We start from the raw sequence: 57671 nt of genomic DNA on the forward strand, positions 1-57671 counted from the left end.
TTGAGCCGAACCATACGTCCCAACGGTGTTCTCGGACGGACTGTGGGTTCACGCACGAAGCGAACCGCGACGGCGAACATTTCGAGTGCCAAAAATGCGGGTATGAGGTCAACGCGGATTATAACGCGGCGAAGAACATCGGGGTGCGATACGCCCGAAAGCGCAAACACAGCCTCCGTTCCTCGCCCAAGTCGGGGAGCGGAGACGCACCAGTAGACGTGCGTTTGAATGGTGGGACGTTGAACGGCGAGAGTCACCAGCCTCTTGCTGGCGACTGACTGCTGGGAGTCCACATCAAAGCCCCATCACCAGAAATCGGAGATTTCTGGTTAGCAGTCAGAAGCTCCGCTTCTGACGACACCCTCAAGCACCGAGGCGCACAGCGCCGAGGGAGTAGGGTGGGGTAGTTTACCCGATTGCGGGAGAAGATAGCTCCGAGTCGCTCACGGGGAGGAGCGGAGTTGCTCGTTGACGTCCCGATAAAGATAGTATACGGTGACTGTTAGCACGAGCGCGGAAAACAGCGTCCACAGTCGGACATTGATCGACGCTTCGCCGGCCCAGTAGGGGACGTCCGGCCGCGGGGCCGCCGGCCGAAACGGCCACAGCATGTCGTCAGACAGCGTCGGATTCGGCGGTGACAGCGTCTGATGATTGTCTGTAATGACATGAGTGCCGTATGCGAACGCGAACGCGCCGCCTGCTCGGAGCCGGTCGGTCCGCCACGCGTACCATCCTGTGAGACAACAGAGCGGGACGGCGATCGGTAGCGAGTGAACGAAGACGCGGCCGCTCGGGAGCAGGCCGAACTGGTGGGCGAGCGGCTTGTCGATGAGGTCCGGCAGCTGGCTCCCAACAAACACGACTGCGAGAAGCCCTCCCGTTGGCACGTGTCGGTCACGGACGAAGACGTACGCGACGACCGGAACGACCGCAACGATGAAATGCTCGATCGGGAACATTTACTGGCAATGCCGACCGCGAGCGGAGCACCGGCAGTTCACATGTAACCGAGGTCGCGCAGGCGCTCCATCAAGTCTTCTTTGTCCTGGGCGCGGCCGGCGCGTTCGGTCGTTCCCTCGAGGTCCTGGAGCCACGCGGGCTCCTCGGTCGTCTTGTCGGTCGAAACCTCACTGCCGAGCGAGCGGAACCCGGCGAAGTACTTCGGCGAGATGGGGATGTCTTCCTGCGTGACGCCCTCCGGGAGGTCGTCGTCGGCCTGCGGGACGTACCCCTCGTCCGGGAACGCTGCGACGGTCTCCGGCACGACGAAGTTCCAGAAGGCGTTCCACACGTCGGCCTCGGCGAACTGGAGGATGGGCTGGATGCGGTCGTGCGGCGGGAACAGATCCGGATCGTGGCGCGGCGAGAAGAACGTCTCGTCGGCGCGCGCCTCCTGTTCGTCCCACCGGACGCCGGAGATGACGCCGTCGATGTCGTACTCTTCGAGGGCGTCGTTGAGCGCGACCGTCTTCAGCAGGTGGTTCCCGACGTAGGTATCGAGCAGGAACGGGAACGTCTCCTCTTCGTACTCGAGGATCTCCCGGATGTGGTGCTGGTTGTGCTCCGAAAGCGCGTCGACCGGGATGTCGTCGCCCGGCTCCAGCCCGTGTTCCTCGACGTACGCGCCGACATCGTCGTTGCGGGCGTACACCAGGTCGATGTCCCACTCGTCGGCCCAATGCTCGACGAAGCCAGTGATCGAATCGAAGTGCTGGAAGTGGTCAATGAAGACGGCGGTCGGTTTCTCGTAGCCGTACTCCTCGGCCACCTGGTTGATGAAGTACAGCGTCAGCGTGGAGTCNTGGAAGTGGTCAATGAAGACGGCGGTCGGTTTCTCGTAGCCGTACTCCTCGGCCACCTGGTTGATGAAGTACAGCGTCAGCGTGGAGTCTTTCCCACCGGTCCACATCACCGCGGGGTTGTCGTACTGTTCGAGGCCGCGGCGGGTGACTTCGACCGCCTTTTCGATTTTGTGCTGGATCGACGGGTAATCAGCCGGGTCCTCACCCTCGCCGTCGGTGTAATCGACGTCGACGCTCGCTGGGAAGGCTTCGCTCATACAGCCCGACTTGTCGGTATGGTAAAATGAATCTTTTCGTGTCTATCGAACCGTCAGGGCGATGCCAATCGAATCTGTGGTCGACTGTCCGGTCGCGTCCACCGATCAGGCCGGTCGACTGTCGATGCTATCGGCGGTCGGTGTAGACGCTCGCTCGTGTTTACAGGCGGAGCAGGCCGAGTGTCTCGGGGTCAAGCCCCGAGGCAGTTCACGTCCGGCGTTCGCCCGGAGCTGGCTCCGGCTCGGGAGCGGAGAACAGCCCAACGACCCATCGAGAGGACGCCCGCGCAGCTCTGAGAACGCCCATCGCCGTCAGCGCCGCGACGTAAACCATGAAGAGCACGAGGAACCGCACGGCCCCGGCCACGGTTTTGACGCTTGTCATCAACATACCTCCTGTCGCCGGCCATCATGTATAACTCCGGCGCGCTGGTTATCAGATATAATATTTGTGTTAGATCGGAGCCGACTTCCAAACGCATTTACAGGTCTCCCGTGAGAGACGGATATGAACCTCACCGATGCGCGCGTTCTTGTGACGGGCGGTGCCGGACTCGTCGGGAGCCACCTCGCCGCCAGCCTCCTCGACCGCGGCGCGGCCGTCCGCGTCGCCGACGATCTCTCGAAGGGAACCCGCGACCGGGTGCCCGACGCCGCCGAGTTCGTCGAGGCGGACCTGACCGACCCCGACGACGTCGCTCGCGCGGTCACCGACGACCTCGACATCGTCTTCCACTTCGCCGCGTTCACGGACACGAACTACGACGACGACCGCGCGCTGTTCGAGGACAACACCGCGATGACGTACAACGTCTTAGAGCGCACCCGCGAGGTCGGCGTCGACCGGTTCGCGTTCACCTCCTCGTCGACGGTGTACGGGGAGGCGCCGCGGCCGACGCCCGAGGACTACGCGCCGATGGAGCCGATTTCCGTGTACGGCTCCGCGAAGCTCGCCGACGAGGCGCTGATCTCGACGTTCGCGCACTCGTACGGCGTTCAGTCGTGGGTGTTCCGCTTCGCGAATATCGTCGGGCCACACCAGCGCGGGAACGTGATCCCCGACTTCATCCAGAAGCTGGACGCCGACCCGACCGAGATGGAGATCCTCGGCGACGGTCGCCAGGAGAAGTCGTACATGCACGTCTCCGAGTGCGTCGACGCCATCCAACACGTCGTCGAACACGCCGACGACGCGCTCAACACCTACAACCTCGGCACCCGGACGACCACGTCGGTGACGCAGATTGCGGACATCGTCAGCGACGAACTCGGGGTCGATCCCGAGTACAGCTACACGGGCGGCGACCGCGGCTGGACCGGCGACGTACCGAAGATGCGGCTCTCGATCGAGAAGCTGTCCGCGCTCGGCTGGGAGCCGTCGGTCGAGAGCGACGAGGCGGTTCGCCGGAGCGCACGCCAGCTGATCGACGAAATCGTGGACTGACCCAAACTATCGTCGGTCCGCCTGCGTTCTCTTGTTGGAACTCCTCTGGTGGTTCGCGGCTCCGACTGCCGATGGCGTCTCAGAAAATATCGATCGGGACCATCGGAAGCTCAATGAACGATGCCCCGGTAGAAAACACGACGCGGTGAGGCTGCTGGCGGGGAGTTGCGGTCTGCGGTGAGGGTGTCATCCCACTGTTGCTCTGGTGTTTGCGTCTCGACCTTGGAACGGAAGCTCTCGTGAGCAATCGTCTGCGAACGCTACGATTTGGTACCAGTATCTTCATGTTACTCAACAACAGTTAATCACTGTGGCCGGCTCTAAACCAGTGTCAGAGAAAGTATTAGAACGCGTCGCAGAAGCTAAGGATACCGACCCGTCCGAACTTGACGAGCCACTGTTTGCGGCTGTCAACACCGATTCACTCGACAAAATATTCAGCTCAACCCAAAGTGGCCCAACAAGAGATGAAGGCAAAGTGCGGTTCCCTTACGCTGGATTCACCGTGATTGTTACCGCACAAAAAGAAGTCGAAGTTAGGGAACGAGGCAAGTGAAGTTGCTGTATTGGTCAGATGTCAACTACCCTACCCTAAGCGCCTTCGGCGCTTTGAGGGTGGGGCTTGTCCGTGAACTCGGCCTCGAACCCATCAGGGTAGGCGGGAAATCCGCCCTTCGGCTTGAGGATCCAATAGAGCCGAATGGGCTCAATCCACTTTCCGAGTGACTCTGTCATGCTCACTTGGTAGCGTGTGTAATGTTTATTATTCACTACTACTGACACACTCGTATGCCACGGGATCGTCGTACCGCGATTGTTGAGACCTTACACGATGTCGCGACGACGATTCAAACGGAGACGACGACGACGGGCGTGTGCGAGCGGACCGTGTCGGCGGCAGCGGATCTCCTTGATTTTAACCTGTGTACGATCGTCATCCGCGAGGGAGAGTGGCTGATCCCGTACGCCACCTCTGCGGACGCGCCGCCCGACGGTAGTCAGAAGATGAAAGTTGATACAGGGCTGGCCGGGAAGACCTACCAGACCGGTGAGTCGTACACGGTCGCCGAAGTGACGTCGTCGGATGAGACGAACCCGGCCGACCCGTCGTATCGGTCCGGGATCAGCGTCCCGATCGGCGATCACGGCGTCTTCCAAGCGGTCGAGACAACGCCCGATGCGTTCGACGACGACGATATCGAGTTGGCAGAGTTACTCGTCAGTCACACCGCGACGGCGCTCGACCGGCTGAACCGTGAGAAGGAACTTCAGCGGCAAAACGAACGGCTCGACCAGTTCGCGTCGGTGGTGGGCCACGACCTCCGAAACCCGCTGAACATCGCGTCGGGCCGGTTGGAACTGGTTGCCGACGAGTGTTCGAGTCCCCACATCGAGCCGGTGATCGACGCCCACGAGCGCATGGAACGCCTTCTCAACGACCTCTTGGTGTTCGCCCGTGTCGGCGCTGATTCGCTCTCGTACGCGGAGGTCGACCTGGCGGCGCTCACCACGGAGTGTTGGGAGTCGCTGGCGGCAGAAGCGGCCACGCTTCACACCCCGGTCGACCACACGATCCGCGCCGATCGCGACCGGCTTCGACAGCTCGTCGAGAACCTGTTGAAGAACGCGGTCGACCACGGCGGCCCCGACGTGACCGTCACCGTTGGAGGGTTACCGAACGGATTCTACGTGGCCGATGATGGTCCAGGCATCCGACCCGATGCCCGCACTGACGCGTTGACGGCAGGGTACACATCCGCCGCGGACGGGACGGGATTCGGGCTGTCGATTGTCTCACAGATCGTCGACGTACATGACTGGGAGATCACGCTGACCGAGAGCCCGTCTGGCGGCGCTCGGNACACATCCGCCGCGGACGGGACGGGATTCGGGCTGTCGATTGTCTCACAGATCGTCGACGTACATGACTGGGAGATCACGCTGACCGAGAGCCCGTCTGGCGGCGCTCGGTTTGAAATTCAGGGCGTGGAACTGGTTGCGGAGTAGCCCACCCGCTACCGCCAACCATCTGCCGGTCGTGACACCTGGAGTGCGCGATATTGCTCTGGATATATCGCATTCCTCCCGCGGCTACCACCGTGGGCTTCCGCTGTGTCTCGCTGTGATATTCCTTTGAGGGAACACGTTAATATAATACTCAGTTGAAATAACGCGCATGACCGACACACCGCTCCGGGCAACGGTCACACAGCGCGGCGTCGTCGTCACGCCGGACGAGCACGTCCTCATCGTCCAGCGGGCGTCAGACGGAGCGTGGGAGCTACCGGGTGGGCGACTCGATCGGAGCGAGGATGCTACTGTGGGTCTCGTGCGCGAACTGCGCGAGGAGACCTCGCTCAACCCAGAGGTCGTCGAGCCGGTAGACACCGTCACGTGGGTGAACGATGACGGCAACGGCCGATTTGCGGTGTACTACTACTGTCGCGGCTCCCGGCGGACGGTGTCGCTGTCGCCCGAACACGACGCCGCTGCGTGGCAGCCCGCTCGGGCGGCCGCGGAGCGGCTCAGCGACCCGCAGACTGCGGCCGTTGAGGCGGCGGTCACACACCACCGGCGCGCGGTCGATCGGGGGGTGGCTGCCGCTCCGTCTTCAAGTCGAGAGCACGGCGAGCGCTCGTGAGGCGATCATCGGTCGCTTCCGCGGACGGGTTCGACCGTGGCGTCGGGTCGCGTCGCTGCGATCATGATAGAGATACGAGCGCATGCCCCCGCCTTTCCGTGAGAGACGAGTGTTCCGATACTCTGTCGGAACCGAGGAGCGAACAGGCGGGGGTCGAGCGGACAGCAATGTGTGACAATCCACCGGCCTATCGTATTGCTGGATTTCCCATCGTTTCACTTCCACTCTGGATGGCTGAAATATATGCCGACCACAGCCGAAACGTGTCGCACGGCGACGATGGGTGAACTCACCAAAACGCTCGAACTGAAACTTGTGGAACCGACCGTCCACAAGCGACTGAAGCTCCGTGAGACACGGGACGCCTACCAGCAGGCGCTTCACGCCGCCTTCGCCGCTGGCTGTGACACTCAGTCAGCAACGAACGACGTCGTTGTTGAATACGACCTGAGCGGATATGCGAAAAACGCCCTCAAAAAGTTCGTCCCACAACTCCACACCAGCTACGACGCCGACGAACTTCACGACGACCATCCAGTGCGGTTCACCAACGAAGGACTCCAACTCGACCNCGTCCCACAACTCCACACCAGCTACGACGCCGACGAACTTCACGACGACCATCCAGTGCGGTTCACCAACGAAGGACTCCAACTCGACCACCAGCCACAGAACGCGATTGAGTGGTACGTGAAAATCCCACACCACGAGGATTACCACCTCTGGATTCCGGCACACGCTAATCCCGACCAGCGAGAGTGGCTGGAAGCGGTATACGCTGACGACGCCGAAATGGGNATCCCACACCACGAGGATTACCACCTCTGGATTCCGGCACACGCTAATCCCGACCAGCGAGAGTGGCTGGAAGCGGTATACGCTGACGACGCCGAAATGGGTGAAAGTCGGCTGTTCGAGCGCGACGGGACATGGTATCTCCATGTCACCGTCACCCGCGACGTGGCAGACCAATTCGAGGCGTCCAACGACGAGCGGACACCCATCGGCGTGGATATCGGAGAAGCGAGTCTCATCACGGTGTGTCACCGCGACGACTCCGGTTCTCCTGTTCGCCCCCGTCTGTGGGCCGACGAGGGCAAAGCCGTTCGTCGACTCCGTAAAACCTACTTCACCGCCAAAAGACGGCTTCAGCAGCGCGGCAGTGAGCGCATCGCAGAGTCCTACGGCGAGCAACTGTGGGACCGGATTGACGACGTGTTCCACCGTGTGACCCGCGAGGTTGTGGACTACGCCGAGTCCACCGAGAACCCAGTGCTGGTGCTGGAAGACTTGAGGGACATCCGCGAGAACATGGACTACGACACGTACATGAATCGGCGGTTACACGGTTGGGGATTTGCGAAACTCTCCGCACAGATTCGGTATAAAGCCGCCGAGAAGGGGATTCCGGTCGCAACAGTGAATCCACGCCATACGTCGAAAGCGTGCCACGCGTGCGGTGAAGTTGGCTCCCGGCCACGACAGGCAACGTTCAGATGCTCGAACGACAACTGTTGGGTCAGTGAGTACCAAGCCGACGTGAACGGGGCGATAAATATTGGAGACCGCTACCGTAGTGGAGAGAGTCACCACCGAAACGACCGGGCTCCCCGGCAGAAGGCTGGTGCCGATGACTCGGCTACGGATGGGGCCTCTTTGACCGGGCCACAAGACAGCCACGCCGATGCTGAAACCCAGCAGGTGACGCGTGGAACGAATGCGTCTTGAAATCAACAGGTCGGTTTGCTCGGCCTGAAATCCCGTGGCGGGATTCCCGCGTCTTCAGGCGCGGGAGGAGGTCAAACGTCGTGGCGCCCTGTTGTGGATCTCCGACAGCTGGCAGCTCGGCGGCCGAGCGCGTGTCGGCCGCCTGGGAGTGTACGAACGAGGGGAGATCCAGCGTGAGCGTCGCCTCGTCGGGGTCGTACGCGAGCCGCGCGGGCTCGGCGGCGACGCGCTCGGCCGCAAGCACCTCACCGAGGGCGGCCGGGTCGATACTGACGATGCCGGGAGCGGCGCTGTACCGCTCACAGAGCGTCTGGTGGACGGTCGCCTCGACGGCCGTTACCATGGGATCGTCGACGCTCGTGGCGACAATCCCGTCGTCGGCAACCGTGAGATCGGTGGGGCCGTTGACGGCGGCCACGGGCGCGAGGAGTCGCCGGAGGTGGCGCTGTTCGACGGTCGCCTCGAGGCGCGGCGGGGTCGACGAGGTGGTGGGCAACCACGAGCGCATGCGATTGTGGGTGTCAGCGCATCAATAGGTACTTTTCGGTGTGCGGCGCGGCCGAGGCGGTCTCACAGAGGCACGAGGCGGAAGCCCACGACTTCAGTCGTGAGAGGAAGCCGACAAATCTCACACAATCCACGAACGATGGCTGCCTGACTCCCCGATGCCAATCCTAAATTATATAAATAGAAATACTATTATGTGAAATACGGATGGGGGACGTTATTCGCACCGTCAAAGTCAAACTCGACGTTCCCACAGAGCGGTGCGACGACCTCCATCAGACGAAAGACCAGTTCCTCTACAGTGCGAACACTACCGCAGCGTGGGCGTGGAGGCACCCGAACGATTACTGTATCACCTCGAAACAAAAAGCCGAGAATGCCCTCTACGCACAACTCCGCGACGAGACGGAGTTGACTGCGAATCTCGTTCAAAAGGGAATTCGGCGCGCTATCGAGGCCATCAAAAGCGGTGTGGCTCGCCTCGAAAAAGGCGAGAAGACGAGTCAACCCCAGTTCGACGCGTGGAGCGTCGTCTACGACAAACGCTCTGCGACGTTCCACCGCGACCACGTCTCGCTGTCGACCGTGAACGGGCGCGTCGAGTGCGAGTACGTGCTCCCCGACGATCCCGAAGGCACTCCGATCGGCGAGTACCTACTGAACGAGGACTACGAATTCCGGATGTCCACGTTACAGTACGATCGCAGTACAGCATCGTTCTACCTCCACGCACGAATGCGCCGAACAACGGATGAGCAAGCCCAGTCCACGACTGATTCTTCCGACGCCAAGCACAGAACAGTCCTTGGAGTCGATTTGAACGTGGACGGGTCGATTGCGGTGACTTCGACGGGTGCGTTCATCGGGAACGCCGACGAGATGAACCATCGACGCCGAGAGTTCGAGAAGACACGCGGCTCGATGCAACAGACGGGGACGCGGTCGGCACACCTATCGATTCAGTCGATGGACAACCGCGAACACCGCTGGGTACAGGACGAACTCCACCAAGTGTCGAACCGGATTCTCGACGAGGCTTGTGTCCACGGGTGTACGCACATCGCGTTCGAGAACCTGACCGACATCCGAGATCGGATGGCGGGTGCAAAGCGCTTCCACGCGTGGACGTTTCGCCAGCTGTTTGAGTACGTCGAATACAAAGCCGAGATGGTCGGGATCGAAGTCGAGCAGGTGAGTCCGGCGTACACGAGCCAGCGGTGTTCGAAGTGTGGATTTACCCACGAGACAAATCGGCGATCGAAACACCAGTTCGCGTGTCAAAAGTGCGAGTACGAACTGAACGCAGACTATAACGCGAGCAAGAACATCGCTCGCAAACTGCTAAAACGTCTCCACTCGGGGCAGATGTCTTCGGGTGGAGGCGCACCCTGTCAGTGTGCGCTGAAGTCAGGGACGCTGAACCTGAACGGCGAGTTCAACGTCTCCGTCAAGTCGACGGTAGAAGGGGAGTCCACTGACAAGCCCACGACTTCAGTCGTGGGTCACTGACGGCTCTCCCGAGCTCCTGCTGGACACCACCGAGACCGCAATAACGGTGGGAAGCCATTTACTGTCGCCGTGAGAACACGGGTCTGATGCGGGTGTCGCGTCACGTCCGGATCGCGGTGGGACTCACCGTCTTCTTTCTCATCCGGCATACTCCGCCGGAACTCGCCGAGCTCGCGGCGCGCGTTTGGCTTCTCAGAACGGAACTTGCCGTTCTAGCACCCGCACTTTCCGGCAGTTGGGGGCCCCAAATTGTCGGGTCCGTCCGGCTTCTCACGCTCGGAGTGCTGTTTCTCACGGTCTGTGTTCCACTCATCCACGAGCTGTATCCGGCTGGGCTCCGCGTCCCGCTGACCGAACGAGACCTCTTTCGGCCGTTTCGACTGCTCGTCGCCACACACGTCGTTCTGGTCTACGCAACAGTCGGTGTGCTGGTGTGGCTCGCGACGGATACACCCCGCTGGCTCCTCGCCGGGGCGGCACCCCTCGGCATCCCGCCGGGAGGCTGGATTCAGCTCTGGGTGGTCGGCTACGGGACACTGATCTTGCCGCTTTCGCTCGGCGGCCTGCTCAGCCGCCTTGAAGACGGACTCACCGCGTGGCCCACCGCCGATGGTCCGGCGATGGGGCTCGTCCGGAACCTCCAGCCAGGTGCGACCGGCCCGACCGAGTTCGACTCACCGGTGCTCGCGTGGTGGTTTGTCGGACTCGTTCACGCGCTGCCCGCCGTCGCGCTCGGAGTGGGGTTCGTCGTGATAGAGACGCTCCCGCCCGTCGTCGAGGGGCTGCTCGCGGTCGGAATCGTTGTCGCCCTCGTCGGCTCCGGCGACCCCGCTCGGTTCGTTGCCGCATTCGATCTCGAACACCGACTCGGCCGCACGCTGCGATTCATGACGGTCAACCTCCGCAGCGCGGTCTCGGCGGCGAGCATCTTCCTCGGTGTGACGCTCGTCGGCGTGCTTGTCCTGCGAGTCGGCCCGCTGGCGGCCGGCCACTGGACCGCTCCGCGCCCCCATCCGGGATGGTGGTCACGACTCGGCGTCCTTGCCGGTCTGACGGTGTACGCTGTTGGGATGGCTGGCCACTGGCTCCGGCTCGCAGACCGGCTCCCGTGGTTCGTCACCGCGTGGACAGCCGCGAGCACCCGGTACGACGCGCGGGCGTTCCGCGCCCCGTCAGCGGACTGTCCGCCCCGCTTTCCGCTCGGGCCGCTCCTCCCCGCACTGTTCTTCGTTGGCGCCCTCCAGGCGATCGCAGCGCCCGGATCGCCGTCAGCGACGCTGTACGCAGTCGGGTGGCCGATCGGTGTCGGGGTCGGGATCTGGCAGCTCGTTCGACGGCCGCCGGTCTCGACTCCGGCCGCTCGGGACAATTGGGCGATTCCGGTCGCGCTCGCCGTCCAAGTCGTCTTACTTTTCTATCAGGTTTCGCTCCCGGTCTCCGTCGAAACAGGGGCGTTCTCGGTACCGACAGCGCCCGCGAGGCTCTCGGCGGCGCCGGATTTGCTCGTGTTGGGCGGCGTGGCCGTCGCCGCCATCGTCTGGTACTTCGTTCCGGAGCTCACGGAGTTCGCAACCGCTCGGGCCGGCGACCAGTCGGAGACAGCCGCGCAGTCGTCAGCCGACGCCGACCGCCTCCGACTGCTCCGGCTGTCGACCACGCTCGGGTTCGGACTCTCGGTGTGGGCGACCGCAGTCATGGCCGTCTCATTCGGTATCACGATCGGGGTGTTTTTGCGCTATCTTCTCGGGGGGATGGGAACGATCACCGCCCTCCTCTGGTGGCTCGATCCCGACCAGTTCGAACGGCTCGACAGGCTCCCGCCCCGGACCGAGACATTGGCTGATCTCGGCGTCCTACTGTACTTCCTCGGCGTCACGCTCCTCAGTCGGGAGTCCCTGCTGATCCCCGAGTCCGTCTCGCTCGCGGGCGTCGGTGCGACGGTGCTGGGGATGGCATTCGTCGTCGGTCGGTACTGCTATCACCGTGTGTGGGAGCGGTCACAGGCGGCTGAGTAGCGCTTGAACGGGCATACCGGTCGTGTCACGGCCGAAGAGACGGGGAGCGTTGGAGACCGCCGCCAGCGCGGCGGGCGCGAGCGCCAACCGTCATCCCTTAGCGTCACGGAGACGGTGGACGGGTATGGACCCGGTGACACACGCCGCGGTCGCGTATCTGCTGTACGTCGCGTACGCGGCGGTGACCACACGCCGGCTCCCCGTTCGGTGGGCGCTCGTGCCGGTGGCGATCGGCAGCCAGTTTCCGGACCTGATCGACAAGCCGCTCGCGTTCTGGGGTGTGATCCCCTACGGCCGGTCGCTGGCCCACTCGGTGTTCTCGCTGGTCATCGTGTGCGGTGTCGTCTGGTGGGCGACGCGATCGCTTTCGGTCCGGTTTGACGACCGCGTCCCAGATTCGCTATGGCGGGTGACGCCCGCGGCGTTCACGATCGGGTACGCGGCCCACCTGCTCGGCGATTCGTGGCAGAGCCTGCTGCGTGGCGACTTGTTTGCGGTGCGGTTTCTCGCGTACCCGTTGTTCGGCGTCCCGCGGAGTGCCAGCGATAGCATCTCGCCGTGGCTGCGCGTGGTTGAGCTCTATCGCGAGCCGGCCGCGGCGATGCATCTCGAGATCGTCGCGGCCGCGATCGTCATGTTCGTCGGCCTGCGGCTGTGGGCGGCACGGCGCGGGCGGTGGCCGAAAGCCGAGCGGTGAGAACGGTGAATTGACGCACTGAGCGCCTGTGCGAGGCGATGAACGGGGCTGTCTCTCTCACGAACAGATTGGCTCGCCCATTGGCAAAGACGAGAGCTCGCGACGGGACCACAGAGGTACGAGGCGGAAGCCCATCACTGACGCCGTGAGGTGCTGACGGTCGTGGCTGCGCGCACAGCGACCGGAGGGAGCGAGCACGGAGCGGAGGGTGGGGCGGTGGGGCGTGGCTGGATGGTGCGGATACCCCGATCGGCCAGCCGATCGCCGATCCCGACCCCGTCAACGCGGCGATTACAGAGGGACGAGGCAAAAGCCCACGACTTCAGTCGTAGGTCACTGACACGGCAAAAAAAGAGGGCCACGGTGGCCTACCCCTCCCACCATCGGTCGCGCTCGGGGAAATCGACCCGCGACCATCCGGTCAGCGCCACCGACACGCGGCCGTCGTACCAGCTCGTCGCGGCATCAACCAGTCGCACCCGTTCGCCCTCGTCGATACGTGGTTGGCCGGATTTGCGCCACACCGTCACCTTGATCCGTCCGGTGTCGTCTTCGAGCAGCCCGACTTGTTGGATGGCCGGATGCGCGGGCTCCCAGTCTTCAGCCCATTCCCCAGCAATGCTCACCGTGCCACGAGCGACCTCGCTGACCGCCTCAATCGGAATGATCGTTCCTGGTGCCTCCTGAATCTGCTCGGTCACCTGGATGACCGCCGTCACCAGCTCGTCGCCATTGGCCACGCGTGCTGCGAGCTGCCGGCTCACCGCCGCATCGGTCCAGCCTTTAGTGTTCGCCGCAATCCGCCGGGCTTCCTGATTCACCGCCGCCAACTCGTCTTGTGCCAGCGTCGCTCTGGGGTCTTCCTGTTCTGGGTCGGCCCACGGATCCACGCTCGCGCGCCGCTCGGCGAACTCGTCGCGCCGCTGGTGACTGCCCGCCGCGATCACCTGTCGCGTCCGGGCTTCCCGATCGGAGGACTGTCTGCGATCCCACCGCTCTCGGGTACGGGCCTTCTCCGCTTCACGTGCGAGGGCTTTCTCCTCGGCGGCCAGTGACAGCCCGCTCATCCCCGCATCGGGATGGTTCGCATCCACCTTCGCCTGCGTTTGGAGGTCGACGTTGGGCCGCAACGGCTCAACGGCCGGCTCCGTCTCCGCTGGTTCGAGTCCCTGTTCAGCCACCGAAACCTCTTTTGTCGAAACGTTGTTACGAGACATTGGAACAACACGTTCCGAAGGCGCTCACGCGCTACACCCGCGATGTGCTCTCATCGCGGATTTTCGTCGACGCCCGACAGCACCAGCTGCGCGCTCTCGCTCGCGCCTTCGCGAGCGCCCACCGGGCGCGAGCGAGAGCGCGCCTACATGTGGTGACCCAGCCAGCCGCGCGCGGCGACCCGCCCGGAGCGAGCGGCCAGCGCATTCCCCGTTCGCCGCGACGCAACCACGTCCGTCGCGGTCGGCTTCGCCGAGGTCCGCCGGACCCGAACGGGTGAAGCCCTGGCGTCGAGGGCACATTCATTTTAGCCCGGCAGTCCGCCCGCCACTGCAGGCAGACCGCCCGGAATGGTCGGTCGCGAGCGACGCGGAGGGCGGCAGCGGCGAGCGGGGCGAGCCGTGACGTACGCACCTGTTCAGCCGGCTACGTCGCTAAGCCAGCCATCTACCGCCCTGACAGACGCAGAAAGGGCGAGACCGTCTCGGCTGCCCCGACCCCACAACCACCACAGGAACGAGGCGCACAGCGTGGGTCGCGGGCGTCAAGCGGCCGAAGGCGTTCAAATCGCTACTTCTGGGGTTCCGTCTGGAATCGCTGAGAACGTGCGTTGTGACAGTCCCAACTGGACGCTATCGAGTGCCGCCACGTCGTGGTCGATAGTAGCAGTTTGGAACGGGACACCGTCGACGAGGATGTGATAGTACGCGGCCGCGATTTCCTGCGAAAGCGCGGCCTCGTCGGTCATCGGTCGCGCAGGCGATCGCGAGCGGCCGCGAACCGAACGGGATCGGTGTCGCCAGCCGCAGCCATCTCGTTAGCGGACTGGAGCTGCGAGTCGATGAGCCGATTCTGCTGGCGTGACCACTCACCATCGTCGTGCGTCCGAACATACTCGGCCCACTGTTTGATCATCGCACGCCGTTGCTCGCTATTCCGGCGCTGATCGTCTTCAAACGCTTTTGAGTTCAGCATAGTAGTTCTCCACTCCAAGCTCGTTGACATACGTTTCGAGTTGCTCCGTGTTAAATCGTTCCTCGAACGTCAGGTAGAGGTGAAGTGCATCCTCGAAATCCTTCCCGCTGAGACTGTCTGTAGCTTGTGCAAGCCGAAGTTTGTACGCGATTTGGAGTTCAAGCGGGCTGATCTCGATCTGTCCCTCATCGAATGTTACCGTAAGGGGGTTCGAGAGGGCCTCACGCTCAACATCGTTTGAAACAAACCATGTCTCGAAGTTCGGATACATTTCCCCCTCTTCGGCAATTCGGATCCGGCTACCCTCGCTCAACATCGAATACATCTCATCAAGCGGCATCGCCATCCCCCAGTACCCTCGCTCTTTGAGTTCCGTGACAAACTGCTCAATCTCCACTTCGGACAGCGACTCCAGAATGACGTCGATATCTTCTGTCGATCGAGATCGCCCAGTGAGGATCGCGACGTATCCACTAACGATGACGTAGCTAACATCGCAGGCATCGAGGATCTGCGTGAACTCGAGTACATCTTTATCGAGTTCTGATAGCTCCCGTGAAACCGTGAGAGTGTCGTCACTGAGTTCCATCAGTTTCCTCTATGGAACACGGATAAACTACGCGCTGCGTCACGTGTCTTCGATCGCCTGTTTCACTGCTCATTTGTTGACTTCTTCTTCGGTATCATGACGTACGTTCTCATCGATCTGGTGATGCTCGTGGACGACGGGCCGGAGCGCCTGGAGAATCATCTCGGCGGCCAGCGGAGAGATGTCCAGGTCGTCGGCCATTAGCCGATGGGTCACTTCGCCGCGTTCGCGGGCAACCACGTAGATGAGCGCGGTCGCGAGGCCGGCGACACCGTGGCGATCGATGTAGGTATCGATGTCGGCGTCCGTCTTGCGCCGCCCAACGGCGTCGATGAGGGCCGGCGTGATCGTGTACTCACCGTCGCCGGCGCCCGTCGTCACTGTCAGGTCAATTTCGCGAGCGGCGTACCGGCGGGGCTGCTCGTCGTCGGTGACGACGACGACGCCGGCGTCAACGAGCCGGTTCACGTAGCTGTAGGCGGTCCCCTGTGCGAGCTCGAGGTCCTCAACCACGTTCTGGACGGTCGCCTCCTCTTCACGGGCGAGATAGGCGTACAGCTGGGCGAGCTTCGGCTCTTCCAGCAGGCCAGCGACCGAGAGAAAGTCTTGGACAATCTCGCCGTCGGTGTGGGGTGAGGTCCGTGACACAAATTCCCTCAATTATAGTTTACAGTGAAACAGTAAAGAGTGTTTGGGCCACGCTGTCGACGTCACGACGAGATGCGCTTCAGGCGCCCATCCCCAACACGTCGCGAACGCCGGGCTACAGCGCTCGCACAACCGTCAAGGCATCTGGTTTCACTGTGTTACCGTGTAACACTATCGAGGCAGGACTTGGTTACTCCTGAAAGTGGGTGGCAGCATCCTGAAGCGCTCCCTCGAACTGCCACGCGGCCTCGCTGAACGCCCCATCAGTCTGATCGTCCCACCGCGGGAAGCCACACTGCTCGCTGACGGCGACCTCCCACGTCGGCGGCTCGACCTGCCCGAGCTCGTATTCGGGGATCGCAACGACATACAGATACTCCTCGTCACCATGGATCCCAACACGTGGATCCTCGATCCCGTGGCCGAGCAGAAACAGCGGCTGGGAGAGATGCTGCATCCGACTGGGCTGGCACACATCCGCTGGTGAGTGCGCATCAAGCCGCTGATCGGCCGCCCGATCGGGATCGAGATACAGCGGCAGCGACGCCAGCTTCTCAAGGAAGACGTACTGGGCGGCCGCGTACGACGGCCCACGGACACTGTGGGTCGCCTCCAACAGCCGTTTCAATTCACGCAAGCGGGTGAGCACGCCACGTGGATACCCGTCGGAGTGAGTGTACACCTGTGCGACTGGGTCGGTCGGATCGGCCGTCTGGCCCTGCGCAAGGGTGCGGACGAACCGGAGTTGGCATCGAGTCGACATCGAATCACGCCGGCAATTGGTGCGCCGGCACCCATCCCGGCGCCAACAACACCACAATACGGTGTTACCGGCCATCCGGGTCAGGTGGCGCGACACGATGCCCACAGGGGCGACAGATCGCGGTGTCCGGACCGTGGATGACTACCACCGAGACAGTCACACCACAACGCGGACAGCGGTCGTACGTCGCCATCAGCGGCCCTTCCGGCGAAGCCGACGCACGTGGAGACACACGCGACGCCGGCGGCTGAGTGGGCTGACAATAGCGAGCGGAAGCTCACCCCATTAGGGGTGGGTCCAAGCGACAGCAAAACCGTACAATCCACGCGCTACGGCTCGTCTGGATGTTTCACCACTTCCAGCCCAGCTTCGATTATCTCTTGATATGCTTCTGTAAGGTCTATATCCTGCTGTTCAGCGTAGTCTTTCACCCGTCCGTTCAGTGTGTGAGAAACGTCGATGTTCGGTCGCATTGTCTATGTCCAAAAGACATTTAGCCATAAAACTATTAATGTCTGCTGTCGTGAGGCGAACCAACACGCTCACCGTGCGGCCGCTCTCCGACGCCGACGAGCGGCTACTGCGGGACCTGTTGGACGCCTCTGCGAGCCTGTGGAACGAACTCAACTACGAGCGCCGCCAGCAGTTCTTCGACGGCGAGAGCGTCTGGGACACCGCCGACTACCGCAAACAGTACGTCGGCGTCCTCGGCTCTGCTACTGCCCAGCAAGTGATACGGAAGAACAAATCCGCATGGCAGTCGTTCTTCGCAGCCCGCGAAAACGGCGAGAACACCGCCCCGCCGGGCTACTGGGGCAACGAGGATAATGGGCGCGAGCTACGCATGTTCATCCGCAACGACCAGTACACGCTGGAAACCGGTGAGCGGTCACGGGTCGAAATCCCCGTCGGCCAAGACCTGAAAGACGAGTACGGCCTTGGCAACCACGACCGCCTGCGGCTGGAGGGGTGCGGTGCTCCCAAATGGGGCGGCAAACAGGGGCGCTTGGAGATACAGTACGACGAGGTAGACGACACGTTCAGGGCCTTTCAGCCTGTCACTGTACCCGATTCTCGACAGGATTCACCACTGGCTTCCGAAGAAGCCGCGCTGGACGTGGGCGCGAACAATCTCGTCGCCTGTACCACCACAACCGGCCAGCGGTACCTCTACGAAGGCCGGGAAATGTTCAACCGCTTCCGCGAGACGACCGACAAAATTGCTTGTTTACAGTCCAAACTCCGTGAGAGACGAGACAGCAGTCAGCGGATACGGCGGCTGTATCGCAAACGGACGCGACGGCGCGACCACGCACAAGAGACACTATCTCGGGATCTGATGGAACGGCTCTACGCCGACGGTGTCGATACGGTATATGTGGGCGATCTCACTGACGTTCTGGAAGCTCACTGGTGTGCCGAGGTGAACGCCAAGACCCACCAGTTTTGGGCGTTCCGGGCGTTCATCAACCGCCTCTCGTACACTGCCGAGGAATACGGGATCACCGTCAAGGTAGAGTCAGAAGCTGATACAACCCGAACGTGCCCGGCGTGTGGCGAGCAAGACGACACCCACCGGGACGGCGACGTGTTTCGGTGTCCGTGTGGTCACGAAGCTCACGCCGACCTGTGCGCGTCTCGCACGTTCCTCAAACAGCAGGCTGGCAAAATCGAAGCAGGGTCGATGGCTCGGCCCGTGCGTCTCAAGTGGGACGACCACAACTGGTCGGAGCTACCACACTCTCCCGAGAAGGAAAGTCCCAACGAGGAGCGCACAAACCGGAGTACCGGCGACGGGAAACTTGCCTCTGTGGGTACGGCATAGCCAACATCCCAACAGAGGAATCCCACGGCTTCAGCCGTGGGAGGAAGTCAAAGGACGACTATCGATCGACGGGGGACGAAAAGTGGTCATGGCTCGCACCCGTCGGAAGCCACACAGCTCATCCAAGCGACACGCCGCGTTCCTGAAACACGGTCTCGAACCCCCGGTCGGCGATCGCCGTCACGAGCCCGGTGTATGCCGCCTGGACGGTCGGGTCTTCGACGAGCTCGCGGAACCGGCTCTCAAAACGGCGCCCGTGGGCCGTCCGGCGTTTGTCGGACCGATCGTGGGCCGCCTCGTGACAGAGCACGAGAAAGAGATCGTGGGTCCACGCCAGCCGGTTGGAACTCGTCACGGCCGAGTCGGTCACCACGATCCGGCTGTGGCCGTCCGTCCACGCGTTCGGCGTCGCTTCACCCCACTCAATGGTCCGATCAACACCGATGGCGTCGGCGAGCGCCCGCGCAAACAGGAGGTATCGCCCCTGTCGCGTCGACAGTGCGGTATCAGGGAGGCGAGTGTACCCCTGCCAGACGCCTGCCTCCTTGGCACGCGTTGTGACATCGAAGCAGCTCGGGAGTGACACGGCAGCGTCATCGCCACGACCGGCACTCACGAGCTGGGCGGTCGCCGAATCGCTGGTGTCGAGAATGATCGCCCCACGCTCGACCAGGGCGTCTGCCCCGTGGTCGGCCCCGTCCTGCCATGCGATCTGGGGTGCCGCCTGAATCCGGGCGAGACTCACCGGTGTCTCAGTGACGAGCTCGAAGAGCTTCCGGTCACGCCACCGGTCGCGGCAGTCGGCGTCGCTGGTGAGCAGTTCGGTCATCATCGCTCGCGTCTGATCGGTGAGCGCGTCGTCGCGCAGCTGATCGTACAGCGTGACGCGCGCCGCATCGAGCGTGTCTTGAATCCGGGCCCACCGTTCACACCCCGACTGAACGGCTGTCCGCGCGAAGTTCAGCGTGAGGTTTCCTTTCGAGACGACGACCCCGCCCACGCCGGCGTCGTGATCGGTGGTGACGTACAGCCCGTTGCTGTAAATAGCGAGTTCCGGCGTCGGCGTCTGTTCGAGCGCGAGGTACGCATCTGGCGTCTCACGGGTGACCGTCACCCGACTCTCGTCAACCGCATCGAACGGATGGCCACGATCGACGGGCTCGCCGTTGACGAGCACTGCCACGCCCGTCCGGAAAGTGAGATACGCGAACCGCGTCCGGAGCCGCTCAACGATGCGGGGCCACTGATAGCTCTCCGGATTAGGGACCTCGCTCGTGTAGTGGTTGATGGTTACGCAGACGCCGTCGACCGCGTGGTCCGTCTCAACGACAACTCCCTCCCGGCCGCTCGCACGGGCAAAGGGGCCAGTCTCGCGTTCGTTCTGGTAGTCGAAACACAGCGCGTGGTGGCCGCTCCAGATGCGGACCGCACCTTTTGCGATGATCGCGCCCGTGCCGATCCCCCACTCGCCGAGGGTGGCGTCGTCATCGCGGGATTTCGTGCCGGCGCCCAACACGGAGAGATCCCGCATCCCCGTCTGGCTGCCGAGATCCACGCCGGCGCCGTCATCACAGACGACCGTCTGCTCTGGTGTGACGCTCACGAGCACGCGGGACGCCCCGGGGCTGTCGACGCCGTTTTGGACGGCTTCACGGATCGCGTCTGGGAGGTCCGCCATCTGGTCTTCGATCAGGTACTGCGCGACCTGATCGGTCGTGGTCATCTCAACCGTCTCGGTACAACTGTCGTCGGTCCCGGAATGGTCCGGGGGAGTGGCCTGCTCGGACATGGTGGCCACCCCCTCGGGGCACCAGATAAACTGAGGCGAGGTATCTACCGGATCAGGGGCGTGGTCGGTCAGACCCAGTGATCCACATAGACGACACCTGAAATTTCTTCCTGCGGATACTGCTTCGACATCCGATGTATCGCAGCGGCAATTGTTCGTGCTGAGATAGTCACATCGCTCACGTACAGGGCCGCACAGTACGCTGTCGGATCAAGTTCGAGCACAAAATCGTCATCATACGTGAGAATAAGCCGGTCGTCCGATTTTGAGTACTGACCCAGTTCTCGGTCAGACGAGCCCTTCCCAAACGCAGTGAGATCATTGACGTGTTCGACATCGTGACCGTAGTTCCGGAGCTTGTGGATGATCCGGTACTCGACGTTCTCATCAACCAAGAGCCGGTAGCTCATTCGTGTGGTGTGATAGAAGATTGCTGTGCCGCCTCCGTCGCAGCACGGGCATGACGGGTTTCAATTTGCTCCATCGCTTCGGGATTGCGATGGTAGTACGCGAGCGCTTCGTACACTTCGCCAACATCGAGTCCATATCGATCGGCGATATGGTCTGGGCGGTTCCCAGCCTCTTCGACGAGCGCATGGAGCTGTCGAACCGTTATGCGACTCTCCGCAACGTGGGGCTCGTTATGAATGGTCGACTCGTCTGCGGAGACGATTCGGTACTTCGTCACTGCCATAGGCTGTGGTACGTGTGCCGATGACAAAAAGCCGAGCCTAATCGGTCCAGCATGGATTTCAAATAGTGGCACTCACTCAGCCGTGAATGGGTGAACATCCACTCACTACGGATCATCTCAACCGTCTCGGTACAACTGTCGTCAGTCCCGGCTGAATCCGGGGGAGTGGCCTGCTCGGACATGGTGGCCACCCCCTCGGGGCACCAGACAAACTGCGAATCGGACGGGACGGGACTGAGGCCACGGAGCGGCGACGAAAGCACCTCGGGAGAAACCTTGATGCCGACTCGTATACGACGTATACACATGAGTACAAAGAGTGTCCGACTCGATGAAGATGTCTACGAGCGGATTAAAAGCAAGAAGCGTCCCGATGAGACGTTTTCAGAAGCTATTGACCGGCTCACCGGCGGTGCGTCGCTGCTTGATCTCGTCGGGCTTCTCTCGGATGAGGAAGCGGCGGCATTCCGCGAAGCGATCGACGAAACCGATGAGGACGCGATCAACGAGATTGATACCGTAATCGACCAGTTTGAGGGCGGTCGTGATTCTTGATTCCTCGTTTCTGATCGATCTGATGAACGGCAACGAGGGTGCGATACGGGTCGCAACCGATCTTGAGTCCTCAGCCGACCCCCAGCGCGTTCCCGCACAAGTCGTCTATGAACTGTACGTCGGGGTGGGGTATACCGAGCAGACCCACGATGAGGGCGGAAAGATTCAATCCGTGCTCAACTCTCGGCCGATCGTTCCGCTGACCGGTGAAATCGCGCGCCACGCCGGCCGTATCGATGGGCAACTCCGTCGTGACGGTGAACGGGGAGGGCAGGGTGACATTAAGATCGCGGCGACTGCGCTTCGGTACGATGAGCCGGTCGTCACAGGGAATCCCAAAGACTTCGATCGAATCCCTGAGCTGATCGTTCGAGACTACTGAAAACACCGAGACCGCCGCACAAGATGAGGAATCGGCGCTCGACCAGTACTCACACGCGCCACGACACCGACGGCAGCAACAAGACCAGCTCCGGCAACGAGGGGATCGTTGTTGGTCAGCGAAATTCTCTCGATCGTCGCTCGACGCAGGTGAGACTGTTGTGGGTGGGAGAGACATACTGTCCAGTTGGGGGACCGGCCGACACCCTCTCGGTCCTGAAAGACGGAGATCCCCGCCCGCCGTTGGAGATGAACCCTGAAGCAGCGTGTTCATCCAATGTCGACTGCGTCAATCAGTCTGGTACTCACCTCGCGAATACGTTCACACCGAGTGAGGAGTTGCTCGCTGTCATCGTCGCTCCATGCTGCGAGATACCGCGCCGAGCCATCCATCTCGAGCCCGAACTGCTGCCCGACGACGTACGCGACCGCCTCAGCTTCGCGTTCACGCGCCTCTTTTCCGACCGTATCAGCTGGGTCATGAAGGAGTGCGTGGGCGTACTCGTGACAGAGCGTCCCCGCGACCGCCGCCGTGTCGTCGCTGCGCACCTGAACGTGCGGGTCGCCGTCGACGTGGCGACACACGCCTGCGGCGTCACCGTGGGGCCACGCCTCACTGTCGACGATCTCAACCGAGACGCCGAGGTCTGTAGCCGCCTCCACTAACGCGGTCACCAGTCCGTCCGCGTCGCCTTCGCTGGCCGTTTCAAGCTGAGGTAGCGGTTCCCCCTCTGTTTGGGAGACGTCGAACACGGGGACGGGTTTGAACCCGACAACGCCGTCGGCCCACTCGTCGGGTGGGGTGTCGTCGTACTCGCAGTCGTTCTGCTCGTGGTAGGTGGGCCCGTCACCACACTCAGGACACCGACTGGTGATGATCGGCGCCCAAATCCAGATCGCAGATTCACCCTCGATCACGTGCCGATCAAAGTCGTCTTGCCACGTCCGGTAGCCTGCCACCTTCGTCGCCTCCGGACACTGGAGGGTGATCAAGAAGGTGTTTCGATGCGAGTAGTCGTGGAACCGAGACTGGACATCAAGCCACTGTTGGAACTGCTCGCTGGCGCGTGCCGCATCAACGGCGTCGCAAAGCTCGGCAAGCCACTGGTCGATCGCCTGGTGCATCTGGTCGGCGCGGGCGTCACCGTCTCCGAAGGTGACCGGCCCGCTCGCGGCGTGGGATTCAGTCATGCTCCCACCCATCGGGAGCACAACAATCCCGGCAGCCCACCCCACCGGAGCGCCCCGGTGACTCGCTCGGCACGCGACCCGGAATCGGTCCACTCACTGGACACCACCCGGGCTGTTTCGTTCACTAGACTCACGGCGGAACATTCATATTGGTTCATGTCAACATTCCACATGTTATGGGGCGCGCTGCCGACTCCCCCGCTGATGACCGCACAGACCACACGCACCTCCAGATCCAACCGACTGAGACCGAGCTGTCAGCCGCCGCGGTCGAGCAGGGGTTTCGTCGGCTCCACGGGCTCGAGACGGAGTCGAACGGCTGGACCGACCGCCTCCGCGGGCCGACCCCGCCAACCCTTGAGTTTCGGCTCCACCGGCCGGCCGGCGCCGACGCAGCCCTCAGTCTCTATGCGGGGATCACTGACGCCCCCACAGCAACACTCCGGGCGGGGTTACGCGCCGCCTGTCCCAACGAGTACGAACTCACGCCGGCGACACCACCCTCGATCCCCACAACGGAGTCGACAGAGTCGGCACCCGACAGCGAAGAGTCGACGGCGTCAGTCGACGAAGAGCCCCTACGTGCCGTCGAGTGGGTGGGTGATGCCGACCGGCGCGACGACTGGCAGACCCGGCTCACGCCGTTCGAAACGTTCACTGACGACGACAGCCGGCTGCCGCTGGCGGCCGTCGTGGAGACGCTCGCGGAGACGGACGCGGCAGTCACCTACCAGGTGGTCTGTCAGCCGTTTCGCGACTACCGCGGCGACGTACGATACCGAAAACGCCAGCTTGAGGCCGGCCGCGACACGCCAGCGAGCCGGTTCGTCACGGATCTGATCGGGCCTATCACCGATCCGGACGAGACGGCCACCACGAGCGGAGACGGTGATAGCGACCGGCTGACAGCACTCGACGCCGTCGACCCCCGGCACGCGTTCGTCGTCAACGCCCGCTGTCTGATTCGGGGGCGTGATGCCACGGCAGTCGCCGAGCAACTGGCCGGCACACTGGGCGCGACCTCCGGGCCCTACTATCGGGTCGACGCCACCCAGGCCGACGACCCGACGCGGGTCGCGGCCGCCATCCGCGACCGCACGGTCCACCAGCCGGCGTACGACACGCTCACAACCAAGCTCCCGTGGACGGCCAATCGGAGCCGCGGGATCGTCGCGGACGCGGCCAGCGCTCCCGGCTTCGCGCTCGTCGATGGCGCCACGCTCACCGCCGCGGGGAGCCGAGCAGTCGCGCCAACCGACCCGGATCGCACCGTTGTGGAACCGCCACCCGTCAGCCAACTCAAGCGTTATCACACGGCCGGGCTCACGCTGGGGCATCCCCGCGATCAGGACGGCACGGCTGCGAACGATCCTGTCGCGGTGCCGCCGGCGCTCCAGTCGCTTCACGTGGCGTGGTTCGGCAAGACCGGCTCGGGCAAATCGACGAGTCTCCTCACGGGGATGCTCGACAATCACGCCGCCACGGACGGCGCCGAGGTCCTCATCACACCGAAAGGCGGTGATATGGCTGCGGCGTATCTGCGCGCCCACTACGCGCGGTACGACACGCTTGAAGACGTCTACTACTTTGACTGTACCGAAACGCTGCCCGCGCTGTCGGTTTTCGATATTCGGCCACAACTGGCGGCGGGGATCGACCGGGCGACCGCCGTGGCGAATCTCACCGACCACTACATCGAAATTCTCGAAGGCGTGATGGGCCCCGAGCAGTTCCACCAGGCGGTGCGGTCGCCCGACATCATCCGCCAGCTGGTGAAGGCCCTCTTTGATCCGGTCCACGGGAGCGACGCCTTCCCCCACCGGGATCTCCAGCGGGCGGCCGCCCGCTTTCATGAGACGGGTGAGCCGCCGGCCGTCACCGACGACGAGCTCCAGGCGATGCTGTACAACGTTGCCGCCAACAGCCAGCAGACGTTTGATGAGCTCCTTCAGGGTGTCCACAACCGGATCGAAAAAATCCCGCTCGATGACCGACTCGGCCAGCTGTTCAATCATGTGCCCGGCGACGGCGACCCACACCTCGACTGCCGCGAGGTGATCGACGAGGACGCCGTCGTCATCATCGACACCGGCGGGCTCCGTGACGCCAGCCAGCAGGCGCTCACGCGGACGGTGCTCTCGAAGCTGTGGACCGCCCTCCAACGACGCGCCCAGACGACCGCGGCCGATGCCCGCCCGCTCGTCAACCTGTATCTCGAGGAGGCCGCCCAGCTGGTCACCTCGGGGATTATCGACGATCTCCTCGCACAGTCACGCTCGTTCGGCTGTAGCGTCACGCTCGCCACCCAGTTCCCCGGCCAGCTCCGGGTGCGCGACGAGGCCGCCTACGTCGAGTTGCTCAACAATGTCTCGACGATCGTGACCGGGAGCGTCCCCGTCGATGATGCCCTGACCAAGCGACTCGCCACTGCTGATCAGGAGCCCGCCGCGGTCGCCAACCGACTGCGCGCGCTCAGCCGCGGTGAGTGGCTGGTACGGCTGCCCGCGCCGTTTAATGAGCCACCACCACCGCCGTTTCTGGCCGAAAGCGCGCCGCTGCCGCCCGGCCACCCGGACCGGGATGAGTTTCGCCCCGCCCGGGAGACGGCGGTCGCCGCCCGCATTGATCAGTGTCGCGACCAGACCCGACTCACGGCCGGCCTGGATATCCGGACACCGCAGCCGACCACCGGCGACGATGCCGACGAAGCAACAGCCCCAGCCGAGGCGGCCGCCGCACGCGTGGATTCGGCGTTGCCGTACACCACGCGACTGCCCGACCCGGTTGGCTACGATGATGAGCGGCACGCACTACAGTGTCTGCGCTGTGACAGTCGGTATGACCCTTCGCCAGAGGGGCTCCGCGCAGCGGTGGCGTGTTGTCACGACCCCAGCGAGGTCGACCGCGACGACTACCCCATCTGTGAGCTGTCGCTCAAGCTCACCTACACCGAACGCCAGGAGAGCCCGATTCGTGATGCGGGCCTGCGCTTCCTCCAGGCGGTGTACTCAGCCCATCAGGGCCAGTATGACCCTAAAATCGAGTATGACATCACCCGCGACAGCATGCGGCGGCTCCAAGAGTACGTCGACATCGATGACGCCGAACTCGACGAGCTGCGCGAGGCGGGGCTGCTCAGCCGCGACTGTCGGTACCCACACATCTTGTACACGGTGACCCCGGACGGCCGTGACGCCATCGGCGTGCGACATCGTGAGGGGGTCGCCCACGGTGCGGGCGCCGGCGACCTCAGCGAGTCAAGTCTCCACGTGGCGATGGTGGAAGCGGGCACAGCGCTGCTTGAGACCGAGTATGTCGCCGACCCGGACTCACCGGCCGTCAGTGTCGAACAGTACTACGAGGTCCCCGAGGGCCGGCTTGACGCGGCCGCCGTCGACGAGACAGGCGCGGTGGTCGCGGGGCTCGAAGCCGAGCGGATGAACAACGACCTCGCACAGGCGGTGCCCGACGACTACGACAAACTCGCGGCCCAGGAGCCGGCGGCCGCCATCTGGGTCGTCAAAAACCGGGAGGCCGCCCACGAGATTCTCACGGCGTTGAACACGCCACCGGACGGCCAACCACGCGTCGAGAAGACGTACGGCGCCAAGACAGCACCCGTGTCGTTCACCATCGCCCAGCCTGGGCTCACAGCTGTGAAAACGTTTCAGTCAGTCCGTGACGCGTACGACAGCCGCGGCTAATTGGTGTCGAACGACAGGCAGAGGGCTGAAAGGCTCGGTGAAGCGGGCATCGCGAATCGACGGCGGCAGTCGGGAGCGCGCGGCTGGCCGTCGAGATCAGAGACCTCGTCGTACGCATGGTCAGAGCCGATGAGCGCACCGCATGGATCTGGCAGGCATCGGAGCGCTCGTGACAGTAGCTGGTGAGACACGAGACACACCGAGGTTCACTCACTGGAGAACGGCCACCAGCCGCTCGAGGACTCCTCGTCGGCGGGCTCGAGCTGTCGGCGGCGCTGGCGTTCCGTCTCGAGTGCTGTCCGAAGCCGCTCGTTTTCTTCAAGCAGCGCTTCAACGCGGTCGGTGAGCTCGGCGATCCGCTCACGACGGGCGTGGGCGCGGTCCGGGTGGGTCGGCGGTAACTCGGTGAGGTCCTCGCTCGGTGGTAACACATCGACCCCAGCGACAGCCGACTCATCGGGAGGCGTCGCGTCAGTCGGCGTCGTGGCCGCAGTGTCGAGGCGAGCCGACTCGTCGGCTGTACTGGACTGATCGTCGACCGAATCAGTCGCCTCTGGCGGTGAGTACGTGTCGTTAGTCGCCCGAACTGCCCGCTCGATCGTCTTTTCGCCGTAGGTGCTGCCGTCGGCGTAGTGGACGGCATCCCACTTCTCACGAAATAGGTCGGAGCGGCGAAACAGCCGGTCAACACGCGTGGGGTCGCCACCGGTCCAAAAGGCGAGCAGCCGACACAGCGCCAGGTCCGCCTCGGAGTGGCTTTCGTACCCGCTTGTTGAGCCGCCCCACAGCCGGCTGAACTTTGCGCCGTTGGCCGCGTTCTGCGCCCGCTCGAGGAGTTCGTCATCGGCGATGGGTACGGGCGCCTCTGTCGGCGCTGACTCGGTAGCGTCCGACGGCGCGGCCGACCCGGTCGTCGGTGTGTCGCCAGGGTCAGGGTCTGCGTCTGGGCTGAGTTGCTCGTCGGCGAGCGTGGCGAGCGCGTCTGTCCGGGCCATGGCGGTGTCGGGCGTGTCCGGAACGTGGTCGCCGGTCACCGTAAAAAACCGCGACCGGTCGTACACCTCGAGGTCGCCCGCGCGGTTGCGCCCGTCCGGGAGTTCGCCGGTCACGATCACGTGATACCCCGTCCCCGAGGGGCTGACTTCGGTGTACGAATCGAGCGTGTCGAGGATATCGGCGGCCCACGCGGCCGGCGTCTCGGCGGCCGGATCGCGACAGTCATCGAGATCGATCCCCACGAGCGGGTCATCGGCGGTAAACACGAACCCCAGCCCGTCGACGGCCGTGGTCGTGACTGCTGCTCGAGCCGTCGCAAACGAGGTCCACGTCTCGGGCGTGGTTGTCGACGCAAACTGGGTTTCCCCCGGGATGATCGGTACTTTGGTTGGCTTGCCGTCGCGGTCGTGGGTGCGCCAACACACCCATTGGTCACGGTCGACGAGCGCCGCGGGGAGGGCCTCGGCTGGCGGCGGCGATGCCATCAGTTCGTGAGTACTGATCACAGTGCGCACGCAAAATAGCTATCGCCGACACCCGCCCTGGAGCGTGGCGGGGTCCAGAGGAACGAGGTGTGAGATCCCCGTAGTGGACCCGACAGGTGGCCTGCCACCCCGGCTCGGATCGATGACCGAACGCAGCGAGATTTTCCCCGCGAAATCGGCGCAAACCCGCGAATACCGGACAATTACAGGGATCGATCCCCGCCGCAGTCCCACCGCGTTCAACGCCTGTGACTGGGCGACGCGACTCACTGCGTGCCCCCCAGTGACGAGGGCGACGCTCTCACCGCGCCGACAAGCGACACGCCAGTCGAAAATCGCCAGCCAGCACGGGGGCCAGCCGTCACCACCCGGGGAGCAACATGTGCGCCCTCCGTGGGCTGAGTCAGCAACACCTCAGACTGCTGAGAGACGAGATCGGCCAGAACACCCCCGGTGTGTCCGGGGTGTTCCGGGAGTCCAGTCGAGACACATCAGCGAGCAAACAGCGGTAGCCGCCCGCTTGGCGGTGCCACGCTCATCGCGACGCTGTCACAGAGCCGGCGGCTCTCGCGCTGTACTGGTGAGTTTCATCCGGCGTGGCGCATCCCACTCAGTGTGTCGCGGGTCGCGTTCGAGGTGAAACGGTGGCGTGACACGCGTTTCCACACGGGAGTACTGCGGCGGGCAAACGACTGTAACAGTTGGGGTCGGTGGTCGGCACGATTATGGCTCCACGACGAAACCGCGAGCGGGTTTCACACCGAGTGGACGCCACCACACTGCGTGTCGCTGCGGCTGTCTTAACCAACAGATCATCCACAAGTAGGCGTCTGTTGGTTAATCAACGGGCTTGCGTTCTGATCTAATTACCCCGCCACAACGTAGCACAAAATTTATGATAGCGTATGTGGATGTTTATCGTGTTGTGTGATACCACGACTCACAATAAGCACCACTTCCCAATGTCTACAACTGCTCCTCCACCATCGGCCGTCCGTGTCACAGTTCGCGCGGTGTGTCGCCGCGTCCTCCTGAGCGGGCTGGTGCTCGCGGTCATTGCCGTCGAGCCCGTCGCAGCCCAAGAGTCCGCCGTGTGTGAGGCCGACCGGCTCCCGGAGATGATCTCGGGATTCTTCCAGCTCACCACCGCGATCGGGCTGATGGGGTTGGTCGTGGTGTGGCAGGCGGACTCACTCGTCGAGCTGTTTACGCTCCGGCCGGAACAGCGCGAGGGGCTCAAACGCCACAAGCGGACCGCGCTCCGGTCGACAGTGATCCTGGTCGTGTTGGGCCCGTTGTACACCGTCGCGGGCAGCGTGATGAACCTCCCGCTGGCCGACTGTGTGGACCTCGTCCCGTGGTGAGTCCGGATGCGGGCAGTCGACGCCGCCCCCACGGCCCTGTGTGTGAGCCTGCTCATCGGCGTCGCCTTGGTGGCGGCCGGCCAGGCGGCGGCCCAGCCACCACCTCCACCAGCCAACGAGACGCGGACCGTCGACGCCCGCGACCCCGACCCGTGTCTCACACCCAGCCAGTATAACGCCACGTACGGCCACACACCCAGTCCCACCCAACAGCTCGCCACGTGTACCGACCTCACCTATGACGCGCCGCCAGCGCACGCGGCCACACAAACTGACGCCGCCTTCGCGGCGCTGACGCCTGGCAACGCCACCACCGTTGTGGCGCCGCCGGGCGCAAATCTGACGACACAGGGGCTCGTTGGGGACGCCCATGTCACGCTGTTCGGGGTCCACCCGGCGACACGTGTCGCAGTAACACCGACGGAGCGCCGGCCGTACATCGCGCCACGCGGGACGGTCCGCGCGCTCGTCGATTACCGGGTGCGAGCGCCGAGCGGCAACCGGTCGGTCGTGAGCCACAGCGTCGAAGCGGTGCGCGTGTCGATCGGCGACGAGCAGGTTGGGAACGCGGCAGGCACACAGACACCCGTTATCGAGTACACCACGACCCAGAACCGCCAGCAGCCGCTGACGGTCACCGCAGAGATCACGGTCGGCGTCGCGCCGAACGGCACGACTGAGACTGTGACCACCCAGACGGTCACTGTCACCGACACGCGGTCGGTGTGGATCTACCGGCTTCAGCCTGATGCGTCCACCGCGACGTTTCCAGACGGCGACACCGGTCTCGCCGTGTATCAAGGCGCACCGTGGCACGGCGTGACACTCACACGGAGCGAGCGCCAGCGCGTGCGCGGCGTGTGGCGCTACTACACCGCGCGGGCGACGGGATGGGACCGACTCCGTGTCCATCGGGCAGTAACGACGAGGACGCGAACGCCACCCGCCCCACCGCTGCGCGTGGTTGCGTTCCCGGCGCGGATCGGCCCGCGGGCGGTGCCGGTGGGTGACGGCCCCCCCCTGACGGCCGTGTGGGGCGTCTCGCGGCCGTCGCCCGCGACACAGCTTGGACCCAACGTCTCCGTCGGCGTCGTCACTGACAGCTACACGCGGACGTACGGGCTTGCGCTCCGGAACGCGACACTCACGCCGGCCAGCGTGCGGGTTCACGGGGTCGTCCGTGGGGTGTCGACGCCGCTGTCGTCGCTCACCCGGACTGACCGCCCGATTCGCCGGCCCACTCTCTCGGTGCGGACGGTGTCGACGGTCACGTCGCAGGCGACGATCCGGATTGCGCTTCATGACCCGGTGACGGGCGACCCAATCGATCTCGACGGTGACGGGCCCCCCTCGCCGATCGGCGATGACGGGCCGGCCGGCACCCTCCGCGTGAACGGTGAGCCGGTCGCGCTCAACTACTCTGGGGTGGCGACGGTCACCGTCGCGGAGCCGGGACTGTACACCGTCCGCTTTGAGCCGGCGTCGTGGCGCACCACCACGCCAGCGTACGTGGCCGCAACGGAGAGCGTGCGCTGGCACCCGCTCGGCACTGTTGGCGGTTGGCTCCAGCTACTCGAGACCGTCATCTGGGGCGGGCTCCCCCTCATCATCGCGTGGGTTGCCGGCCGCCAGCTCGGCCAGTTCGTCTCTCCACCAGACCCATGACACACACGTACCCCTCCATAACGAGACGTAGCGTGCTCACAACCGTTGCTGCCGGGAGTCTGACCGTCGCCGGCTGTTCCGAGAGCCGTGCGCCAGCCACGACGGGCGCGGGTGCTATCACGGAGGTCCGTGTTGACGACACCACGCTCGTCGTCGAGTACGACGCCGACACGAGCGCGACCGGCCTCGCCGTGATTGCGCCCTCCGGTGAGGCGTTTGCCGAGCGTGAGCTCACACCCGGCGCAAGCCAGGAGAGCATTCCCATTGGGACGACGTACCCACCGGGCACCTACACCGTCCAACTCGTCGATGCGGACAGTGTTGTGGCTGCGGTTGAGCGGTCGCTTCGACCCGAGGTCGTGATTCGGGAGCTGAAGCTTGCTCGGAACCACCCAGAGGAGATGTACGAAGGCGCGACGAATCAGGTCGTTCGGACCGAGACCATGCTTCACGTAGAGAATCAGGGAAGTGGACCAGAGAAGCTGGTACAACTCCGATTTGATGGATACGTCCCACGGCCGACGCCAGAGCAGTCGGACGATAGTGGAATTGTTGTTGTTGACGACCAGCCGGAATTCCATACCGAGCCGGTCATCGACCCCGGTACTTCTGTGGAGTTGTACTCACGGGAATTTCCGTTCTCATCCAGCAGTCAGGAAGCGAGTTGTGAACCAAATGGGAGTGATGGGCAGTTTACCGTAACTCTCGTTGGGTCCGTCAGTGGAGACAGTACTCAACAAACGTACGAAGTCACATACGAAGGGGAGGACCTGCTCACCTGTGATATCTCGATTCAGGAGGGTGAGTTATGAGTGGGGTCTCACTCACAGACGTTGGATTTCAGTGGTTCCTAGATGCTGTTGAACAGATCATCGAGTGGTTTGATGATGGCGTCAAAAACGGATACCGCGATCTGACGGAAGCACTCTTCGGAACCCCAGTTCCGGAGGCGTCCAATGGCATCCCACTGGGGGAGCCGAATAACGAACCGTGGGTCCAACTTTACGATTCACTGGTCGCCGGAGAGGTAGCACTCATCGCTTTCTTGATTCTCATCGTATGTGTTCAGGGCAGACATATAGTTCGTATCTTCAATTTCGCAGACCCAATACGGGATAGGAGAGTGCGCAGGTCGGCGTGGACTGGCGTGATCCTGATCGCGACTTGGTACTGGGTTGCTGTGACCTCCTTATTCCTCATCGATGGCTTTGCCATCGCACTTGTTCCCCCGGTGAGGTCAGTCGTGGATCCCTTGGTTGATTTCCTCGATGTTACTCTCTCAAACCCCACCTTGGGATTGATTCTTGCATTCGTCGGCGCGCTCGCCATGTGGATACTCCAAGCCCTACTGTACCTCCGTGAACTCCTGTTGTACGTCTTCGTGTACGCGATGCCGATCGCGATCGCGGTCGCATACGGTGGGATCCCCGTGTTGTCGGATATCGCCGCCCGCGTGGCAGTCAAGTTCATTCCCCTGGCGGTGATGCCGCTCCCAGTCGCGCTGCTGTTCCGCGGGTACGACCTCCTCATCGGCGGCGACGCGGCGACACTCGCACCCGAGAGCCCGTTCTTCGGCTATCTGATCGCGGTGTCGCTGCCGGTGGTGAGCGTGTGGATCATCTGGCGGCTGTTCGCGTACGCGACCCCACGGCTGGTGCGTACCGTGGGCCGGGTGACCGGGCTGACCGTCACCGCGGGCGCGGTTGTCGGCGCCACCGCAGTTGCGGGCCCATGGGCGGGCGCCACCGCGGCGCGATGGGGGCCGAAAGCCGCGGCCGGGCAGGCGGCCGCCCAACAGCTCGGCGGCGAGCGTGACCAGGGTGAGACGACGACAGCATCGGCACCAGCCGTGCGAAGCACCGAGACGGGCGCGCCCAGCTACCGGCGCACCGAAAACGAACCCCGCCCATGAGTGACCAATCTGACTCGCCGGCGAGCCGGCGCGTGATGGACACGCTCGGAACGGGCCGCCAACTGCCAATCGTCGGGATCGACGAGCGGGATCTGTACGTGCTCGTCGGCTTCCCCATTGCGGGGTTAGTGGGTGGCGCGGCAGTCGGCGCGGACGCCCTCGTGTTGCCGCTCGTGTGTGTTGGGCTCGCAGTTGGCGTCGCCGTCGTGTACGCCGCGCCGCGACAGCTCCCCGCCAGCACGTGGCTTGCCGACCTCGCGCGGTTTTACCTGCGTCGGCCACGGGTGACGCTCCACGCGGCAGTGGCTGACGAGGCGACGGCCGGTGGTAGTGAGGGTGTCCCGCGGCCGTTCGCCGTCGACGAACACACCCAAGCGCTGACGGGGATCAAGCGAGCGTGGCCCGGCCACGGCGCAATCGAGCAGGCGGACGGGACGATGGCGACGTACGTTGAGGTTACGCCGGGCAACATGGACTTCGCGATGGCCGACGACTGGGCTGCGCGCCAAGCGGTGGGCGAGGCGTTCGCCGACCAAGAGCTCACCTTCCAGCTGACGCTGTACACGACGACCGAGCCGTATCCGGCTGCGACCCTCGTCGACCAGCTTGAGGCACGACTGGCCGACCCGGACGTGAGCGCAAACGAGTCGCTCCGCAGGCTCATCGCCGCCTACCGCGAGCAGCGACCCGCGGATCTCGCGGACACCCACCGAGTGCGCTACTTCCTCGGTGTTCAGGTCGCGCCGTACGACGTCTACGAGCGCCACCCAGACGAACGCACGCCGGCGGAGCGACTCACGACGCTCCCCGTCGTGGGCGTGTTGGTGACGCCGTTCGTCACGCGGCGAGAGCGCCTTACGGAGGCCGAGCTACGGGGCGCCCAACTCGAGACGCTTCGCGAGCGGGTGCGGACCATCGAGACCGAGTTCATCGGCAAGACCAGTGACGCCGCTGGGCGGCGGCTCTCGACGGCAGAGCTGTTAGGATTGGCCACGCAGTTTTGGACCGGAAGCGACAGTGAGACGCCGCCGGTTGCCACACACGCGGGGGTCGATCACGAAACACGAGGGGATCGCAATGGGTGACGTGGTGGTCGTGGTGGCCGGGCTCGACTCGCTGTCAGCCTCGACGCTCGTCTTGGGGGCGACGCTCAGCGGTGGGCTCCTCGTCGTCGGAATCTTAGTGGGGGTGTGGGTACAGGCGCGGCAGCCAACCCACGATCCCGAGGTGGATCTGTCGGCGTTCATCGAGCCGCCGGATTCGCCGCCGGCGGCAGATCCCGCTGTTGCGTCAGCTAGCCAGCGGGATCAAGACGCCGTCGCGCCCGCAGCCGTCGAGTGGGAGAGTCGGTGTGCGCGTGTCGGCGACGAGTGGACGACCACCCTGTACATCGCCGACTGGCCGGATTATCCCAGCGACGGCTATCTCAGCGAGCTGTTCACGCTGACAGATGTCCGGTTTCACGTCACTGCGCAGGTCAGCCCGCGGGATCAGGAGCGGGCACTCGATCAGCTTCAGGCGGCCGCAGACGATCTCAAGGTTGACGCCGATCTGGAGTCAAGCGTTCGCAGCACGTATCTCCACGACCGCGCGACTGAGGCAGCGGGAACCTACCGCGCCGTTGAGGACGGAACGCGCGTGTTCTCGCAGGCGGTGTTCGTGACCGTGCGGGCGGCCGACCGGGAGGACCTGCGGGCGGCCGTGCGCCGGGTGAAACGCACACTCCGTGAACAGCCCGCCCAGCTTGCGCCGAAGACGGCGATCTGTGCCCAACAGCGAGCGCTGCGGAGCGCGGCGCCGTTCGGTGGGGCGCCACTGGATCGCCGCACAACGGCGTTAAGCGGCGCCGTGGGCGCGCTGTTGGCGTCGCCGCACCGGCCCACCCTGTTAGAGGCAGACGGCGTCGAACTCGGCGTCCAACGGCATACGGACACGCCCGTCGTCGTCGATCCCTTTGCCCGGGAGAACGGGTACGCGACCTTTACGGTCGGTGACCCGGGCTCGGGCAAGAGCTTCAGCGCGAAACAGCGATTCATCCGGTCGGTGGCCCACCACGAGGACCGCATTGGGGTGATCTTAGAGCCGCTCAACGACTGGGCGGGCGTCGCCGAGGCGCTGGACGCTCAGCGGATCACGGTGGGTGGCACGCTCGGGATCAACCCGCTCGAGATCACGCCGCCCTCCGAGCAGGCGCGGCACCGGCAGGGGGCTGACGCCAGCCCGTTCACCGAAAAGAAAGAGCGCGCGATCAGTTTCCTCGCGAACTTCTTTGCGCACCGCGGGATCACGCTTGGCGATCGGCGGACGACGCTGGAGCTGGCGATTGAGACCGCGTATCGAAACGCCGGGATCACCGAAGACGTGACCACCCACGACCGGGCAAGCCCCACGCTGCGTGACGTGATTGATGTCCTCGAAGGGATTGTCGCTGACCCGACAGCCCACACGCTCCGGACGGACGCCGAAGCCGAGAAACTCAACGCCGATGCGACGTGGCTCATCGACCAGCTACGGCCCTTCGCCCCGGACGGCCAGTTCGCCCACCTGGGCCGGGCCAGCGAGATCGATTTCGGCAGCACCGATCTGGTGTATCTGGATCTGGCCCAACAGGAGGGCCGGGTCGGCGGGCGGACGAGTCTCGTGATGCAGTTGCTCATCTCGTCGGTGTACGAGCGCGCTAAAGAGACGGACAAGGAGGTGGTCTTCGTGATCGATGAGGCTAGGTATGTGTTGCGTGACGCCGAGAATCTCGCCTTCCTTGAGACGATCTTTCGGCACCACCGCCACCATGATCTGTCGATTCAGCTGGTCACACAGACGGTCGATGAGTTCTTCGAGCGATCCGAAGCGGAGATGATCCTCGATCAGTGTGCGATCAAGCAGTTCCACCGGCTGGACGGGATGGATGACCACTGGGCGACGGAGTTCGGGTTAAACGACGCCCAAAAGCGATTCGTCCAAGAGGCGGTGCCCGGTAACGAGGAGTTGGGGTACGCCGAGGCGCTTGTGGGGGTCGACGGTGAGTGGCGCGGGATCGAGATCCGAGCGCTTCCCGCCGAGACGGCGGTGATCGAGGGGACTGGTGAGGGCGATCTGTAGATGGCCTCGCGTGGCTGGTGAGTCGGCAGAGACGATTAGTGAACAGCGTCAAACAGATCTGTGAGTTCGTCCAGCCCATAGAGAGTCGTATCAGAACGGTCGTCAGTGGCCCTACGCAGCTCATCGGTGAACCCAGACCGAGAAAAAAGCGCATATCGCACGTCCCGATCAGCTCCTTGCCAGCGGACCTCCGGCTCCAGCGCGGTGAGATCATCAAATACCGTGCGGCCAACGGGTGTTGCGGTCCACTTACACTCACCGAGGAGCAGCGTGTTCGTATCCCGGTTGATTCCGACAATATCGATCTCATCACCACCGTACCACCAGCGACCGACCCGCGAGCAGGAGACAGGGAACGCACTCGTACGAACCGCCTGTTGACACACCGTCTCGAAGGTTCGACTCGTGTGTGTGGAGAGTGTCTCGGCGATCGTCGCTCGAACCGGCGCTGTCTGCCCCTGTTCGAGCGTGCCCCGATTTGGTGCCACGTACCGAAACCAAAACCGAAGGAAGTCGTCTGTGAGCCGATAGAGTCCGCGACCATCTGGGTCTGTGACTGAATGCTCTCGTTCAAGAATCGCTAACTGGGTGAGATTCTGTAGATACCGAGAGAGGCTGCTGGCATCGCGTCCGATTTCGTTGGCGATCTCAGTGACACGGGTCGCTCCATCGGCGATCGCTTCTAAGATGGCTAGATACGTGGCGGGCTCCCGAAGCTCCTGCCGTAACAGAAACTCCGGCTCCTCGTAGAGAAACGCACCCTTCGAGAGGATCGCCTGCTCGATGTTCGCAAAGAGAGCTTGTTCCGGATCGAACTGTTCGAGATACGCGGGAACGCCTCCCAGAACGCTGTACAGCCGGATTTGTGTCTCCAGATCAGTGTTCGGAAAAAACGGACGGACATCCGCGAACGACAGCGGTGCGAGTTTCCATTGTCCCGTCCGCCGACCGTACAGGGGGCTCTCGTAGCTCAACACACCATCTTCCATCATCGAAATCGATGACCCCAACAGGACAAGCGAGATATTCGTCCCATCCAAGACATCGTCAACGATGGTCTGAAATACCGATGGGATCGTCTCATCTTCAGCCACGAGATACGAAAACTCGTCGAGTGCTACCACGCATGGACCGTCAATACGAGCGGTGAGATACCGAAACGCCTCCACGAAGTCATCGACATCAGGAGTGATGTCATCGAACGCGTCAGCACACTGTGCCGCAAACCGTCGGGCATTGTGCTGTGTCCCCCGCTCGTCACAGAGATAATAGATTGACGTGAGCTCTAGTTCTTCAAGCGCGGTCGTTACGAGCGTCGTTTTACCGACACGTCGTCTCCCGTAGACGACGAGTAGCTGTCGCTCCTCTCGAGAGAGGTGTGAGGTGAGCCACTTGCGTTCTGCCGTCCGGTTTATCATTATGTGTACGATCATATTATCGCGTTCATAATAACTGTTCGGTTGGTTGCGACCGCGGCGATGGTGGAAATGGTGGTTCCTTGTGGCTGCGTTTATCGAGTACGAACGGGTCGATACGATCGCAGAGCGCGCAGCGTGCTCGGTGGACGGTGCCCGCAACGCACTCACGCAACTGACTGAGATGGGCATCGCGACACGGCGTGGGAACCGCCCGGTGGAGTTCCGACGGAACGACTCGTACTTCCGGTGGAAGCGGATCGAAACCCTTGCGGATGACCACTCACGTTCTGAACTCCGAGAGCGACTCAGCGAACTGATCGACGAAGACGCCGAGTTCCAAGACCGGTTTGCGGTACCGGATCCAAACGCAGTTCCGTCTACACGACTCGCTGACAGCGATCACACAGCAGTCCACGAGTCGCTTGAGTCACTGTCGCGCTGGCGGACGGTTCGGTACGATATCGAACTCCTCCAAGACGCCATCACGCGAGTTGAGCGTCACCAGCATGGCGACGATCAGGCCGGACTCTCCGCGTGAGCAGCACTCAATGAGACCAATCGCGGAAGCACTCGATCGCCGCCATGGGCGTCCCCTCAAACTGCTACGTAGCTTGCTGAACAGGTTGGCGTAGATAGCAACTGAGAGTGCCAGAGTGGCAGCGGGAATGATGTTACCGTCGAGTAATCGCGACCAGCTGTCCATCAGTGAACGTTGCTTCGAGACTACTGTAGTCGCCGTCGATGGTTCGGTGAAATTCGAATGTGCCATGGTACTCCATATTCACCCACTCCTGATCGACCTTGGTAATTGCCCCGCGCAGGCCGTCGATCTCGTGTTCGAAGCCGCCGATCTCGTCGTTGTATCCCGGACGGTCTTCCTCGGGAACGCGCTCATACGCAGCCGCTTCTTTCAACAGACGCGCTCCTGACGTGACCTTGTAGGTGTCCATCATCGGCGGGTGACGGGCGATCGATTTTGTCTGCCACGTGATGTCGAACGGGTCGGCACCGATAGCAGGAAACTCGATATCAAGACCATCCTCGAACGTGAGTCTATCAAACGGTCCCATGGGTGGTCAGTCAATTCGGAGGGAATGGTGTATTCATTGGTTCTCGCCACTGTTCGCGACGTTTTGGCTACTATGATGTGGTCGCTACGATCTCGTAAAAGTAGGGGTCGCTTGGACAGTGATCACACAGTCGTGTCCGGTGGTGCTCGCCCGAGAAGTGCTACGGAGAATCGAGGAGAGAACCTCGACTCTCGGTAAAGCGTGAGGGGAGTCTGCTCAGACGCCGCGGTCCCGGAACGTCCAGCCGTTCGGCAGGTTAGCGTCGAAGCCGGCCTCTTCGACGTCGTCAGAGTCGCTGCGCGACAACCGATCCGACTGCGGATCGCAGCGTCTCTACGTCGATGCCACTCTGGTCAAGACGGACGTACTCCTCTCGGACGATCATCTCGAAGACACGTGTCTGTACTTCGCCAGTCGTGACTGTGTTTCCTGCCGCTTCAACAGCTTCGACGGCTCGGTTGACCCGGGTGTCGGTCACGAGTTCGCTGGCAACCGCTGGTGGCTCATCGTGAGCGAGTTGGTCAGTCGGTTGTTCACCAACAGTGGGCTCGGTCAAGAGTGCGTTCCCACCACTGCGGTTCTCAATCCGAACCCCTGCGGCGGGGCCATCATACCACGCAGAGTCTGGCATCTCGAACTGTTCGGGAGAAAAATCACGGACGTTCACCTCTTTCTGAAACGTGTTCACTGGCGTGAGATTGAGGCGCGCAAACACCTTGTCGGCCCTGTCGCTGGGGACAAATTGCTCGTTGGATTCGCTCCAGATGGCAAGGCCAAGAAACGACGGCAGTCGCTCCCAGTCGTACTCAACACCCACGTGACACGGCGCAACACCGAAGAAGACGTACGCTGACGGGTTCTCAACAGCGCTGTGGAACGCATCGCGGTCGAACTCGTCTCGAATGTGTCGAACAGCATGCTCATATTCCGGTGGGATGTCATCGAAGACCCGCTCTCGGTCTCCGAAGATCAACAGCCCAGATGACTCCATTGTGAACCGCACCCGCGGCCCGACAACGTGCTCACGGAGCCAGAGGTGTCCGCGCGACAGCAACCCTTCGGGGGCGTCTTCGAGCTGCGGTGGTGAGGGGTGCGATTTCATGAAGCGATGTCAGTTCTTCTCACCGCGAGATTAATATAGGCCCTTGCTGTCCTCCCGCGACCGCAGCGCCACTCAAGTTGACATCCTCCTCCGCCTGAAGGCGGAGGAATCCCACGGCACCGCACCGCTGAGTTGGGATATTACGGTTCGCGGTTCACGACCTGTTCTCGCGGGGCGAAACTACCCTCGCTGCGGTCGAACAGGTGAACCGCTGGCTGTGCCAACCAGCCGTTATCCCTATCACCGCCATCCGTGGCGAGACTCGGGAGTACCTTTTGTCGAATGTTCTCCGCACCGTTCACGTCCGCGTTCGCAACCGTCTCGCACTCCTCGCACACGTACAACCCACGTTCGACACGTTGGTTGTCGTCTGTGTGGCCGCACGCCGAACAGGACTTCGACGTAGCCCGTTCCGACACCAACTCCATGTCGATGCCTTCGGCTTCTGCCTTGTAGTCAAGCAGCGTCGTGAAGCGGTCGAACGCCCACCCGTGTAAGTCGAGATTGCCGTGGTCGCCCCAGTTGCGTGGTTCGCCGTTCTTGTCGTCTTCTCGGATGCCACCGAGGTCGCCAACGACAAGCGTCCCAACACCTCGTTCGATACACTCCTCGACAATCGCTTTCGAGAGTGCGTGCAAGAAGTGTGCCCGACGACCAGTCCGCGTCCGGTCAAGACGGGCGGCCTCACGAGACGAGGGATCGTCGCACTTGGCTTTCTTTTTCGTGAAGTAGTATTCGTCCTCTTTGAGTGCGCCACCGGGATACAACACCGACTCATCGCCGAACGAGACGGCAGCGAAATTACAAATCCCGAGGTCAACACCGCCCACCTCGTCGCCCGGTGGGTCCGGGTCGATGACGGTGCGACAGACGAATTGAAGACGCCACTCGTCGCGCTTGTAGATCGCGCGAACCTGTTGAATGTCCCACTCGGTCAGGTCAACGTCCGGGCGAGTCTGGTACTCACACAGGATGAAGTCTGAACGGTGTTCTTTGAGGTTGCGGCCTTTCGAGAGGCGAACACGGGTGAACCGTTCGTCGTGCTTGAAGCCAGCCGCTTTGAACGACACGGTTGAACGCGGGTGGGAGTCTCCATTTTTGCGGTAGCCGGGCGGTCGGGCACGGTTATCGCCGTTCCGACGCTTGCCGAACCAGCCGTTGAACGCTTCAGCGAGTTCTTCGAGAACGCGCTGACTGGATTGAGAATGCAAGTCCGTGTAGCGTTCGTGACTTTTGAGTTCGGCTTTGAGTTCCCCATCATCGGGGATCTCGCCCGTTTCGTCCCACTGTTCTTGTGCGTAGTAGCGACCGACGTTCCAGAGTTTTGAGGCGGCCCATCCGAGTTGGTCGAGGTCGTCACGAACCTGCCGCTGGTTCGTGATGGTGGCCTCGAAGGTTCGGACGGTTCGACTCATTTATGGCTTCATAACTGGTTATGGATGGCATTTTGTTAATAGTGTCGGTTGGCCTGGAATATCCGGCCTTGCTATCGACGGTTGATTGCGGAGGCGTTGTCGGATTCATCCTGCGCCTAAAGGCGCAGGTATTCTCCTTGATTTCGTATAAGATCTCTAACCTCGAGAGCCGACCTCGCTGAGACGGACTGTCGCAAGTTCTCTGCGCAACTGCGACGGGCCGGTTTTACACACCCTGTCAGGCGGCTCACCGCGAGTGGCTCCGGTGAGGAGCTCGCGGCGGCGTGAAGCGTTCGTGTTCAATTCCTCACATCCACCCACTAACCTTCGATCGCGTCGCGACGCGACACACCCACCCCACCGGTTCCGCTGTTAGTACGGGGCGGACGCCGCTATTTCAGTCCCACGGAAGAGTCCCCACTCACGCCGACTCCAACAACGTCGACAACCCGCTCCGAACCGCCGACACGGACTGTTCGAGTTGATGTTCGTTGTACTTGCCCCCGTCTTTCCCTCGATTATGCTCTGTCACACCAGTGATCCCCAACTGTGCCAACTCCCCCAGATAGTCACGGACAGACCGCTCCGAGACCGGGCTCACCCCTTCCGAGTGCGCGACGGACCGGTACGTCTCGACGACTTCACGCGTCCGAACCGGCGTGTCGCCGCGCTCGTGGAGCCGTGTCAGTGCGTACAACACGAGCTTGCCGTGCTGCGAGTAATTCTGTATCCCCTCGACAACCTGGTCTGTTTGAACGCGCTCGCGGGCTTCCTGGACGTGCGACTCGGTCACGACATCGGACCCGCTCTCGCGGGCGACATCACCCGCCTCCAAGAGGAGATCCAAGGCCTTCCGTGCGTCACCGGAGTCTTTCGCTCCATAGGCGGCACACATCGCGATCACCCCGTCTTCGAGAACGGTATCTTGGAAGGCGACCCGTTCGCGCTGTTCGAGAACGAGTCGGAGCTCGTCGGCATCGTACGCGCTGAAGGACACCTCCTTTTCACACAGCGACGATTGGACCTTCGAAGAGAGTTGCGTCCGGAAGTCCAAGTCGTTCGAGATCCCGATAACGCCGAGCTTCGCCTCGCTAATGTCGCCGTTTGAGCGCGCACGGGAGAGCTTGTAGAGTAGGGAATCGTCGCCGATGTGATCGACTTCGTCGAGCACGATGAGTACCGTCCCGCCATACGCATCGAGTTCGTCGAAGAGGAACTCGTACACGCTCGCTTGCGGGTATCCCGTATTGGATATCTGCCGGCCCGGTTCACGGAGTTCGTTAACCAACTTTACAGCGACCTGGTAGGACGTGTTCAGCCCGTCGCAGTTGACCTCGATCGTCGTGAGCTCGAGCTCCGGTACGTCGGTCGCGTCTCGCTCGAGCGTGCGGAGCAGATAGCGCGTGGCCGCGGTCTTACCCACGCCGCTTTTTCCGTAGAGAAAGACGTTCGAGGGGGTCTCGTTGTTGATGACCGGCTGGAGGGCGGCGTGGTAGCGGGTGAGTTCTTTGTCGCGCCCGACGAGGCTGTCCGGCGTCCACTCTTCGAGAAGTGCCTCCCGATTCTCGAAGATGGCATCGTTTGGCGTGAACGAGAAATCGCCCATACTGACAGCCTACCCTACTCGGATATAAAACCATTACTTCTGTTGTTTCCGGTGTTACGTGCTGTTTATATACTATCGAACACCACCGCTTCCGCTGTTTATGTTGCGATATCTTGGACGACTCCGTAGCCTCACTTCGCTCACCAGCAGTCTGCCGACAGGCTTGGTGTCTCGTACTAACAGCGGAACCGATGGGGTGAGCGAGTTCACCCCCGAAAGACAACTGCTAACAGCGGAAGTAGTGGGGTGGGGGTCCTCTCGGATTGCGGAGCCCCATCGTCTGGGTCAACAGCGGAAGCAGTGGGGTAGGAGGGTCTTTACAGGGGAACACCGAGAACGCCCACGGCTTCAGCCGCGGGAAGAATCTGACTCGGACGTCTCGGAGTCGAGCGGCGTGCGGGTGAGTCTGACGGTCTCGTCGTCTTCCTCCGCCGAGAGTACGCGCTCGCCACGCGTGGTCCCCACCCAGAAAGCTTTCACAGGACCACGCGAGATGCCACCTGTGTCGCTGGCCATCACTCACTTCGCGGTCGGAGGCATCTGTACGGCCCTTGTCGCGCTGTATTTCTTCCCGCCGACACGATACGCACGCACACTTGTCCTCCTTGGCGGCGGCTGGGGCATGCTGCCGGATGTCCACTGGGTGGCGCCGCTGTACGCCACCGAACTCAAAGCCCTCCATGCCTCCGTGTTCACGAACATTTTTTGGTTTCACCAGACGCTCGATGTCGTTGATCCCACAGACTCGTACACGGTGGCGGCGCTCGCGCTCGGCGCGTTCATTCTTGTCGTGAGCCTTGGTGACTACTGGACGTACCGGATTGCTGAACGCACCACGAACCCAACTGATCCGGGCCCTCTCAGAGTCGTCCGCTCGCTTGACACGCTTGTTGGGACTGCTGGCGTGCTCGGGCTCACGTGCGGGGTCGGGATCCTCGCTGTCGGGGGCCTCCACGCTGGTATCGACGAATTCCGAGGATTGTATCTTGGCGTGGGAACAGCCCTCGCGAGTACCGGGGGATTCGTCCTCGGCGGCCAACTCACCCTCGCGCCGTGGGTGACCGGGCGTTTCTCAGCGACGGCGACGCGTGTGCTTGCTGGTACCGGGAGTCTCGTGCTCGTGGTCGGTGGCGGGACACTTGCCGCCAACCCCCTTCGATACGGCGTGACGGCACACTCAGTCGTTGTGGGCGCTGTTGGCGCGCTACTGCTCGTGTTGGCCGTTGCGTGTGCGCAACTCCGGCCTCAGCATAATACAAGGTGGAGCCTCCGACCTCAAGGAGCGAGCGGAGCGAGCGAGTAGGTCGGAGAGGAAACCGACCCGGCACGACCCCAGCCACGTTCGATTGTCGGTCCACTCCTCATAGAATCGTTACAAATTTAAAAACGAGAGTATACATCTGAAGTACGGATGGAGGTCCGCCGCACCGTCCCTGTCAAGCTCAATGTGGCCGACAGCGACGCCGACCTCCTCGATGAAACTATCTCCGAGTTCCTGTGGGCTGCCAACTACGTCGTCGACCACGCCTGGCAAGGCGAGTATAAAACGACGAGCAAAGCCCAACTCCAACGGGAAACCTACGACGACGTGCGGGCTGAGACACGGTTACAAGCGAATCTCGTCCAGAACGCCCGCAACAAGGCCGCCGACGCCGTCCAAAGCGTCGTCGCCCGCTGGAAACAAGGCGACTACGCAGGGAAACCGCACTTCACCGCTCCCACACTCGTCTACGACAAGCGGTGTGCGACGTTCAACGACGACCATGCGACGCTCTCAACCGTCGAAGGCCGCATCACGGCCGAGTACGTCCTTCCAGACGAGAGCCGCGAGACGCCCCACTCGGAGTATCTGTTCAACGACGACTACGACGTAACGGGCGCAGAACTCCACTACCGCGACGGCGAGTTCTACCTTCATGTCCGCACAAAGGCGGATGTGGAGTCCGAGACTGCCGACGATGGCAACGACGAGCACAGCACAGTCCTCGGCGTTGACCTCGGCATCGAAAACGTCGCCGTCACATCAACAGGCACGTTCTGGAGCGGCGCAGAGCTAAACCACTGGCACCGCGAGTTCGAAAAGCGACGCGGGTCACTCCACCAGCGTGGAACTCGGGCCGCCCACGAAACCATCCAATCGGTCGGACGCACCGAGACAGGTCGGTACGACCACTTTTTACACACAGTCTCGAAAGAACTCGTCGCAGAAGCCGTCGAATACGACTGTGACGTGATCGCGTTCGAGAACTTGACTGGAATTCGTGAGCGGATGCCGAACGTCAAGAAGTTCCACGCGTGGGCCTTCCGACGCCTGTTCGAGTACGTCGAGTACAAAGCCGAGATAGTCGGCATCTCGGTCGAGCAGGTGAGTCCTGCCTACACCTCCCAGCGATGTTCGAAGTGCGGGACGACACTCCGAGAGAACCGTGAGACGCAAGCACGGTTCTGTTGCCAGAAGTGCGGTTACGAAGTGAACGCCGATTACAACGCAGCGAAGAATATCGGTCTGAAGTATCTCCGCTCGACGCAAACGTCGTCGGGCGGAGGCGCACCCGTAAACGTGCGCTTGAATCGCGGGACGTTGAATGTGAACGGCGATTACGAGCCTGCCAGCGATGGCCAGAACAGGAGTCCACGCGAAAGCCCCATCACCAGAACCTTCGGTTCTGGTTAGCAGTCAGAAGCTCCGCTTCTGACGACCCCCTCAACGAAGCGAACGGCAACGCCGTGAGCGAGTAGGGTGGGGTAGTTTACAGCTAGCCAGTCACCAGCCGATCCCTCTCAGCTCTGGTCGTCTCCTCGTGCGTATGTGGCCGACAGCACGTGATGGAATCTGGGGTAGTTCTTAACCAACGCTAGCAAGCTACAACGGCGGTTGTTGGTTAAGACCTCGTCTAGCGATCCACATCGACCCGTGTTTTCCGATGGCAGCAGAGATGAGACAAGCCCTTCCGCTCGACGAGTGCGAAAAAATCACGATCTTGTTGCGTTCTATGGAGTGTCTCTTGGTGGCACATTCTTCCGACAGGTTGAGCCGCGGCCTCCGCTCTTCGACCCTTCAGCAGGATTTTATGAGAAGTGACACAGACACTACAACATAACCGATACCCACAGATGCTCCCACCGCTCACGACAGCAACAGATGGCCCGTTCGCGTGGGGATACGATCGGACACTACCGCTGCCAACGCATGATGACGCTGTCGCGACCTACTATCCACAGACGGATCTCCTCTACCTCAAAGCGCCAAACGCCGATGTCGACGAGTGGGCGTTCGCAGAGCCGAACGAGTGGAGTCTCGACGCCATCGCCGACGCGACTGATTCTGCCGAGACAACCCCGGAAGATCTGACCCTTGCTGACGTGTTCGCGGCGCTGGACCACGAGCTAGACACAACGGTTGCACACGAGATCGGCCACGCAACACTGAGCAAGCGAACGCCACAGCAGAACCCCTCGCTCATACTGACGCTGGCACAGAACGGCATGTTCGGACGGGCAGTCTCGAAACCCATTATGAGCGCGATGAACTCCGCCGGTTGGGACTCACTTTCGCTGCCGGCGAGGCCGGGATTGCGCACACGCAGAATGTGGCTGCCCCGATACACGAAGCAATGGCGTCGATCACCCAGGCGTGTCTGGCCGACGGGTCGACAGCTGAGAACCTTCGCTCGCGACTCGACAGGCTCGCGACTGGACTCGGGGGGCCTGCTGGCTGGACGCTTGCGCATCCCGGATACGACCCCTTCGCGCGCGAGGCTGACACTGATGAGAGTTGGTCGCAGTACCTCCGCTCGTACGAACTCTCGGTGCTCGCCGCCGTCCAGCCGCTTTTTACCGCGTTCACAGACGAGGTGGTGTACGCGCTGCTCACGGCCGCCGCGACGGCGTCGATCCGTGCGCCGATGGGTGAGAGTGACCGACTCGTTGACGACCAGCAGTTCACCGTTCCGACGGTCGTGTTTGTTGACGCCATCGCTCAGCTCACGACCGGGACGCGGCTCTACCAAGATCTGTTTGACGCTGGCCTGTCGCTTCCACACCTCGCCAGTGTGTTCGAGGAATCTGTCGGAACAGGTGGGGCTGGCGTTGATCAGGCCGGTGAGACGCTAGCAGACGCGTATTCCGCGACAATGGCGAACACTGACGTTTCTCACGCAGACGAGATACTAACCCACACGACAGCCACCTATCGCCGGTCGAGTGTACCGTCATTTATTCTCGTTGAGGAACCGGCCACGGAGACAGTCCGCCTCCACGCGCTTACCGAGGGGTTACCGCTGTCGCATCTGGCCATGACGCTGCTCCGTGTCACGTACCTCCAGAGCCTCTACGTCGGCCGCCCCCGGTTTCAAGACGAGACGTACTCGTCGTTGCTCCGCGCGTTGATCGCCAACGCTCCGGGGCTCCCAGATGAGCCTGTGGCGTATCTGCGACGTCTGACCTACCTTACTACGCGCACCGCTGACCAGCTCTCACGTGAGACGTTTCCGCAGAACGTCCGCGCACAGTACGCGACACGAAATTCGAGCGCAACGAGGTGGCTGAGGCTCCGTAGCGAACTCGAAACGGATCGCTCGGTCGACACAGACGCCACAACACTCACCTACGAGAGCGGCATGCCGCTCACATATTTCCTCCCAGCAGCGGCGGCTACCTACTTCGAGGATCGATTACTCGCGGAGGCTATCGAGACGTACACCGCATACGCGAGATACGCGCTCACACACGAGACGAGCGAGACCTTTGGAGCGCTCATCCACATTTTCTCACAGTTCGAGGCGACCACGCCGGCGACACCGAGGCTGGGTCCGCTCTATAGGGCGATGGCCGCGTGGGCAAGCGATCAGGCAGATCCCGATGGAGCGACTGCTCGCGTCTTCGGCACCGCACTCGCGCGCCTGTTTGTCTTCCCGAGCACGGAGTCGACAGCGTGGAGTCGTCGGCTCTACGCTGAGTACCGCGAGCGTGCGACCAACGCGGACGACGACTCACCGCTTCGGCCACTTATCGCGACTGGCCTCGCCCGGATTGTCCGGGCTGACACCCAGACGAGCGAGGCATCGATCGACGACGCCATCGGCTCATTTCTCAGGCTGATCGTCACAGCTGAAACCGACCTCTCACAGAGCATCGCGTCGATCGGTCTCGGCGTCGCGGACGCGGTCGAGATCGTGTGTGACCGCAATCCGGAGGCACCGAACACACGCCGGAAACAGCTCCAGGCCCTCCGAGACGGACTCTTAGAGACTGCCAAGCAATCCGACTTAGGCCTTCCTGCCTCCGTCTGGGTGAATATCGCCGCCGTGAGCGCCGCGTCGGTCGCACAGCGGGGAATGCCGCCTGCGTTCGCTGACGAATACACGACTTTCAGACGGCTGGCCGTGGCCATTATCGAAAATACCTCTACTGAGTGGGGGGCGTTTTACGAGCAGTTTACTTCAACGCTTGTTCGCGATTGTGCGCCCTCAACAGTTACTGCGTGGGCCGAAGTTGAACTCTCTATCCTCACAACGAGCCAGACTGACGTCGGCACCCCGTCGGCAGTGACGCAGCCGAGTCGACTGGCTCGTTTCGTGAGTCACCTACTCCAATCGCTAGCCACAGCGCATGCGTACGAAACCGCCGCGAGCGTTGCCGACCAGCTCCGCGACCGAGCGATCTCTCACCTGTCGTGGGGAGAGTTGACACCGATCCTCCAGCGGCCACTCAAGACGCGGGTTAGCCAAGAAACGCTTGCGGACGACCCCGACGGCTGGCGACAATTCACACGAGAGGCGTTCACCGGCGATGCGTCGCTGACGCAGTCGCGACGTGTGTTCATCTCCGTCTACGGAAGTCTGCTCGCGTGGCTCATCGAAACCGGGCATACGGGGCCCAATGGAGGCACCATCGTTGACGATATGCGAGAGGTGGTCAACACGACTACGCTTCCGGCAGAGGCCCTGATGGGTGCCTTCGGGTTTGCGACCGCGGTTGTGGCTCGTGACGGTGACCGGGCCGACTCAGCGACCGTGACGTGGGTGAGTTGGCTCCAGCAAACGGTCGGCGATATCGCTGCGACACGTGCTAACACAGCCGCTCTGATCCATGAATACGGACTACAGCTTATTACTCATCATGCGCTGTTCGATGAGCCGTCTGCGGCGACGGCGTCGCTCACGGACCTCCTGGCTGTCTTTTCCACAGAGTACGGGACAGCGACCACCACTCGGCTTCCCGCCCTGCTCGGGGCTGGAATGGTCGACATTGGCCGCTACGCCGTCCAGTTCGACGAGGGTGACCTCAGCGAGTGGATGGACTGTGTCTACGACACAGCGGAACAGCACGCGCGTGCCGCCCCCGACCAGGGACCGTTCCTTGCGAGTACGCTCACTGCGTTTGTCCAGCAGATGCTTCAGCGACGGCGCCAGACTTCTGGTGCCCTTGTTGACGCACTCACCTTAGCCACGGCGTATGCCAACCAGACGGCCTCTCGATCCCAGCTTGATGACCTCCCAGCGGCCCTCTGGGTGTACACTACCGCGCAGGTTGATCGCGACTACGACGGCATCGAACGCACCCGCCTCCTTCGGACGCTCCGACACACAGCCCCTGCCCACGTCGACTCTCACTCGTGGAATGCGTTCGCGGCGAAGATCGAGCGATACGAGTCCAGAGCCGTGGGTGACACCACCGGTGCCATTGAAATGCTTGGTCCTGTCATTGATGAGACGGAGACAACTCGACTACCAACCTCGTAACCGATGAGTGACAGAGACCCACCACCGGACATGTCCCCGGAAGAACGGTACCTTGTTGCCCAGCTGGCCGAATACCTCGCCAAACACACTGATCTCCCGCCGGCACAGTGCCACGTAACGGCGGCGGAGCTTCTCTCGGAGGCGGTCGATCTGCGTCCAGACCCCGGGGCGCTCGGTGGGGGCTACGACCTGATCCACGAGTCCGACGGGGATGTCGTCTCGCGAAAGCCGTCGAACGTCGACGTGCGTGTCGACTTTGAGACCGGCCTCCTCGTTCTCAGCGAACTCGGCACCGTTGCGTCGGGCGACCCGGCCGCGATCGGAAGCGCTCTCGCAGGCCTGAGCGCGCTCGTTGTTACCGACGGAACGATCACGCTTTCCGAGGAGAGCGCGTGCGTGTACGCCATCGCAGCCGACCGCTGGGAGCTGGGAACCGAGTTCTCACAGGCGGCGCTTATCGAGACCGTGATCGACGAGACCACCGAGCTGGACGATACCGAGTCACTCTCGCGGACGGCAATTACTGACGCACTCGACGAGCTCGAGACGGTCGGGTGTCTCAGTCGCTTTTCCGATGGCGACCAGACACGTGTTGTGCTCGAAGAGCGGTGTATCGAGTACTGGGACTAGCGGTTACACCCGACTGGAACTAGCTGGTATGGCCAACTTGGCCTGCGCTATGAACCGTGTGCTGGTGGCCTGCCCCCACGCTGCCGAGCGAAATTTTTTGGGAGCGTCGTCAGAAGAGCTAGTATGGCTCGGCTGGGGACACACTCAACAAGCGCTGACCGGCAGTTCGCGTTCGCGTGGGTGGGGATGGGCATCATCATGTCGGTGGCTGTTGCGACAATTAATTTTCTCCCGCTTCCCCTCGAGGCGGTTTACGTATTTGCCGCTGGTGTCATGCTCCGCGAGGCACTCGGCTTGGCGTATTGGCTTGTCCAGCAGTGATCGGTCGGAGCTAGGAACGACGTATTGCTTGTCCAGCGCTCACACCGATTCTTCAGTCGGAGTGAGCACCTCTTGAACTGTTTGTTACAGTTTCTCCTTGTAGAATGGTTTCGTAAGCCACGCAGCAGGATCAGCACGTTCCGGAAGTAAGTACTTAACCAACAAAATGGTGTTCCGTGTAGTCTGTTGGTTAATCCCTCACAGTTGATCTCGCTGCTTGGACAGAAAGGAAACGAGATCGTCAACCGCATCCACTGGCAGCTCTTCTTGTCGAAAGACACCTTTGAACGAGTCTTTGAACCCATCCTGTTGGAGTTGATCCAGCACCATCTCGATCTGTCGCTTGAGCTTCTCGGGGTCGCCGCGATGGACGTGTCGTTCAATACGGCTGAAGTCCGCACGCAAGCTGATCACGACGAGGTCACGGGTATCGGCTTTTCGCCCGCTGTGGAGTTTCATCGCGAACAGTAGTGCAGGCTCTGGGATTCGCCCGTCGAGGTCTTCGGCGACATCAATTGATTCAATCGTACTGTGTTCGTGAAGATAGCGGTATGACCACTCTGCGTCCGTCTGTCGACACCCCATCGCATCTACGAGTGCCTCGAACTTGACGGCGTTCGCTCCGACCTCCTTTGTGTACTGAATCATTCGCCCGTTGTACTCGTTCGAGACATCCTGCTCGAACTGTTTCTCGTATCCGAGGTCATGAAGAAGTGTATCGTAGTCGTCGAGTACAGTGTCCGGGATTACGGTATCGATATCGGTCGTGAACCGTGTTTGGAACGCGGACACTGCCCAACCGCCAACGAGAACGTACGGCAGATCGGCGTCCTGTACCGCGCGGTGGGTGTCGATAAGTTCGGATTGACGCTCGGGGAGACTCATTCTATCGCCTCTGTTCGTTCGCGCTCGTCGCACTGTGGTGCGCCGCGTCGATGTCCCTGTCGTACTCGTCGGCGATGATCTCCAAGGCGGGCTCGTACGCTGGCCGATTCTCCATCATCTGGTTGATGGCGTCGTCCAACGGGATGACGGGGTTGCCGTCGACCCACTCGGCGTCGATATCGCCGGTCTTGGGGAACAACACGTAGTGGACGTTCCCATCGACGTCGCTGGCGTCCGGGCGCTCGTTGATCGTCGTATCGACGCCCCACTGTTGGAAGAACGCAATCCACCGTTCGACATCACGGTCGTGTACGTCGATGAACACCGGATAGTCGTCGTGACTCCGCGCGATCTGGAAGCCGCCGTGCGTCCAGACATACGCCGCGTCAATTTCCGTGTACACAAACTCCATCCCAGCGAAGTGGGGGATGATGTACGCGTCCTCTTGTGAGATAGTGTCGCGGCTGTACAACGCAGCCATCATCTCGGCGTACTGCTGGCGCATCTCGTGGTCGACGATCTGAATTCTATTATCTGTTTTAGCGATAATATCTGCGTTATTCAACCGCTCAATCCAGTCGTACACCCATGAGTACGAAATGTCAATCTTGCTCGCGATGCGATTGATAGAATCGCCACGTTGAGCTGCTAAAACAATCTTCGCAGCTGTGGGGTCCATTAATTCGATCATTGGTATCTGGTCGCTTCTCCGTCTGGCCGGGCTCGTTCGTAGTTATCTCTATAGCGATATCAATGTATAGGACTTCCGCCTAGCCGGCTAGGTGTGGGAGCTACCTACTCGACCGCGTCACGGTTACGCGGAGGAGGATGTCAAGCTGAATCGTGATCGAGGGCAGTATCCGAAGCCAGTACTTCCACCTCAAACGGGTACGTGTCTCCAGACGTGTACTGCGTTGGGATTCGGTTCAACGATGACAATATCGCCGCGGCGTACCTGTACAGTTGCCTCCAGAATTCACTCGCTCCAGCCAGGTGCGTCACCGAGATGCCCGGTTGCTTCTGCGGATGCTTCTTCCAGTTCTTTAGCCAACTCACGAGACCGCTCGGCTCTCTTTCGATATTCTTCAGCAAGCCGTTCTTCATCTGTCGGCGGTTTGTGTATGATCTCGTCATTCACTTCGACGAATTCAATTTCGTCACCGCCTTTGATGCTACGACGCTCTCGCAGTGCCTTTGGAATTGTCACCTGCCCCCGATCTCCGATTTTCCGTTTGTGTTCATACTTTTTTCATACTGCTGTAGATGTCTGTAGGTCCGCTCAAACGCCGAGATCCCGGAACGCCCAGTCGTTCGGCAGGTCGGCGTCGAAGCCGGCCGCTTCGACGAGGTCGCGGATGCGCTGTTCGACCGTGTCGTCTAACTCGAACGTGTCGTCGAACTCCTCGTACCAGTCGTAGTACCGCGGCATCCCCGGCCAGTGGTCGTCCGTCTTCAGCCCGTAGGCGCAATCGAGAAGGTAGCGACGATACGGCATATCGTCACGGGCGGGACGCGAGAACGTCCCGTCGATCGACTCGTCTCTCACCAACGTTTCGAGCAGATCGACCGCCGCGTACTGGTCAGCGTAGAACGCGTGTTCGAGCGTCGGAGTAACCGAGAAGATATCTTCCGAGACACGGGCGTGGAGACGGTCGGCCACCGAGTGGTCAGGATGCCCGATTCCCCACCCGTACGCGTGGACTTCCTCCTGTGTGGTATCGGCTGTATCGCCGGCAGTGACTGCGACGGTATCGAGGTATTCGAGCGCCGCAACTGGAATCGCCTCCACACTCTCGGTCAACCGCGTGCGGATCAGATTCCGTCCGACAGCATTCGCGATCGTGGGTGTCACGAGCGGCAGCTCGTCGTCCGCGGTCGGGTCGTACGCATCCATGACCTCCTTGAGGAAACTCCACCCGGTTGCTCGCGCCGCTTCGTCCAGGGCGTCACTGACCCGCTCGTGATATCGCCAGAACACGTCCCGGTATGTCTCGCCGCCGTCGTCTTCCTCGAGCGCAGCCGAGAGCGCCGACTCGAACTCGGCGAGTGTCCCATGGGGGGCGGCTCTGTCACCGTCCGAGAACCGGTCGAGTAGGGTATCGAGCTCGGCGACGGATGCGTTTCGTTCGTCGGCCGGCGACGAACCTGCGGATTGAGACTGCTCGAGATCAGCCGAGCCAACGGGTGTCTCTGGCTGAACATCCTCACAGTCGTGGAGACGGAGACGGGTGAGTGTCTCGAACGACGCTCCGCAATCGTCGCACTCGTGGGTCATAGCCCTCCTACAGGGATGTAGGCAAAATGCGTTCTTCTTCGAAGCAGTATTCCAAATGTTAGTAATCATACTATTATAGTATAGACTATTGTAGTCTGATTTCTAACTTCGGGGGATATATGTACCTCACACAACGAGTGAAGGTATGGACCAGTTCGTCAACCGTATCGAGGAACTCGATCGGCTACAGACTCTCTATGAGAGTGACGCTGCGGAACTCGCGATCGTATATGGGCGTCGTCAGATCGGCAAGAGCGAACTCGTCCGCCGATCGATCGCCGACCGCGACGATGCCGTCTACTATCAAGCAGTCCAAGGAACAGCGACCACACAGCTCCGGCGATTCGTCGAGGCCGCGGCGACGACCTATCCGGATATCACGGCCGTCAAAGAGGAGTGGGAACCGCTCTTAACGTACCTCTCCGATAGGGACGCTATCATCGTCATCGACGAATTTCCGTACCTTATCGAATCGAACGAGGGGCTCCCGTCGATCGTTCAGCACCTGTGGGATACCGCCGTCGACGAGAGCCAGGCAACCCTCGTACTAACGGGCTCTGCAATCGGCATGATCCATACCCACGTCCTCGATGGCGGTGCACCACTCTATGGCCGGGTCTCCCAGACACCGAATGGCCGCCTCGAACTCACCCAGCTGCCGTTTCGCGCTATCCAAGAGTTCGTGCCGACCTACACTCCCGAAGAACGGGTGTTCGTCTATGGCGTCTTCGGCGGCACACCCCGATATCTTAGTCCGCTCGATCCGTCACAGAGCTTTGGAGAAAACGTCACACGGCTGCTGTGCGATCCGGATGGCCCACTCCACGACGAGCCCGAAACCGTCCTCCAGATGGAACTCACCGAGGTGAACACGTATTTTTCGATTCTGGAGTCGATGGCCAGCGGGAACCGCAGTCGAAACGAGATCGCACAGGGGGCTGGCATCGAGAGCACCAACACGTCGTACTACTTTGACCGGCTGGAAACGCTCCAGATCATCGAGAAACACCATCCGGCGCTTGCTGATCCGGCGCGCAGCAAGCGGACACGATACCGGATTCGAGATCCCGTCTTCCGGTTTTACTTCCGGTATCTCTACGGCCGTGGAGGCCAGTACGAACTCTACGGCGAGAGCGCCTACGGGGATCTCATTGAACCGGAACTGCCCGACTTTGTCAGCGAAACGTTCGAATTGCTCTGTCACCAGGCGGTGCCAGCGCTCTATCCGGACGTCCAGCTTACACAGGTGCCAAGCCAGTGGTGGTACAAACACCGCGAGATAGATGTCGTCGCACCAACCGACGAGTCAACGCTGATCGCTGGCGAAGCGAAATTCACCACCNCCCCCCTTGGCTACGACGTGCTTGCGAATCTCGAAGACGACGTTTCCCATATCGACTGGACACCCCCCGGAGGTGGTGAGCCCACGTATGAATTCGTCCTGTTCAGCCGCTCTGGGTTCAAACGGTCTGTCGAAGAGGCGGCGGACGAACGTGACGACCTCCGGCTCTTCGATCTGTCCGATATTGTTGCCGTTCTCGAGCGTCGATCCGACCAGTAATTTTAAACTAACCTTTCGCACGTGTCGACTCACAGAGTAACAAGGAGGAAGCCCACGGCTTCAGCCCTGTCTCTTACCCACAAATCGAGTCATTGTTGCGGTCAATAAATCCGACCGAAGCCTCGATATCTACAGGCTTAACACTTCTATGGGACGATTTTGCTGATCTCACTCACCACATTCAGCAACCCCCCACTGTCGATATCACCGCCCGAATCACTCCTTACCTCGATCTTCCGAGAATAGATTGGGCTCGACAGCGTCTGAAACGTCTGTTTGGGACTCAGTGAACTTGTGGGTAAGAGACAGGGCTTCAGCCGTGGGTGGAATCCGATACTCCCCGGAACAGACAGCGGGCGATACCAACCGATCCCCGATATTAGCTGTCAATCGACCAGCTGGACAAGCCACGCGACCACCAACCCAAGACTGAGAGCGCCTGCCACGGCGAGAACCGTCGTCGATGACAGCGCTTCGAACGCGGCCAGCAACAGCACGTCCATACTGACACACGGCACACATGATATTTAAACGAAACTATCTTTTCGACGGAGCTCACAGACCGGGCTCTCCCGGTGGTTGAGTAGCCACAGTGGGCTGTGTCCCCCTCGTGATGTGTGACCGTGTCTCCGTTCTGCTCGCCTCCCGGCCGCGAGAGCGCAAAGAGTATGTTGGATCACACACATGACTTAGTCATGGGCTTGTTCGACCGGCTGCGCGGTGATGATAATGATCGTGTCGTGTTTCTTGGGATCGATGGCGTCCCGCTCGACCTCGTCGAGGACCATCCCGAGGTCTTCGAGCACCTGACCGACATCGCCGAGACGGGCTCCGGCGGGCGCTTGGAGAGCATCGTCCCACCGGAGTCGAGCGCCTGCTGGCCGAGCCTCACGACCGGCGTGAACCCCGGCGAGACCGGGGTGTACGGCTTTCAGGACCGCGAGCGCGACTCCTACGAGACGTACGTTCCCCTTGGACAACACGTGGAGGCGACCCGGCTGTGGGACCGCGTCACCGACGCGGGTCGCGACGCGACCGTCCTCAACGTCCCCGTCACGTTCCCGCCGTCGACGCGGATCCAGCGGATGGCCTCCGGCTTCCTCTCGCCCGACCCGAATTCTGCGACAAGCGACGAGGACCTCCGCGAGACGCTTGCGAGATTTGAGTACCAGATTGACGTCAACGCCAAGCTCGGCCACGACGACGACAAGACCGAGTTCCTCGAGAACGCGCACGCGACGCTCGACGCCCGCTATGAGGCGTTCTCCCACTACCTCGACCAGGACGACTGGGACCTCTTCTTCGGCGTCTTCATGAGCACGGACCGGGTGAATCATTTCCTCTTCGGCGACTACGCCAACGACGGCGAGTACGCCGAGGAATTTCTCGAGTTCTACCGAACCCTCGACGGGTACATCGGCGAGATCCGCGACTCGCTCGACGACGACACCACGCTGATCGTCGTCTCTGATCACGGCTTCACCGAACTCAACTGGGAGGTGAACTGTAACCAGTTCCTCGCCGATGAGGGATGGCTATCGTACGCGACCGACGAGCACGACGCGCTCACCGACATCGATGACGACACACGCGCGTACTCGCTTATCCCCGGCCGCTTCTATCTCAACCTCGAAGGCCGCGAGCCGGAGGGCGTCGTTCCCCCAGACGAGTACGAGGAGACGCGCGAGGAACTGATAGCCGACCTCGAATCGCTCACCGGCCCCGACGGCCGACAGGTGTGCAAGCGGATCGTGAAAGGCGAGACCGTCTTCGACGGCGACCACGACGACATCGCCCCCGACCTCGTCGTCATCCCCGCGGACGGGTTCGACCTCAAGTCCGGCTTCAGCGGCAAGGAGGCCGTCTTCACCGAGGGCCCCCGCAACGGGATGCACAAGTTCGAGAACTCGCTGTTGTATTCAACCGATCCGGACCTCAGCCTGAACGGTGCGAACCTCTTCGACGTGGCACCGACCGTCCTTGAGTTGATAGACGTTGAGTACGACCCGCTGGAGTTTGACGGGCGCAGCCTCGCCTGAGTGACCACCTGTCACGCGCTCAGAGAGCACCGCTTCTGCTTTTTGTGGGCTCAGAAGAAAGGCGAATCCCACAGCCACCGGGTGGTGTTAGTCTGCGGGGCCATGCCAGAACAGGCCATCCACCATGAGAAGATAGTAAACGCCGACCGCAGC

At 62.0% G+C, this 57671-nt stretch carries 52 protein-coding genes and 4 pseudogenes (1 of these 56 running past the window's edge); 29 read left to right on the plus strand and 27 right to left on the minus strand.

Annotated elements, in window-relative coordinates; translation table 11 throughout:
- Positions 1 to 278, plus strand: a 278-nt coding sequence (locus tag C463_RS18230) for a zinc ribbon domain-containing protein (protein WP_152422432.1), incomplete at its 5' end; no start/stop codon positions are given.
- A 165-nt stretch (positions 279 to 443) separates the two neighbouring features.
- Here the strand turns inward: C463_RS18230 and C463_RS16740 are convergent.
- The 3 genes from C463_RS16740 to C463_RS19065 all read right to left on the minus strand — a co-directional run bounded on the left by C463_RS16740 (position 444) and on the right by C463_RS19065 (position 2447).
- Positions 444 to 962 (minus strand): metal-dependent hydrolase, encoded by a 519-nt coding sequence (locus C463_RS16740; RefSeq protein WP_008446186.1) that lies wholly within the window; start codon positions 960 to 962, stop codon positions 444 to 446.
- A 38-nt stretch (positions 963 to 1000) separates the two neighbouring features.
- Positions 1001 to 2062: a phosphoadenosine phosphosulfate reductase family protein gene (locus C463_RS16745; protein WP_008446188.1), complete on the minus strand. Its 1062-nt coding sequence runs from the start codon at positions 2060 to 2062 to the stop codon at positions 1001 to 1003.
- A gap of 208 nt (positions 2063 to 2270) precedes the next feature.
- Positions 2271 to 2447: a hypothetical protein gene (locus C463_RS19065; RefSeq protein WP_160163111.1), complete on the minus strand. Its 177-nt coding sequence runs from the start codon at positions 2445 to 2447 to the stop codon at positions 2271 to 2273.
- Between the two features lie 123 nt (positions 2448 to 2570).
- On the opposite strand from C463_RS19065, the gene C463_RS16755 reads away from it, so the two are divergent.
- Positions 2571 to 3506, plus strand: a complete 936-nt coding sequence (locus C463_RS16755) for an NAD-dependent epimerase/dehydratase family protein (RefSeq protein WP_008446191.1) — start codon at positions 2571 to 2573, stop codon at positions 3504 to 3506.
- A gap of 328 nt (positions 3507 to 3834) precedes the next feature.
- The gene (locus C463_RS18235) at positions 3835 to 4062 is read left to right on the plus strand and encodes a HalOD1 output domain-containing protein (protein WP_204365876.1); all 228 of its coding nucleotides are present in this window, start codon (positions 3835 to 3837) and stop codon (positions 4060 to 4062) included.
- A 35-nt stretch (positions 4063 to 4097) separates the two neighbouring features.
- Here C463_RS18235 and C463_RS20240 read toward each other — a convergent pair.
- A pseudogene (locus C463_RS20240) lies at positions 4098 to 4184 on the minus strand (transposase); the annotation flags it as partial.
- Between the two features lie 111 nt (positions 4185 to 4295).
- Here C463_RS20240 and C463_RS16765 point away from each other — a divergent pair.
- The 5 genes and pseudogenes from C463_RS16765 to C463_RS20350 form a co-directional block, all read left to right on the plus strand.
- Positions 4296 to 5513, plus strand: a complete 1218-nt coding sequence (locus C463_RS16765) for an ATP-binding protein (RefSeq protein WP_239638929.1) — start codon at positions 4296 to 4298, stop codon at positions 5511 to 5513.
- A gap of 169 nt (positions 5514 to 5682) precedes the next feature.
- On the plus strand, positions 5683 to 6147 hold the full coding sequence (locus tag C463_RS16770) for an NUDIX domain-containing protein (RefSeq protein ID WP_008446196.1): 465 nt from the start codon (positions 5683 to 5685) through the stop codon (positions 6145 to 6147).
- 279 nt (positions 6148 to 6426) lie between these two features.
- A pseudogene (locus C463_RS20340) lies at positions 6427 to 6642 on the plus strand (RNA-guided endonuclease TnpB family protein); the annotation flags it as partial.
- Positions 6643 to 6735: 93 nt separating this feature from the next.
- Positions 6736 to 6921, plus strand: a pseudogene (locus tag C463_RS20345) (RNA-guided endonuclease TnpB family protein); the annotation flags it as partial.
- 24 nt (positions 6922 to 6945) lie between these two features.
- Positions 6946 to 7875 (plus strand): annotated as a pseudogene (locus C463_RS20350) (RNA-guided endonuclease InsQ/TnpB family protein); the annotation flags it as partial.
- On the opposite strand, the gene C463_RS16780 reads toward C463_RS20350, so the two are convergent.
- Positions 7787 to 8383: a hypothetical protein gene (locus C463_RS16780; RefSeq protein WP_008446200.1), complete on the minus strand. Its 597-nt coding sequence runs from the start codon at positions 8381 to 8383 to the stop codon at positions 7787 to 7789. The pseudogene C463_RS20350 and the gene C463_RS16780 sit on opposite strands and share 89 nt — an antisense overlap.
- A gap of 206 nt (positions 8384 to 8589) precedes the next feature.
- On the opposite strand from C463_RS16780, the gene C463_RS16785 reads away from it, so the two are divergent.
- The 3 genes from C463_RS16785 to C463_RS16795 all read left to right on the plus strand — a co-directional run bounded on the left by C463_RS16785 (position 8590) and on the right by C463_RS16795 (position 12603).
- A complete protein-coding gene (locus C463_RS16785; protein WP_008446202.1) occupies positions 8590 to 9891 on the plus strand; it encodes an RNA-guided endonuclease InsQ/TnpB family protein in 1302 nt (433 codons plus the stop codon).
- Positions 9892 to 10322: 431 nt separating this feature from the next.
- Positions 10323 to 11906, plus strand: a complete 1584-nt coding sequence (locus tag C463_RS16790; protein WP_160163112.1) for a hypothetical protein — start codon at positions 10323 to 10325, stop codon at positions 11904 to 11906.
- Between the two features lie 124 nt (positions 11907 to 12030).
- Complete coding sequence (locus C463_RS16795; RefSeq protein ID WP_008446205.1) at positions 12031 to 12603, plus strand: metal-dependent hydrolase; 573 nt, start codon at positions 12031 to 12033, stop codon at positions 12601 to 12603.
- A gap of 368 nt (positions 12604 to 12971) precedes the next feature.
- On the opposite strand, the gene C463_RS16800 is transcribed toward C463_RS16795, so the two are convergent.
- The 7 genes from C463_RS16800 to C463_RS19070 all read right to left on the minus strand — a co-directional run bounded on the left by C463_RS16800 (position 12972) and on the right by C463_RS19070 (position 17266).
- Positions 12972 to 13820, minus strand: a complete 849-nt coding sequence (locus tag C463_RS16800) for a DNA-binding protein (protein ID WP_049906086.1) — start codon at positions 13818 to 13820, stop codon at positions 12972 to 12974.
- Between the two features lie 560 nt (positions 13821 to 14380).
- Positions 14381 to 14566, minus strand: coding sequence for a hypothetical protein (locus C463_RS16805; RefSeq protein WP_008446208.1), 186 nt, complete (start codon positions 14564 to 14566; stop codon positions 14381 to 14383).
- Complete coding sequence (locus tag C463_RS19335; RefSeq protein WP_008446209.1) at positions 14563 to 14733, minus strand: hypothetical protein; 171 nt, start codon at positions 14731 to 14733, stop codon at positions 14563 to 14565. Before C463_RS19335 ends, C463_RS16805 begins: the two co-directional genes overlap by 4 nt.
- A 37-nt stretch (positions 14734 to 14770) precedes the next feature.
- Positions 14771 to 15382 (minus strand): hypothetical protein, encoded by a 612-nt coding sequence (locus tag C463_RS16815; RefSeq protein ID WP_008446211.1) that lies wholly within the window; start codon positions 15380 to 15382, stop codon positions 14771 to 14773.
- A 69-nt stretch (positions 15383 to 15451) separates the two neighbouring features.
- Entirely contained in the window at positions 15452 to 16030 is a 579-nt protein-coding gene (locus C463_RS16820) for a DUF7437 domain-containing protein (RefSeq protein WP_008446213.1), read from the minus strand.
- A 190-nt stretch (positions 16031 to 16220) separates the two neighbouring features.
- Positions 16221 to 16793, minus strand: a complete 573-nt coding sequence (locus C463_RS16825; protein ID WP_049906088.1) for a hypothetical protein — start codon at positions 16791 to 16793, stop codon at positions 16221 to 16223.
- A 329-nt stretch (positions 16794 to 17122) separates the two neighbouring features.
- Positions 17123 to 17266: a hypothetical protein gene (locus C463_RS19070; protein ID WP_160163113.1), complete on the minus strand. Its 144-nt coding sequence runs from the start codon at positions 17264 to 17266 to the stop codon at positions 17123 to 17125.
- A 38-nt stretch (positions 17267 to 17304) separates the two neighbouring features.
- Between C463_RS19070 and C463_RS16830 the strand changes: the two genes are divergently transcribed.
- The gene (locus tag C463_RS16830; protein ID WP_080510877.1) at positions 17305 to 18618 is read left to right on the plus strand and encodes an RNA-guided endonuclease InsQ/TnpB family protein; all 1314 of its coding nucleotides are present in this window, start codon (positions 17305 to 17307) and stop codon (positions 18616 to 18618) included.
- A gap of 118 nt (positions 18619 to 18736) precedes the next feature.
- Here the strand turns inward: C463_RS16830 and C463_RS16835 are convergent, their stop codons facing one another.
- From C463_RS16835 to C463_RS16845, 3 genes are all read right to left on the minus strand, one after another.
- Positions 18737 to 20341, minus strand: coding sequence for a sensor histidine kinase (locus C463_RS16835; protein ID WP_008446216.1), 1605 nt, complete (start codon positions 20339 to 20341; stop codon positions 18737 to 18739).
- Between the two features lie 134 nt (positions 20342 to 20475).
- Complete coding sequence (locus C463_RS16840) at positions 20476 to 20817, minus strand: DUF5615 family PIN-like protein (protein WP_008446218.1); 342 nt, start codon at positions 20815 to 20817, stop codon at positions 20476 to 20478.
- Positions 20814 to 21101, minus strand: a complete 288-nt coding sequence (locus C463_RS16845) for a DUF433 domain-containing protein (RefSeq protein WP_049906089.1) — start codon at positions 21099 to 21101, stop codon at positions 20814 to 20816. The genes C463_RS16840 and C463_RS16845 overlap by 4 nt, the downstream gene beginning before the upstream one ends.
- Positions 21102 to 21407: 306 nt before the next feature.
- Between C463_RS16845 and C463_RS16855 the strand changes: the two genes are divergently transcribed.
- A complete protein-coding gene (locus C463_RS16855; RefSeq protein ID WP_008446221.1) occupies positions 21408 to 21656 on the plus strand; it encodes an antitoxin VapB family protein in 249 nt (82 codons plus the stop codon).
- A gap of 22 nt (positions 21657 to 21678) precedes the next feature.
- Positions 21679 to 22038: a type II toxin-antitoxin system VapC family toxin gene (locus C463_RS16860; protein WP_049906091.1), complete on the plus strand. Its 360-nt coding sequence runs from the start codon at positions 21679 to 21681 to the stop codon at positions 22036 to 22038.
- A gap of 269 nt (positions 22039 to 22307) precedes the next feature.
- Here the strand turns inward: C463_RS16860 and C463_RS16865 are convergent, their stop codons facing one another.
- Complete coding sequence (locus C463_RS16865) at positions 22308 to 23228, minus strand: ImmA/IrrE family metallo-endopeptidase (RefSeq protein WP_049906096.1); 921 nt, start codon at positions 23226 to 23228, stop codon at positions 22308 to 22310.
- Between the two features lie 176 nt (positions 23229 to 23404).
- Between C463_RS16865 and C463_RS16870 the strand changes: the two genes are divergently transcribed.
- Positions 23405 to 26932: a type IV secretory system conjugative DNA transfer family protein gene (locus C463_RS16870; RefSeq protein ID WP_008446226.1), complete on the plus strand. Its 3528-nt coding sequence runs from the start codon at positions 23405 to 23407 to the stop codon at positions 26930 to 26932.
- 206 nt (positions 26933 to 27138) lie between these two features.
- Here the strand turns inward: C463_RS16870 and C463_RS16875 are convergent, their stop codons facing one another.
- A complete protein-coding gene (locus C463_RS16875) occupies positions 27139 to 28413 on the minus strand; it encodes a phage NrS-1 polymerase family protein (protein ID WP_049906092.1) in 1275 nt (424 codons plus the stop codon).
- A gap of 1013 nt (positions 28414 to 29426) precedes the next feature.
- On the opposite strand from C463_RS16875, the gene C463_RS16880 reads away from it, so the two are divergent.
- The 6 genes from C463_RS16880 to C463_RS16905 are packed head-to-tail and all read left to right on the plus strand — an operon-like array spanning position 29427 to position 36453.
- On the plus strand, positions 29427 to 29777 hold the full coding sequence (locus C463_RS16880; protein ID WP_008446230.1) for a hypothetical protein: 351 nt from the start codon (positions 29427 to 29429) through the stop codon (positions 29775 to 29777).
- Between the two features lie 6 nt (positions 29778 to 29783).
- Positions 29784 to 31442, plus strand: a complete 1659-nt coding sequence (locus tag C463_RS16885; protein WP_008446232.1) for a hypothetical protein — start codon at positions 29784 to 29786, stop codon at positions 31440 to 31442.
- Entirely contained in the window at positions 31439 to 32254 is an 816-nt protein-coding gene (locus C463_RS16890) for a hypothetical protein (protein WP_008446234.1), read from the plus strand. The genes C463_RS16885 and C463_RS16890 overlap by 4 nt, the downstream gene beginning before the upstream one ends.
- A complete protein-coding gene (locus C463_RS16895; protein ID WP_008446236.1) occupies positions 32251 to 33354 on the plus strand; it encodes a hypothetical protein in 1104 nt (367 codons plus the stop codon). The genes C463_RS16890 and C463_RS16895 overlap by 4 nt, the downstream gene beginning before the upstream one ends.
- Positions 33351 to 34439, plus strand: coding sequence for a hypothetical protein (locus tag C463_RS16900; protein ID WP_008446239.1), 1089 nt, complete (start codon positions 33351 to 33353; stop codon positions 34437 to 34439). Before C463_RS16895 ends, C463_RS16900 begins: the two co-directional genes overlap by 4 nt.
- Complete coding sequence (locus tag C463_RS16905) at positions 34432 to 36453, plus strand: VirB4 family type IV secretion system protein (protein ID WP_008446240.1); 2022 nt, start codon at positions 34432 to 34434, stop codon at positions 36451 to 36453. Before C463_RS16900 ends, C463_RS16905 begins: the two co-directional genes overlap by 8 nt.
- Positions 36454 to 36488: 35 nt before the next feature.
- On the opposite strand, the gene C463_RS16910 is transcribed toward C463_RS16905, so the two are convergent.
- Entirely contained in the window at positions 36489 to 37871 is a 1383-nt protein-coding gene (locus tag C463_RS16910; protein WP_008446242.1) for an ATP-binding protein, read from the minus strand.
- An 82-nt stretch (positions 37872 to 37953) separates the two neighbouring features.
- Here C463_RS16910 and C463_RS16915 point away from each other — a divergent pair, with 82 nt between their 5' ends.
- Entirely contained in the window at positions 37954 to 38409 is a 456-nt protein-coding gene (locus tag C463_RS16915) for a DUF7342 family protein (protein WP_008446243.1), read from the plus strand.
- Positions 38410 to 38542: 133 nt separating this feature from the next.
- On the opposite strand, the gene C463_RS16920 is transcribed toward C463_RS16915, so the two are convergent.
- The 4 genes from C463_RS16920 to C463_RS16935 all read right to left on the minus strand — a co-directional run bounded on the left by C463_RS16920 (position 38543) and on the right by C463_RS16935 (position 43064).
- The gene (locus tag C463_RS16920) at positions 38543 to 38941 is read right to left on the minus strand and encodes a hypothetical protein (RefSeq protein ID WP_008446244.1); all 399 of its coding nucleotides are present in this window, start codon (positions 38939 to 38941) and stop codon (positions 38543 to 38545) included.
- 286 nt (positions 38942 to 39227) lie between these two features.
- Positions 39228 to 39932 carry a hypothetical protein gene (locus tag C463_RS16925; RefSeq protein ID WP_008446246.1) on the minus strand — a complete coding sequence of 235 codons (705 nt, stop codon included), beginning with the start codon at positions 39930 to 39932 and terminating at the stop codon, positions 39228 to 39230.
- Positions 39933 to 40183: 251 nt separating this feature from the next.
- Complete coding sequence (locus C463_RS16930) at positions 40184 to 41458, minus strand: RNA-guided endonuclease InsQ/TnpB family protein (protein WP_049906093.1); 1275 nt, start codon at positions 41456 to 41458, stop codon at positions 40184 to 40186.
- Positions 41459 to 41879: 421 nt separating this feature from the next.
- Entirely contained in the window at positions 41880 to 43064 is a 1185-nt protein-coding gene (locus tag C463_RS16935; protein ID WP_008446252.1) for an orc1/cdc6 family replication initiation protein, read from the minus strand.
- A gap of 502 nt (positions 43065 to 43566) precedes the next feature.
- Between C463_RS16935 and C463_RS16940 the strand changes: the two genes are divergently transcribed.
- From C463_RS16940 to C463_RS16960, 5 genes are all read left to right on the plus strand, one after another.
- Complete coding sequence (locus C463_RS16940; protein WP_239638932.1) at positions 43567 to 44367, plus strand: hypothetical protein; 801 nt, start codon at positions 43567 to 43569, stop codon at positions 44365 to 44367.
- A gap of 108 nt (positions 44368 to 44475) precedes the next feature.
- Positions 44476 to 45738, plus strand: coding sequence for an RNA-guided endonuclease InsQ/TnpB family protein (locus C463_RS16945; protein ID WP_008446256.1), 1263 nt, complete (start codon positions 44476 to 44478; stop codon positions 45736 to 45738).
- Between the two features lie 940 nt (positions 45739 to 46678).
- Positions 46679 to 49807 (plus strand): hypothetical protein, encoded by a 3129-nt coding sequence (locus C463_RS16950; RefSeq protein WP_008446258.1) that lies wholly within the window; start codon positions 46679 to 46681, stop codon positions 49805 to 49807.
- Between the two features lie 3 nt (positions 49808 to 49810).
- Positions 49811 to 50437 (plus strand): hypothetical protein, encoded by a 627-nt coding sequence (locus C463_RS16955; protein WP_152422435.1) that lies wholly within the window; start codon positions 49811 to 49813, stop codon positions 50435 to 50437.
- A gap of 123 nt (positions 50438 to 50560) precedes the next feature.
- Positions 50561 to 50758 (plus strand): hypothetical protein, encoded by a 198-nt coding sequence (locus C463_RS16960; protein WP_008446262.1) that lies wholly within the window; start codon positions 50561 to 50563, stop codon positions 50756 to 50758.
- Positions 50759 to 50956: 198 nt separating this feature from the next.
- Here C463_RS16960 and C463_RS16965 read toward each other — a convergent pair whose 3' ends face one another.
- The 4 genes from C463_RS16965 to C463_RS16980 form a co-directional block, all read right to left on the minus strand.
- The gene (locus C463_RS16965; RefSeq protein WP_008446264.1) at positions 50957 to 51643 is read right to left on the minus strand and encodes a hypothetical protein; all 687 of its coding nucleotides are present in this window, start codon (positions 51641 to 51643) and stop codon (positions 50957 to 50959) included.
- A 1-nt stretch (position 51644) separates the two neighbouring features.
- Positions 51645 to 52322, minus strand: a complete 678-nt coding sequence (locus tag C463_RS16970; RefSeq protein ID WP_008446267.1) for a helix-turn-helix domain-containing protein — start codon at positions 52320 to 52322, stop codon at positions 51645 to 51647.
- A 297-nt stretch (positions 52323 to 52619) separates the two neighbouring features.
- The gene (locus tag C463_RS18250) at positions 52620 to 52868 is read right to left on the minus strand and encodes an AbrB/MazE/SpoVT family DNA-binding domain-containing protein (protein ID WP_080510878.1); all 249 of its coding nucleotides are present in this window, start codon (positions 52866 to 52868) and stop codon (positions 52620 to 52622) included.
- 54 nt (positions 52869 to 52922) lie between these two features.
- Entirely contained in the window at positions 52923 to 53918 is a 996-nt protein-coding gene (locus C463_RS16980; RefSeq protein WP_008446270.1) for a hypothetical protein, read from the minus strand.
- Between the two features lie 145 nt (positions 53919 to 54063).
- On the opposite strand from C463_RS16980, the gene C463_RS16985 reads away from it, so the two are divergent.
- Together C463_RS16985 and C463_RS16990 are read left to right on the plus strand one after the other, a co-directional pair.
- Positions 54064 to 55479: an ATP-binding protein gene (locus C463_RS16985; RefSeq protein WP_008446272.1), complete on the plus strand. Its 1416-nt coding sequence runs from the start codon at positions 54064 to 54066 to the stop codon at positions 55477 to 55479.
- Between the two features lie 695 nt (positions 55480 to 56174).
- Positions 56175 to 57518: an alkaline phosphatase family protein gene (locus C463_RS16990; protein ID WP_008446275.1), complete on the plus strand. Its 1344-nt coding sequence runs from the start codon at positions 56175 to 56177 to the stop codon at positions 57516 to 57518.
- 87 nt (positions 57519 to 57605) lie between these two features.
- Here C463_RS16990 and C463_RS19075 read toward each other — a convergent pair whose 3' ends face one another.
- Positions 57606 to 57671, minus strand: partial view of a hypothetical protein gene (locus tag C463_RS19075; protein WP_160163114.1) — the 3' portion only. 111 nt of this gene lie beyond the right edge of the window; 66 of the gene's 177 nt are visible here — the last part of the coding sequence; its start codon lies beyond the right edge, outside the window; its stop codon occupies positions 57606 to 57608.

This window comes from Halorubrum californiense DSM 19288 (assembly GCF_000336875.1).
Classification (GTDB): Archaea; Halobacteriota; Halobacteria; order Halobacteriales; family Haloferacaceae; genus Halorubrum; species Halorubrum californiense.

What these genes read in the sequence shown, in the direction of transcription:
- C463_RS16950 (WP_008446258.1), top strand. Translation starts at nt 46,679, where the DNA reads ATGGCGTCGATCACCCAGGCGTGTCTGGCCGACGGGTCGACAGCTGAG.
- C463_RS16980 (WP_008446270.1), bottom strand. Translation starts at nt 53,918, where the DNA reads ATGACCCACGAGTGCGACGATTGCGGAGCGTCGTTCGAGACACTCACC.
- C463_RS16825 (WP_049906088.1), bottom strand. Translation starts at nt 16,793, where the DNA reads ATGTCGACTCGATGCCAACTCCGGTTCGTCCGCACCCTTGCGCAGGGC.
- C463_RS16835 (WP_008446216.1), bottom strand. Translation starts at nt 20,341, where the DNA reads ATGACCACGACCGATCAGGTCGCGCAGTACCTGATCGAAGACCAGATG.
- C463_RS16805 (WP_008446208.1), bottom strand. Translation starts at nt 14,566, where the DNA reads ATGACCGACGAGGCCGCGCTTTCGCAGGAAATCGCGGCCGCGTACTAT.
- C463_RS16855 (WP_008446221.1), top strand. Translation starts at nt 21,408, where the DNA reads ATGAGTACAAAGAGTGTCCGACTCGATGAAGATGTCTACGAGCGGATT.
- C463_RS16740 (WP_008446186.1), bottom strand. Translation starts at nt 962, where the DNA reads ATGTTCCCGATCGAGCATTTCATCGTTGCGGTCGTTCCGGTCGTCGCG.
- C463_RS16885 (WP_008446232.1), top strand. Translation starts at nt 29,784, where the DNA reads ATGCGGGCAGTCGACGCCGCCCCCACGGCCCTGTGTGTGAGCCTGCTC.
- C463_RS16970 (WP_008446267.1), bottom strand. Translation starts at nt 52,322, where the DNA reads ATGGACCCCACAGCTGCGAAGATTGTTTTAGCAGCTCAACGTGGCGAT.
- C463_RS16840 (WP_008446218.1), bottom strand. Translation starts at nt 20,817, where the DNA reads ATGAGCTACCGGCTCTTGGTTGATGAGAACGTCGAGTACCGGATCATC.
- C463_RS16920 (WP_008446244.1), bottom strand. Translation starts at nt 38,941, where the DNA reads ATGGGACCGTTTGATAGACTCACGTTCGAGGATGGTCTTGATATCGAG.
- C463_RS16830 (WP_080510877.1), top strand. Translation starts at nt 17,305, where the DNA reads ATGTCTGCTGTCGTGAGGCGAACCAACACGCTCACCGTGCGGCCGCTC.
- C463_RS16870 (WP_008446226.1), top strand. Translation starts at nt 23,405, where the DNA reads ATGGGGCGCGCTGCCGACTCCCCCGCTGATGACCGCACAGACCACACG.
- C463_RS16845 (WP_049906089.1), bottom strand. Translation starts at nt 21,101, where the DNA reads ATGGCAGTGACGAAGTACCGAATCGTCTCCGCAGACGAGTCGACCATT.
- C463_RS16945 (WP_008446256.1), top strand. Translation starts at nt 44,476, where the DNA reads ATGGAGGTCCGCCGCACCGTCCCTGTCAAGCTCAATGTGGCCGACAGC.
- C463_RS16905 (WP_008446240.1), top strand. Translation starts at nt 34,432, where the DNA reads ATGGGTGACGTGGTGGTCGTGGTGGCCGGGCTCGACTCGCTGTCAGCC.
- C463_RS16895 (WP_008446236.1), top strand. Translation starts at nt 32,251, where the DNA reads ATGAGTGGGGTCTCACTCACAGACGTTGGATTTCAGTGGTTCCTAGAT.
- C463_RS16800 (WP_049906086.1), bottom strand. Translation starts at nt 13,820, where the DNA reads ATGTCTCGTAACAACGTTTCGACAAAAGAGGTTTCGGTGGCTGAACAG.
- C463_RS16780 (WP_008446200.1), bottom strand. Translation starts at nt 8,383, where the DNA reads ATGCGCTCGTGGTTGCCCACCACCTCGTCGACCCCGCCGCGCCTCGAG.
- C463_RS19070 (WP_160163113.1), bottom strand. Translation starts at nt 17,266, where the DNA reads ATGCGACCGAACATCGACGTTTCTCACACACTGAACGGACGGGTGAAA.
- C463_RS19335 (WP_008446209.1), bottom strand. Translation starts at nt 14,733, where the DNA reads ATGATCAAACAGTGGGCCGAGTATGTTCGGACGCACGACGATGGTGAG.
- C463_RS16910 (WP_008446242.1), bottom strand. Translation starts at nt 37,871, where the DNA reads ATGATAAACCGGACGGCAGAACGCAAGTGGCTCACCTCACACCTCTCT.
- C463_RS19065 (WP_160163111.1), bottom strand. Translation starts at nt 2,447, where the DNA reads ATGACAAGCGTCAAAACCGTGGCCGGGGCCGTGCGGTTCCTCGTGCTC.
- C463_RS16755 (WP_008446191.1), top strand. Translation starts at nt 2,571, where the DNA reads ATGAACCTCACCGATGCGCGCGTTCTTGTGACGGGCGGTGCCGGACTC.
- C463_RS16815 (WP_008446211.1), bottom strand. Translation starts at nt 15,382, where the DNA reads ATGGAACTCAGTGACGACACTCTCACGGTTTCACGGGAGCTATCAGAA.
- C463_RS16795 (WP_008446205.1), top strand. Translation starts at nt 12,031, where the DNA reads ATGGACCCGGTGACACACGCCGCGGTCGCGTATCTGCTGTACGTCGCG.
- C463_RS16785 (WP_008446202.1), top strand. Translation starts at nt 8,590, where the DNA reads ATGGGGGACGTTATTCGCACCGTCAAAGTCAAACTCGACGTTCCCACA.
- C463_RS16930 (WP_049906093.1), bottom strand. Translation starts at nt 41,458, where the DNA reads ATGAGTCGAACCGTCCGAACCTTCGAGGCCACCATCACGAACCAGCGG.
- C463_RS16875 (WP_049906092.1), bottom strand. Translation starts at nt 28,413, where the DNA reads ATGGCATCGCCGCCGCCAGCCGAGGCCCTCCCCGCGGCGCTCGTCGAC.
- C463_RS16900 (WP_008446239.1), top strand. Translation starts at nt 33,351, where the DNA reads ATGAGTGACCAATCTGACTCGCCGGCGAGCCGGCGCGTGATGGACACG.
- C463_RS16770 (WP_008446196.1), top strand. Translation starts at nt 5,683, where the DNA reads ATGACCGACACACCGCTCCGGGCAACGGTCACACAGCGCGGCGTCGTC.
- C463_RS16955 (WP_152422435.1), top strand. Translation starts at nt 49,811, where the DNA reads ATGAGTGACAGAGACCCACCACCGGACATGTCCCCGGAAGAACGGTAC.
- C463_RS16860 (WP_049906091.1), top strand. Translation starts at nt 21,679, where the DNA reads ATGAACGGCAACGAGGGTGCGATACGGGTCGCAACCGATCTTGAGTCC.
- C463_RS16865 (WP_049906096.1), bottom strand. Translation starts at nt 23,228, where the DNA reads ATGACTGAATCCCACGCCGCGAGCGGGCCGGTCACCTTCGGAGACGGT.
- C463_RS16965 (WP_008446264.1), bottom strand. Translation starts at nt 51,643, where the DNA reads ATGAGTCTCCCCGAGCGTCAATCCGAACTTATCGACACCCACCGCGCG.
- C463_RS16935 (WP_008446252.1), bottom strand. Translation starts at nt 43,064, where the DNA reads ATGGGCGATTTCTCGTTCACGCCAAACGATGCCATCTTCGAGAATCGG.
- C463_RS16990 (WP_008446275.1), top strand. Translation starts at nt 56,175, where the DNA reads ATGGGCTTGTTCGACCGGCTGCGCGGTGATGATAATGATCGTGTCGTG.
- C463_RS16890 (WP_008446234.1), top strand. Translation starts at nt 31,439, where the DNA reads ATGACACACACGTACCCCTCCATAACGAGACGTAGCGTGCTCACAACC.
- C463_RS16960 (WP_008446262.1), top strand. Translation starts at nt 50,561, where the DNA reads ATGGCTCGGCTGGGGACACACTCAACAAGCGCTGACCGGCAGTTCGCG.
- C463_RS16925 (WP_008446246.1), bottom strand. Translation starts at nt 39,932, where the DNA reads ATGGAGTCATCTGGGCTGTTGATCTTCGGAGACCGAGAGCGGGTCTTC.